This is a genomic window from Nocardia sp. NPDC058666 (assembly GCF_042714895.1).
In the GTDB taxonomy this organism is placed as follows: Bacteria; Actinomycetota; Actinomycetes; order Mycobacteriales; family Mycobacteriaceae; genus Nocardia.
In genome coordinates this window covers 400270-455520 of record NZ_JBHXRY010000003.1, presented here as the reverse complement: position 1 = coordinate 455520, position 55251 = coordinate 400270, and the positions used below count along the sequence as shown (strand labels likewise).

Genomic DNA, 55251 nt, shown 5'->3' with positions numbered 1-55251 from the left:
AGTGGCCGGGGCCTGTTCTGGCCGGACCTTCGGGATAGTCACCTTCGCGCGACATGAGCAGCCGCAGCGTGTTCGAAATGGCGGTGACCGTGCCCACAGTCGACCGCGACGACGGCGACGACCTGCGTTGCGCCAGGGCTACGGTCGGCGGCAATCCGGTCACGGTGTCGACATCGGGGGCTTCCACCTGGTGCAGCAACCGTCGGGCATACGGTGCCACCGACTCCAGATAGCGGCGTTGCGACTCCGCGTACAGCGTGCCGAACGCCAGCGACGACTTGCCCGAACCCGAGACGCCGGTGAAGGCGACCAGGGCGTTTCGGGGCATGTCCGCGTCGACGTCACGCAGATTGTGGACCCGGGCGCCACGCACCCGAACCGAAGAATCGACCTCGTGCGAATCCACAGCTACCTACGCTACCCGTCGGCAGTGCCACAACGACATGTATGCGCCCGTTTCAGAAGAACCAGCCCAGCTCCGGTGACCGGTCGGCGGTGAACGCGTAGTCGAACGCGGGTAGCACCGCGGGGTCGTCCACGCGCAGACGGTTGGCGGCGGCGAAGGTGTTCGCGCGCAGGCCGCCGAAGTAGATCCCGCCCAGGACGTTGATATCGCAGGCCAGCGCGGGCTCTCGGGTGGTGGGTTCGCAGTCGGCGATGCCGTCGCGGATGCGCAGGGCGAAGGTGCCGCCCGCGTCGCGGAACGGATCGTGCACCGCGATCACCGTGTCGAGGTCGGCCCGGTACGTGCGGGCGGTCAGCGCGGCGGGGATGTCCATGATCCGCGCCCACAGGGCGTCACCGCGATTGGTCAGCTGGACCGCGCGCGGGTCGGTGAGCATGTACGGCAGCGGATCGTCTTCGACCATCGGGGCTTCGACGACGTCGACCAGGTCCAGGCCGAGCAGCACCCGCCACAGCGCGGCGTGCGCGTCGGACGTCACGGCCCGGAATTCCCACACCGACGCGACCCCGCGACCCTCCCGCGAGGATCGTCGATACAGCGCGTACCCGTCGGCGTGCAGCAGCACGAACAGCGAGGTCGTGCCCTGCCGATGACGTTCGATATCGGCGAAGAACATGTCCCACTTCGCCTCCGGACGTTCCTGCGCCGCCGGTGTGACCAGCTGCCACCGCTGGTAGATCTCGCGAATGCGCGGCGCGGCATCGGACAGGGTCTCCAACGTGACACCACCGGGATCCGGTGTGGTGGAACGGAATTCGACCCGCCGAGTATCGATGGACACCGAAGTATCGACCACGGTCACCTCATACCCGAACCGCCCGTAGATCGTGGCCTCACTGGCGGTGAAGATCGTCAACGGCAACCCCTGCGCTTCGGTCCGCTCGTGCTGAGCCCGATACAGCTCCCGCAAAATCCCCCGCCGCCGATGCGTCGGCGCCACCGCAACTCCCGCCACCCCACACGCGCGCACCGCCCGCTCCCCCGGCACGGTCACCGTCATCGTCAGATCCACCGTGTGCCCCACCACCCGCCCGTCATCCACCGCAACCAACGCCCGCTCCACCGGAAAAACCTTCCCCTGAAACTCCTTCTCATCACCCCCGAACCGAAACCCGAACCCGGCCTCTTTCAACTCCGTGATCGCCGCCGAATCCCCTGCGGTAGCCGACCGAACGGAAAAACTTCTCGTCGATGCCATCCCCGTACCTTCCCACGCCACCGCAGGGCAGCACATCTGGTTTTCGAAGTCGTTCGCCGTCAGCCTTTCGCGGTCATCGCGCGTAGGTCGGGCAAGGTGCCGATGCGCTGGGTGGTGGGGCGGCCGGGTGCGGGGGTTTGGGGAGAGCCGGTGGTGCGCAGCAGGGTTCGGATCTGGTCCGGGGTGGCGCGGTGGGTGGTGCGCATGCCCTGGTAGGCGGCGATGGCGCCCACGACGATCGGGGAGGCGCTGGAGGTGCCGCTGAATTGGTCGGTGTACCAGAGGTCTTCGTCGGGGCCGCCCTGCAGGTCGCCGTAGCCGGTGGTGGTGACTTCGCGGCCCCAGCCCTGCGCGTCCAGGCGGGTGCCGTGGTTGGAGAAGTCGAGGCGGGAGCGGGCGGGGCCGTGGTCGCGGCCGTGCAGGCCGGGAGGTGGGGCGCCCGCGCCGACCACGATGGCGCCGGAGTCGACCGTGCGGAACGGGTTGCGCCAGGTGGCGGGGAAGTCGGCGGGGCGGGTGTTGTAGAGAGGGTCGTCGAGGTTTTCGGCGCCGTTGCCCGCGGCTTCCACGACGATGATGCCGCGGCTGACGGCGTAGCGGATGGCGGCGAAGTCGTCGGGCCACCATTCCACGGCGATGTAGCCGCGTTGGTCGGGGGTGCCCTGGTAGTTCAATCGTGGTCCGGGACGGTGCAATTCGATCAGCACGATGTCGCCGGGGTTCAGGGCGTCCGCGGCGGAGCGGATCGCCGCGGCCGAGCCGATGCCGAAGACCGAGATGGCGCGGATGTGGGCTTCGGGTGCGATGCCGGTGATGCCGAAGGGGTTCAGGTCGCCGCTGATCTCCCCCGCGACGGCGGTGCCGTGGTTGCGCCAGCCCACGTCGTCGGACGCGGTGCCGCCGATCATGCCGCCCTGGTTGTGTCGCAGGTCCTCATGGGTGAACCGCCACGCGCCTTCCACGTCGATCACCCGCACGCCGGTACCCAGCCCGCCGGGTCGGCCGTGCGCCCACACCGCGTCGATGCCGGTCGGGGCCGCGTCCAGGTAGGCCTGTCGGACTCGGTAGTCGGGAGTCACCGACGGGGCCTGTGTGGCAACAGTATTCACCGCCATGGGTGCCAATGGCGGTTCGGCGGCGGGCTTCACATAGGCGGCCGCGACGGTGTCGTCCTCGCGCAACCGGTGCGCGAGTTCACCGAGGTCACCCAGTTCGCCGCGCACGAAGTAGTAACTGAGATACTCGCCCGTGACAGGCGCCTGCGAGGTGTCGGCCAGTCGAGCCGCGAGGCGATTGTCCGGACCGAAGATCGGCACCAAATGTGCTGACGCGGGCAACATTTCGTCGACGTGACCGCGCACGGATCTGTTCTCCCGCAACGCGATCGGGGTGATCTCGGGCCCCGTCGGCACCGTGACAACGACGAGTTCACCCGGCGGGGTCGCGGGCGCGGGCACCTGTGATCGCGGCTGCCTGCTGGATCGAGTGGAGGCCATGAGTATCAGTCAACCGTGCCGCGGATCAGCCCGCCACCGTTCTGCCACACCAGCATTGACGACACGCCGTCACCACAGCGCGGCGACAACCCCCACCCCGGCGATCGCCGCGACATACACCAGCACCAACCGCGTGTCGCGCAACCAGCACCGACTGCGCCGCAACCCAGCGCGCCACGCCCGCCAATATCCCACGAACGCCAGCGCGCCGAACCCGACCACCGCCCACGGCCCGATCAACCACGTCAGCAACGCGACAGTGGCCACCACACACAACGTCAACGGGTCATGCGGTTGCTGTCCGCGCACCGCTTCCTCGTAGTAGACCCCGCCCTGACTCACCGCACCTCCACAGGCAACAACGCCCGCCCCGACGGCGCCGCCGCGGACAACCGTTGCGCGGACAACGCCGGCCACGCCTGCACCGCGCAGAACGGCGCGCACTGATCGGCGTCGGCGCGGGTGCCCACGTGCACGCAACACTGGGTGAGCCGTTCCTCGATCATGGTCGACATGTCCATGAACGGTTTCACCGTCACCCGCACGACCCGTTCGCCCAACAGTGTCCGCAACCGTTTACGCCGTCCCGGCAGCGCCGAGGACGCCAACGTCAACAGGGTCGACATCCCCACATCGCAGTTCTCGCAAATGTTCTGCCACACCTTCCCGATCTCCGGGTGCGACAGCGACGACTGCTCCGACAGCAACCCCAGCAGCGATTCCCGCACCGCCAACCGCAGTTCGGCCGGCAGCGACGAGTCCGCGATCCGGTTCGACACCAGGCCCAGTTGTTGCTTCAACCTGTCGTGGCCGATCAGCGAGACCAGCGACCGCCAGTCCCCCGCGTCGTCGCGCAGCAGGTAGCCCACCGAGCAGCAGTGCGGGTGCGAGCACGGCAGGGCGGTCAGGTCACGCCAGGTCACCAGGCCGTCGGTTTGCGGGCCGAGTCTGCGCAGCACGCCGGTGTGGGTGAGCCGGTTCATCGGATCGATGACTCCCGAACGGCCGGAACCGAATTGCGGTTGGATGGACACACCGCCCACAAACGGTGTGTCCGTGGCGGTGCGCAGTACGGCACCGATCTCGTCGTCGTTCACGCCCAGCGCCACCGTCATCACCAAGGTGGTGAAGATGGCGTTCGAGGAAAGCCTGTGCAGTGCTTGCTGTTTGCGCACCCGAAGGTCGCCGCCGCGGTGATGGCGGGAGGCCTGCGCGGTCTCCCCGTCATACTGCAGATACACCTCGACCCGGTCGCGGTGTTCACGCAACAGCGCCACCAGGTCGTCATCGATGGCGATGCGTAAGCCGTTGGTGTTGAGCAGGATTCGGGTGATGGGTCGCGCGGTCAGTTCCGCGAGCAACCTCGCCAACTGCGGATGCAGGGTCGGTTCACCACCGCTGAGCATCAGCACGTCCAGGCGCCCGTTCTCGCGGGCCAGTCGCTGATCGACGTTGGCGAGCACGTCGTCCACCGACACCACACCCCGCAGCTCGGGCGAGGAATCGGCGAAACAGGTGGGGCAGCGCAGGTTACAGCTGTCGATGATGTCTTCGAGGAGGATGCAGGTGTGCTGGGTCTGCATCTCGGGCAGTCCACGCAGGTAGGCCGAGGGCACCGGATCGAAATTGCCCGCGACGTCGGGCAGGTGGGCTTTGGTGGGCGCGGTCCATTCTTCGAGGTAGGCGAGGATTTCGGGGTCCTCGTCGTAGAGGGTGCGGATCATGCCGTGCCGCGCGCAGCCTCGTTCGAGGAACACCTTCCCGTCACGTTCGGCCAACCACCCTGACAGCCGCGCGACTTCGGGTAGAGGTGTGTCGGGGTGTTCGTCGTGGCAGCGCGGGCAGAACGCGGTGACATACCGCAGGATCCGGTCGCCCCGCAACGGCATTCCGCTCATAACCCGATCCCTATCCCGAGGACGCCCGTGTACAGCTCCGGGTTGAGGGCGGTGCACAACCCTGCGGTGAACACGGTGACCAGTGACCAGCCGATCATCAATCCCAGCCCGAACCCTTTGGGCGCCGCCTTCTTCCGCCGGATCAACAACCAGCCACCGACGAACGCTGACGCCGCGCTGGCCACCGCCATGAGCCCGAACAGCGCCTTGCTCACGGTGTTGTCGTTGATAGAACTGGCCACCATGAGCACGAAGAATCCCGCTATCGCGTTGACCACGATGAACGCCATCGCGCCTGCCAACGCCATCGCCGCGACCTGACCACCCTGCCCCGGCGGCTTGCCGCCCTGATGCGGAGGCGGTGGTGGCATGTTCGGTGGTGGTCCGGGAGGAAAATTCATGCCACGACCTTTCGTCGAAGTACCCCGTCGTAATTCCCGCGCCGATAACCGATAGTCCACCGCACCGCGACCAACACCAACCCCGGCAGCAGAAACCATTGCGGGCGCGTCAGATCCAGCCACACCGTGTCGTTGGCCCGCATGAATTCCACCAGGAACCGGAAGATCGCATACGCCCCGACATACAGCGTGAACAGCTCCCCCGGTGTGCTGATCCGGTCTCGCAACCACCACAGCGCACCGAAAGCGGCCAGCTGAAACACTATTTCGTACACGAAACTGGGGTGCATCGCCACACCGGCCACGCACCCGGCACACTGTGGCACCGTCGCGGGCGCGTGAATCCCCCACGGCAGGTCCGTCGGCCGCCCCGGCGCCTCGGTGAGCAGGCACCCGATGCGCCCCACCGCCATCCCCAACGCCACCGCGGGCGCGAACAGATCACCGGTGCGTTCCCGATAGCCGATGATCTTCTTCGCGATCAACACACCCGCATACGCTCCGAGCAGCCCGCCCAGCACACTGCGCGCCCCGAACATCCAACTCTCGTACGGATCCAGCGTTTCGGCCAGGCTCGTCAACCGCATCCCGATCGCCCCGCCGACCAACGCCCCGGTGACCGCCACCAGGGACTCTTCCCGCAGCGCGTCACGTCGCCGGCATTCGCCGAAGAACACCACTGCGGCCACGGTCACGCCGAGCGCGACGAAGAACCCGTGCGTCGGGATTCCCCACATCAGCTGCGGCACCATAGCGAAAGACTAACGGGCCGCGGTTCGGGTACTACCCTGTTCGTCGGTGAACCACAGTGCGACAGTGAATGTTCCATTTAGAATGGTGCACAGTGAGTTTCTCGATCACCCAGGTGCCGATCCTCGGGTACCAGCGTAAACAGTGTGACCGTTCCACCAGCTCGGGAATTCCATCGGATACGCAAGTCAACAGGGGGTCCATCATGTCTACAGCTGTCGATTTCGCGGCGCGGCTCATCGATCCGCGCGCGATCGCCGCGGCCGGTCATTCGGCGGTGCTGGCCTACATCTCACCCAGCAGGCCCGGCGCGAACTTCGGTGCCAAGCCGATCACCGCCGACTACGCTCGCGCGCTGACCGCCGCGGGCCTGGACATCGTGTCCATCTGGCAGTACGGCAAACCCGGCGACCCGACCCCGTCGGACTGGACCACCGGTTTCGACGGCGGCCGCCGGATGGCCGAGCAGGCCTTGGCCACGCATCTCGCCGTGGGCGCACCGCGGCACGCGCCGATCTTCTTCGCGGTCGACGAGGACATCACCCTGTCGCAGTGGAACGGCGCGGCCGTGGAGTTCTTCCGCGGCGTGAACTCGATACTGGGCAGGGAATGGACCGGGATCTACGGGCACGCCCGAGTGTGTGCGTGGGCGATCGAAGACGGGGTGATCGGCGCGCGCGGGGATTTCAGTTGGGCGTGGCAGACGCGGGCATGGTCGGGCACCGAACGGGAACCGCGCGCGGTGCTCTACCAGCGGGTGATCGACACCCCGAGCAATCCCGGTCCGTTGATCGACGGCACCCGCGTGGACGTCAACGACATCCTCGCGGCCGATTTCGGGCAGTGGGCCCTGGACCGTCCGGTGACCGTGGCCCCGCAGTTCACCGAAATCGACCGCTTCGGACCCTCGCATTCCCCGCGCGACGGCGCCAGGGTCACCAACTTCCTGCTGCACACCCAGGAAGGCAACGGCACCGCCGAATCCCTTGCCGCCTACCTGAACAACCCCGACAACGGAGTGTCCTATCACTACACGCTGCGTGACGCGGTGGTCGTGCGGGTGGTGCCCGAGGAGCTGGCGGCGTGGTCGGTGCTGTCGGCGAACCCGTTCACGGTGAATCTGTGTTTCGCGGGTAGTCGGGTCGCGTGGTCGCGGCAGCAGTGGCTGGCCATCGACGGTGATCTGCGGATCGCGGCGTATATCGCGGTGCGCAGCGCGCACCGGCACGGGCATTCGACCCGGGTGATCGCCCCGGATTACCACGTCGCCGACGGTATTTCCGATCACCAGTATGTGACTCGGGCGCTGGGGATCGGTTCGCATACCGATGTGGGCCCGAACTTTCCGTGGGATGTGTTCGCCGCGCACGTCGCGTCCTTCGCCGGTGGTGGCGGTGGGGCGCAGACCGCGATCGATGTGCGGGCGGCGGCATCGACGTGGTTGGGTGCGCGGCGCACCGACGGCGAACTCGCCACTCCCGACGGAGTGGGTCGCTTCGCCGAATTCGAGAACGGTTATGTGTATTGGCATCCGACCACCGACGCCCACGCCATCCCGACTGCGGTGATGTCCAAATACGCCGAGTTAGGCTGGGAGACAGGCCCTTTGGGATACCCCGTCGCCGAACATGCGGCCTTGCCCGACCCGCGAGGCACCGGCCCCGGTCTGGCCCAGGCCTTCCAGGGCGGCACCGTGTATCGGCGCGCGAACCAACCCGCGTACTGGGTGCACGGCGCGATCGGTGACCGGTGGGCGGCAGCGGGGCACGAGAACGGCGAGCTCGGCTGGCCCACCTCCGACGAAACCACCCACGACGACGGGGTCTACCAGGCGTTCGAGTTCGGCCGGATCTACTGGGTGCCCGAACAGATCGTGGCGCTGCGCAATTCCGGCGAGCCTGACACTCCGCTGGCTAGGCCTGCGTGAGCGGTCAGGCCAGCAGCAGCGCGAGCGTGGTGGCGGCGGCGCCCAGTACCAGCGCCGCGACCACCAGGATCGCGATAAACCGGATCCGCGACGACGGGCCGGTGTAGGTGTCGGTCTCGTCGGCATTGAGCATGTCGTCGATGTCGATGGCGGCGAACTCACGCGTGGATTCGAGAGGGCCGGGCTGCTCGGTCATGTGCGTACGGTAGTCCAGGCCGTCGCTTCCCGCCCCCTCAACCCCGCTCATGTCTGCGACACCGGGGTGCGCGCGGCAGCGAGAAGCTCGTCCAGTTGCGCTTCGGCCCGTTCTGCACGGGCCAGAGTCTGCTGGCGGGCGTCGTCGAGCACGGCCCACCGTTCCGCGGCTTCAGCACGAACCTGTTCGAGCGCGGCCGCTGCTTCGTCCCGACGCAACTGCGTTTCGGCAGTAGTGGTTCGGCGCAGTTCCGCGAGTTCAGCGCGGGTGCGGTCGAGCTCGCCACGCACAGTATCGAGTTCGGTGCGCGCCCGCCGCCATTCCTCGCGCGCTTCGGCCGCCGCCTCGACACGTTCGGCGGTGGCAAGTTCGGCACGTTCGGTCGCGCGATCGGCATCAGCGGCCCGCTGAACCGCCAAGTCACGTTCGGCATTGGCGGCGGCGATCCGCGCTTCGGCCTCTCGCCGCTGATGCGCGATCTCCGCGTCCGCCCGCTGCTGCGCGCGAGCAACAGCGTCGTCGGCCTCCTGTTTCGCCTTCTCGGTCTCATCGGCTGCTTGCCGCTGCGCCGCCCGCACCAGTTCCTCGGCCTCACTGCGCGCCGCGAACACATCCTCGGCCGCCTGCCGAGTGAGCCCATCCACCGAGGCCACCACCTCATCCCGGGCCGCGAGCGCCTCCTCCACCGCCTTCTCGGCCTTCTCCGCGGCAGCCACCGCCTCCTCGGCCACCGATTCCGCCAGCGCCCGAGCCTGTTCGGTCTCCCGCCGCGACTGCTCCGCCGCCACCGCAGCCATCTCCGCCTCGGCAATCCGCCGAGCAGCATCCGCCTGCACAGCCTGGACCTGCGCCTCAGCCACCGACGGATCCCCGATCGTCTGCAACTCAGCCACGGCCGCGGTCAACGTAGTCCCCAACTGCTCAGCCAACCCCCGAAACTGCCCGAGCAACTCATCGGCCCGCAACCGAGCCACGGTCACCGGTCCCTGAGCCGTCACAGTGACAGCAGCCGTCGCACTCTCGGACTCCTGTTGTTCCCGTTGCCTTTCCCGCCAAGCCCGCCACCGAGTGTGGTCCGGATGATCACAGTATTCCGACGGCCGCCCCGGCCCACCCCCACGAGTAATAGGACGGGCACACCCTGGGTAGTTGCATACGCTCGACACCGCTGAATCGTAGCGTTGGTTTCGTCATTCCGTTACGTATCAGACGAAACGAAACCCGTGTCGCCCCTTGAAGAGTCAAATCTCTAGCCCACCATCCTGACCCCCGATAAGTGAACATTATCGGCGGTCAGGATCTCAGCCCGTCCTGAATGACCTTGATATATTTACGTTTACGTTTGGTAACATCCAACGCAACGTAATGGCTACGAAACCCCGCGAAAACTGTGCTCGCCTGTACGGACGTACCACTGGTGTCGGTTTCCAACTGAGTTGGCAATTTCTCACGTAGTTGGCAATCCAATGGCTCGCGGACGGTCGAAACAGCCAGATGTTTGCGTGGCTCGAGGACGTCGGCTTCGTCGTCGAGGCATCGCCGCGGTGCCAACTTGTGGTGATTACTTGGACTGCTGCGGACCGACCGCTGCCGGTGGTAGGACACGCGCTGTTGAGACCGCGAAGTCGGATGTGAGCGGAGGATCCTGGCGGCGCGGTAGCAACAGCGGGCTGGCCAGGATCAGTAGTCCTGCAACCGCGATGGCGGTGCGGGGACTGGTTGCGGCGGCGAGTAGTCCGCCGAGTGCGCTGAGGACGGCGATGGCGGCGCTGTTGCTGATCGACCACGCCATCAGGGTGCGCGCGATGCGCTCGTTGGGGGTGTGTTCGAGTCGATAGGTGGCGAGCACCGGGGTGTAAATGCTCATGCTGACGATGATCGCGAGCTCGACAACGATCACCGTCGCGAGGCCGACGACACCGGGCTGGACGAAGGCGAGGCCGATCAGCCAGACCGCGCGCAGCGTGCCGACGATACGAAGAATTCGGTATCGGCCATACCGTGTTACGACACGGCTGGCAAGGCGTGAGCCGATGAGCCCGCCGAGGCAGGGGGCGGCGAAGGCGAGACCGTACTGCCAGGGTGAGAATCCGAGCTGGCGCAGCAGCAACACCGCCAGCAGTGGCTCGGTCGCCATGATCAGTCCGCTGACGAGCAGCTGATTGAGGTAAAGCGATCGTAAGCCGCTGTGGGACAGGATATGCCGCCATCCATCGAGCAACTCCCCTGCCCGCACCTGGCGTTTGGCGGTACGATCCGGGTGTTCTCCGCGGCCACAGATCATCGTGAGCCCTAGCGCGGAGAGTAGGTAGCTGAGCGCGTCGACCATCACGGTGATGACCGGACCGAAAAGGCCGATCGCCGCGCCGCCCAGTGGTGGACCGACGGCAATGGAACTCCAGTTCGTCGATTCAAATCGCGCGTTGGCCACAAGTAGGTCGTCCTGCCGGACAAGGGCTTTCAGGTACGCGCCGCTCGCCGCGCCGAAGGCGATCTTGGCTGCAGCGACCACGACCGAGACGACCAGCAACTGAACGAAACTGAGCCGACCGAAGGCGTAGGCGACCGGGATCGTCATCATGACCGCGAACCGCGCCAGGTCCATCGTGATCATCACCGGTCGCTTGCGGCGAAACTCCAACCAGGGCCCCAGCGGCAACGCGACCAGCGCGCCCACCGCCGGTCCCACCGCTGACAGTGTGGACACCTGAACGGGGCTGGCGTCCAACACCAGCACGGCGATCAGCGGTAACGCGCCGAATCCCAGTCCGGAGCCGTAGGCACTGACCGCATATGACGCCCACAGCCAGCCGAACTGACGACCCAACGACCTTCCGTGCACAAGCTCCATGCCTTCCGCTTCGAACAACTCGCTGTTGATCGCAGTGATCAAAGCAAGGTCGATGAGGCGTAATCAAACAACGGAGCTGGTGGCGAGCCACAACCGAATGTTGTGCCCGTAGGGTTGCCGTGTGGATCTCAACGCCGTGCGCACCTTTGTCGCCGCCGCGGACACAGGCCAGTTCCAAGAGGCCGCCGCCGTGCTGTCGATCACTCAGCAAGCGGTCTCCAAGCGCATTGCGGCTCTGGAGAAATATCTGGATGTCCGCTTGTTCGCCCGTACGGCCCGCGGCGCTCAGCTCACCATCGACGGCCAGGCGTTCCTGCCGCACGCCCGTGAACTGCTTCGTGTCGCCGAACGCGCCGACGCCTCCGTGCGCCCTGGTCGGCGCGCGCTGCGTGTCGATATCGTCGCCCGGCGGATCGCACCGGCGGGGCTTCTCCAGGACTTCCACCGCATGCATCCCGACATAGAGCTGGACCTCATCACCCTCGACGCCGACGTCACCGCGGCGATCGCCGCAATCGAAGCCGGAACGATCGACGCAACCTTCCACGCCGTCCCCCTGCACCAGCATCTGCCCAAGATGATCAGCACTGCCCGAGTTCTCGACGAGCCGCACCAACTGCTCGTCGGCCCCCGCCACCCGCTCGCAAACGCCGTCGCCGTCACGCCCTCACAACTGGCCGGACACAGAATCTGGATGCCCGGCCTGCCGTCGCGCGGCGAGGTGGCCGACTACTACGCCGAACTCACCACCACCTTCGAGTTCACCATCGACGCACTCGGCCCTGTCTTCGCGAAAGAGGCCCTGCTGGAGGAGATCGCCGACTCAGCCGACCTGGCGACCCTGGTCGGCGAAGGCACACGATATCTGTGGCCGGACAGCTACGATCTGCGGCGCATACCGCTGCATAACCCGACACCGGTCTACCCGATGTCGATAATCTGGCGCGACGACAATCAGCATCCCGCACTCACCACACTCCGCGACTACCTCGACTCCACGCGAGCGTGCGCACCCGACACCGAGGTCTGGACACCAGCGTGGACCGCAGCGCATCCCGCACACACGGCGGCCTCCCGCTGATCGGCAATATCCACGGACCGTTCGTAGCTGCGCTGTGAACCCCCTGATCCGCGACGTGCGACGGTCCAGAATCAACGCGACGAAGCAAACGAACTACCCAGGCCAACAACACTATTGAGAGCAATTGGCCAACCGATAGGTTTCGGCTCAATCACGCGGCCAAGACCCGCCTCGCCCGCAGTATTCCCATGCCAGCGAACGAACTGTCAATTCCCAGCTCAGAGCATTCCGAGGATGACAGATCAGATGACAACCGACAGTAAGGGCACATCGCTGTCGCCAACATCGTGTCGGTCGCGGAACTCGACTATCGGGGCAGCGATCATGGAGTGCGCCCGAACGTGGTGCGCGAATCCGGTTCAGTGACAGGAGTACACCGTGTCTGAGTACGACGTACGCATGATCATCTTGTCGACCGACGACCTGGACGAGTCGATCGAGTTCTACAGCGAGACCCTCGGAATGCCGCTGAAGTTCCGCGACGGCGCGCACTTCGCCGCTCTCGACGGCGGCCCGGTCACCCTCGCGCTGGCCACCGCGGTCGACCATCCGGTGCCCGGCCAGATCGTCGTCGGCATCAAAACCGCGGATGTCGACGCCGCCGCGAAGGCTGTCGAGTCCGGCGGCGGCGCCATTATCAGGGGCCCCTACGACGACGCGCACGAGCGCCGGGCCGTGGTCTACGACAACAAAGGCAACGCGCTGGTGTTCTACAGCCCGCTGCCCCGGTGAGGGACTGACCCCCATGTGCCACTACTGCGGGTGCCGCGATATTCCGTTGATCAAGGAGTTCATCGCCGAGCACGAGTCGATCGTCAACCTCGCCGGCGATATCCGGCGCGCACTCGAACGTGGCGAGATCCCTGGTGCGCAACGCGACCTGCTGCGACTGCGGCAGGAACTGCGCGAGCACTGGGCAGGCGAGGAGCAAGGGCTGTTCACCGTCATGCGAGCGGAGCCGGAGTGCACCGACTACGTCGACGCCTTGGAGCTCGAGCATCGGGAGATGGCCGCGATAGTGGCCGAGGCGGACCTGCACACTGCGGCCGGCCAGGAGCTGGTACTGGCCTCGCTGGCTGCGCTGCGGCCGCATATCGAAAAGGAAGAAGACGGGCTGTTTCCCATGTCGCTGACCGCCCTGTCCGGTGATCAGTGGGACGTCGCGATCAACGCATGGGAACTCGTCCACCGACGCCCGGTTCCGGACTGAACCTTCGTTCAGAACCTCGGCCTACTCGCACCCGAAAGGTGTACCAACGGGTCCGAATCTGCGTCGGTATGCGGTCGGAGTCAACCCGATTCGAGCCCGGATGACAGCACCGTGTCGCGGGCCATCGCCTCGATGGGATCTTCTCGTTGTGGCGGGCGGCGTTCTCGGCGTCCGGCAGGACCGTTACCCGTGGGTTCACGTCATGGAGACGACGACCTTGCCGGCCTTCGCGCGGCCCTTCTCGACGTACTCCATGGCCTGAAGGGTCTCGTCGAAGGGGAAGACCCGGTCGACGACGGGGCGAATCTTCCCGGCGTCGATGAGGGGGGTGAGTTCGCGCAGCTGGTCGCCACTGGCCTTCATGAACAGGAAGGAGTACGTGACACCGAGACGCTTGGCCTGGAGCCGGATCTTGGCGCTGAGCGCGGCGATGCCCAGGCGGAGCATCAGGTTCGAGCCGAGTTCGCGGGCGGTGGCCGGGTCGGGCGGGCCCGCGACGGAGATGGCCAGGCCGCCGGGCTTGAGGATGCGCAGAGACTTGGCGAGGTTCTCGCCACCGAGGGAGTCCAGGACGAGGTCGTAGCCGGTGAGGAGTTCGGAGAAATCCTGGGTGCGGTAGTCGATGACCTCGTCCGCGCCGAGGTCCTTGACGAGGTCGATCTTGGCAGTGCTCGCGGTGGCGGCCACGTGCGCGCCCAGTGCCTTGGCCAGTTGGATGGTGATGGATCCCAGGCCGCCGGCGCCCGCGTGGATGAGGACCTTCTGGCCCGGCTGGAGATTCGCCCGCTCGACCAAGGCCTGCCAGGCGGTCAGCGCGACCAGGGGGAGGGAGGCGGCCTCGATCATGGTGAGCGTGGCGGGCTTGGCCGCCAGGTCGTCCTGGTGGACGGCGAGGAGTTCGGCGAAGGTGCCGATGCGGTCCTTGTCGGGCCGCGCCCAGACCTCGTCGCCCACCGCGAAGCGGGTAACGGACGATCCGACGCGGACGACGGTCCCGGCGAGGTCGTTGCCCAGGACGAGCGGGAGACGGTACGGCAGGATCTGCTCGAGGTCACCGTCGCGGATCTTCATGTCCAGCGGGTTCACACTCGCCGCGTCGATCCTGACCAGGACGTCGTCGGCGCCCACCTGGGGGTCGGGTATCTCGGCGGCACGCATGTTGGACGCGTCACCGTACTTCTCGACCATGAAGGCCTTCATCGTTATCTCCGTTCGTGTGGTCTCCAGCCCAAGCGGGAGGGCGTGTTCTGTCCGTGAGGGGTTGTCTCGTGACGAGACGGTTTGTGGTGTCTTCTGGTCCGCGCGCTCCGCGTCGGCACGGCCGTCGTGCCGTGGTGGCGGGGGTGAGCGTCAGCCCGCGTTCGGCTGGGACGCCGCGGACAGACTCAGCTTGACGAACCTGCTGGTCTCGTCGGCGAGGATCTCGGGCTGGCCCGTCGCGATGCCGTCCAGGGCCTGGGCCGCGACGTCGGCGGCGGCGACCTTCTGATCGGCGGGCACGGCGGCGGCCATGTCGGTGTCCATGTAGCCGACGTGCAGCGCCGAGACGGTGATCCCGCGGGGTGCCAGTTCCTCGCGACTCGCGTCGGTCAGCGCCCAGGCGGCGGCCTTGGAAGCCGCGTAGGAGCCCAGGCCTGCCGGGTGGAACCAGGACAGGGCGGACAGGACGTTGAGTACGGCGCCGCCGCCGTTGCCCTCGATGACGGGAGCGAAGGCGCGTGTGGCGGCGAGCGGGCCGAAGAAGTTGGTCTCCATCTCGCGACGCACCTCGCCCAGATCGCCGCCGACCAGCGTCGCGCCGGTGGAGATGCCCGCGTTGTTGATCAGCAGCGTCGCGTCCGACGCGATGCGGACGGCCTCCCGTATCGACTCGTGGTCCGTCACGTCGAGGCGCAGCGGGTGGACGCCCGGCAGGTCGACCGTTTCGGGACGGCGAGCCGCCGCGTAGACCTTGGCGCCACGCTCCACGAGCTGGGCGGCCAGGTGCCGCCCAAGGCCCCGGTTGGCACCGGTGACCACCGCGACCGCGTTCTCGAGTTCCATGCTCGCTCCTCCTTTGCAGGCGCCGTCGGAGCACCCGCGTCAATTAGATTACAACCACAATCTAAACACGTGACTAAGATAGATGCCAATCGACATCCAAACTGATTCGTGCAGGAGGTGGCCATGGGCCGCGTATCACAGGCGCAGGCGCAGGAAAATCGCAGACGGGTGGTGGAAACCGCCTCCCGGCTGTTCCGGGAGCAGGGCACCCACGTCAGCGTCGCCGATCTCATGAAGGCGGCCGGACTCACCCACGGCGCCTTCTACAAGCAGTTCGCCTCCAAGGAAGCGCTCGTCGACGAGGTCACCGCCCACGTCTTCGATGAGAACGGACGGCGCAATTCGGCTGTGCTCGAGCGGCACGACGGGCAGCGCGAAGCCGCCCAGCAGGCGCTCATCGACACCTACCTCTCCGTCGAGCACCGCGACGACCCGGCGGGCGGCTGCCCGCTCGCCGCCCTCGCCACCGACATCGCGCGCGAGGGCGGGGGGCGCGAGGCCCGTCGCGCCTACGCAGAGGGGGTGGCCGACTTCGCCGGCTTCCTCGCCACCGATGACCAGGACGGCATCGTCCGCCTCTGCACCCTGCTCGGCGCGCTGCTACTGTCCCGGGCCACCGTGGGTTCCCCGCTCTCCGGAGAGATCCTCGACGCCGCGCACGCAGCCTTGACGGAAGCGGGCTGATCAAGGGGCGGCGCGGGCCGAGGTGTGAGCCGCGTCGACCGTCACTCCGAGAAGGTCGCGCAGATGGTCGACCACGATGGTGTGCACCTCATAGGTCGGAGGCTCCAGCTTTCGTCGCCGCAGCTCGCCCAGCAGATATTCGCGCACCCGCTCACCAACACAGTCGATCTGAGTCACCTCATCGACCAACCACCACGTCAACGCGTCGGCGTTCGGTGCGCTCGCGGAACCCGAGCGCCTGACGGATCTGGGCGCGGTGATACTCGATGGTGCGACCGGACCAGTCGTAGAACGCGATCTCCGTCCGCTCGACACCGACTTGTCGAGCCACGTACTCGATCGCCTCATCCGGAATCTCGGCCCGCCCTCGCGGGAACCGGCCCCGCTCGCTGTAGAAGCGGAGCAGGATCGCGAACCCCAGCCGTGTAGGACACCCGCTTGCCGCCGATCAGCGTCGGCTCGTCTCCAACGATCGTCCACGCATCGATCAACTCGCCTTGGTCCACCTCACGCACCACAGCCGCGCAACCTACACCGAGATCACCACCAGCACAGGACAATTGCAGCAGAAGACACGATCCCTACCGCGCCCATGCTCGGCTTTCACCCCGATTTGCGGCTGGTGACAGGATCCTTACCGGCACCCCTCGTGCCATGACCTACCCAGCTCCGGGCGACGCAGTCCGAACAACTCGGTCGCGATGCCCAGCTCGAACGGGTTGGAGCCCTCGTCGACGATCACCACCACTCGATGCGAGGATCCACGCGACATGGGCAATTAATAGCACTTCCCCGGTCGCGGCGCCTCTACGAGGATGGATCAGGTGAACAACAACCCAGTCGACCTGCATACCGCGCTGGCGGCCTTCGACGACCTGTGGTCTCCGCGAATTGCGGCCAAGGTCAACGACTATGACGTCCGCATCGCCAAAGTGGCCGGTGAATTTGCCTGGCACCGGCACGACGACACTGACGAATTCTTCCTCGTCCTCGACGGAGAGCTACGAATTGCCTTGCGCGACAACGATAGTGAGCGCACCGTCACACTACCGACAGGGTCGGTGTTCGTCGTTCCCCGCGGCACGGAGCACAAACCGTCGTCCACCGAGGGTGCATCCATCCTCTTGTTCGAACCCACCGGCACCCCCAATACCGGTGATCACCACGAACAACTGCCCGAGCACATCACGACCACAACGGGACGACCACTCGCCTGACCCGGACAGAATGCGGTCGCCCGACGAGGTCATCCGAACTCGTCGGGCCCGCGATCATGTCATCGCGGCGCCGTCAGCACCGAATCTGCCCGGGGGCGAATGGATTTCAAGCCCACCATCGGGTCAGTCGAGCCCGTCGACGATGCGGAAATCACGCTCGAAGCCGTCAGGCAGGGCCGCCAGCGCCTGCTGGTATGCCTCGCTGTCGTACGCCGCAACGGCCTGTTCGAAGCTGTCGAACTCGATCAGCACGACGCGTTGCGTGATCCCCGCCTCGTGCGCGACAACGCGACCGCCACGGGACAGCAGGCGCCCGCCCGCCGCCTGCACAGCCGGACCGGCCAGTTTGTTGTAGGCAGTCAGCTGCTCCGGGTCGGAAATGACGGGGTAGACACTGACCCAGTAGCCCTTAGCCATGAAATCCTCCTGTGTTCGGTGGTGCTGAGCATAGGGTCTGATCGCATGGCCGCTCTCCCCCGCCCAGCCCGAAAACTGGCGTTTGTTCTCGCAATTGCCGTCACGATCCCAATCCTCGCGACCCTGGCCTTCGCCGCCATCGGCCACCCCGAATGCGCGACCATCCCGCAAGATGTCGGTCCCTGCGGATACTGGTCCCGCGTAGCGGAATACGGGCCGTTCATCATGCTGTGGGGGACGATCGCCACTGTCGGCGTCGTGGCGTCAATGTGGCCATTCGTCGTGGCCCTGCGCCCTCGCCGGTAGGAGCAGACGCACCCGGTTGCGGAGCCGACGTTTCACCCGCCTGGTGTCGGGGTCTGCCACCATGATCTGTATGGCGACAACCGATCCCCTCGCCCCCTATCAGTGGCTCAACGCATCCGAGAGCCAAGCCGGCCCGCTGGGTGTGATCTTCAGCGTGGCCTTCTTCCGACACCTGGCCCCGTCGGAGGTGGTGCGCCGCCTCAGCAACAGCGACGACTCCGGCCAGGAGTCGGACTTCGAGCAGCTCAACGACAGGATGGCCGAGTTCGTCGGCACGTCCGACGGCGGTGACGGCGGCGGTCACGTGGCCGTGTTCAGCGCCGGTGAGTGGAGCGTGGCCGTCGAGCCGTTCGGGTGGTGGATGACCGACCACAAGACGCTGGCGGAACTATCGCGAGACTGTGAAGTTCTGGCAATCACCCGACACGACTACGCCGAGCACAGCCTCGAGTACGCGATCGATGGATCGATCGTGACCGGCCACCGACTGTGGTACCCGCATATCCGTTGGGGTTGCGACCCCGACAGGCTCAACAACCACATGCGTGAGCTGGGCATGTGGTTGGACATGACCGACGATGACTCCATCTTCGACCCCGATGAAGATGAGAGCGACGCGGATGCCTGGGAAATCAGCTTCCGCACCGGCGTGCCCAGAGCCTTCGCCCTCGCGGCGAAGATCACCGGAGTGGTGTTCACGGCCGAGATGCTGGACCAGCCCCTGTTCATCGGACCTGTCGTCCGCCGATAGCCACCTTTCGACCACACCAGCACTCGGCCCGGCGATGTCCTCGTCCGCGTAATAGTCGCGAATCCGCCCAGTTTCGCGGCCTCATGATCGCTAGCCAACGTGCTGACATGCCGATCAGTGGTGCACAGTGGGAGGAAATGAATAGCATCACTGCGGTGCGGCGTTGGTTGGAGGGCTGAGGCGAGGATCGGACGTCGACGGTGATCGCGGCGGCCGGAGCCGGGGATGTGGTCCAGCTGACGCAGTTGCTGGATCAGTGGCCGGGTCTGGTGAACGCTACAGGGTGGATGGATACCACCCCGTTGATCGAGGCAACATGGCAGGCGGATTCGATTGCCGCAGCACAACTTCTGCTGGACCGTGGTGCGGATCCCTTGGCGACGCGAGTGAACGGGGACAACGCCCTTCATTTCGCCACCGGCGGCCCGATCGCCGAACTGCTCGCCGAGGCAGCCGGACAGCAGGGACTGGCAGCGCGATACCTGTTCGAATCGACACCGCTGCACGTCGCTGTGGAGAAGAACCGGTGCGATGTCGTCGCTGCTTTCCTGACCGCGGGGGCTGATCCAGCACTGACGGCAACTCGGCCCGCGGACAACAATCGAGTCACCGCTTTGGACCTGACGGACAGCCCCGAGATAGCGCGTCTGTTGATCGACGCAGGTGCCCCAGTGCAGACACCGCAACCACACACGCCGCTACACCGTGCCTGCGCACGAGCCGCGGATCTGTTGTGGGCCGAGGTCACCGAACTCCTGCTAGCGCATGGTGCAGACCCGGGACGGCGTGACGAATTCGGCGACACCGCAATCGACATTCTGGATCCCGATGCGCCAGAGTCGTTGCGCGCCAGAATGATCGCCATTCTGCATGCCACGAACCGGACGCTAGGGCTCGAACTCCATGAGGTCGTGGTTGGTGCGCACGAGGAATTGGTGATCCATCCCTCGCTCCCGGAAGCGTTGAGCAGTATGTACTCCGGTGCCTACCTGGTGCACTGGCAATTGACACCGGATCTCGAGCCGCTCCGGATCATCGAAGTCCCTGGACGCCAGAAGATCCGTGGGCCCTACGGGTCGACGAACGGCATGCGAACGGCCTTTCTCTCTAAAGGCTCGGTGCTGTTGCGTGACTGGGGTGACCTCGACATCGTCGAGGTGCTGCCCGCTGAATTGCTTCCTCAACGAGTACAGGGACAGGTGGCATGGTCGCCGGACGGACGGTTGCTCGCTCTCACCGGCGAGGAGGAGTTGGCGGTCGTCGACACCGAACACGGTCTGCGCCACGATGCCGACGATGACGAGGAACTCATGTTCGGTGATTGGAGTATCACACCGCAGTTCTCACCCGACGGGCGTCGTCTTGCCGTCGGCAACTGCATGCAGGGGACAGCGTGGCTGAGTTTGATCGACGTCTCGGCACAGGGCGCCCTCTCCTACCGCTACGAACGCAGAGACCTGCCACTGACTGACCATTCCAACCTGGTTGGGTCTGTAGCGTTCAGCCCGGACGGTCACCGATTCGCCGCCTGGATCCGACCGGATCAAGGAGAAAAACGACCAAATGGCTACCGCGGTCTCGTCGTGGTCGTCGACACAGCGACCGGCGACCCGGTATGGCATCTCCGCATCGACAACGACGTGACCGGCGTTCACGGCGAAGTGTGGTGGGCACCGCTGTGCTTTGCTGCCTGCGGCAGCTGGGTCGCGATCGGTCTCGACACCGGCATGCTCTGGTTGAACGCCGAAACAGGAGTGCCTGCAACCCAACTCACGTCGATCGGCGCAGTGCACGCCCTGGCGAGCGCCGCCCATATCGGCGTTGTGGCGGCGACAGCGCGGGGTGTACACCGTGTTCCCCCTCCACCTCGACAACCCCTGACACCGACGCGAGGGCTCTGACTGGATCCGGTTCCGACGGCCCACTTTTGGCCCTCCAACGCCACATCGGCACGGTTGACGAAGGTCGCGGTGGGACTTCGCGAAATTCCGTAGGGTCTTGGCCGACCGGCCCGAACTTCTCCTCCGGCCCCGAGGGAACCCACCCGAGCCCGAACCCGCGGGCGTCGAGAACGAATTGCGTTCGTGAGTCGTTCACGTCGTATGGATCGAGGCCACCATCAGGAAGGGCGTACTTCGACTGAGTAGGCGGCAGCACCGGTAAAGGGTCCCGGGCCCACGGTTGTGGTGTCGCGTCTGTCATGCCCCGATGGTCTCACCCCGACAGACAAGACATTCGAGGCGAGTGGCACACAACCCGACCCGGTTGCGGACTTCGGGTCCGTGCGGCATGTTTGCGGGGAGGTCTACCGGGGATCCGGATGGCAACTGGCCCAAGCGAACTCGACCAGGAGCAGCATATGCCCGGAGCAGTCCCCCACACCGCATTGACCCACATCACCGTGGGCCTGGGCTGGGATCCCGTGCGCGCGAGCATGTTTCGGCGACGCCCGAAAGACATCGATCTCAACGTGGCCGCACTGTCGTTCAGCGGAACTCGCTTCGTCGACGTCGCCTTTCACGAACAACTGACCTCGCGAGACGGTGCCATCCGCCTCCTGGGTGACAGTCTGGACGGCGTCGGCGACGGGGACGACGAGATCATGGTGCTCGACCTGACCCGACTGGCCCCAGACATCACCACCGTCGTGCTGCTGATCACCTGCTACACCGGACAGCGATTCGAGCAGATCGAGAACGCCTTCACCCGCGTCATCGACAGTGTCACCGGCACCGAACTCGCACGCATAGACCTGGCCGTGGCCCGCGCCCACACCGGCTTCGTGTTCGGCAAACTCCTTCGCGCCCAACAGGATTGGCAGTTCACCGCCATTGCCCAGCCCATCGCGGCAGAGCACGTCGCCGACGCTGTTCCCCACCTCACGCCTTACCTGAACTGATCCGAAAGCGTCGAGCAAGTTTGCGACGGTTCTCGTCGTGGGTATGTGGTTCAGGGGAGTTGCACCACCGTGACCCGTTCGGCCGCACCTACCTGAAATTCGCCGAACCAACCGCCAGGAGAAACATGCGTTCTGTCAAAGCCGGTGCCGTCGCGGCCGCCTTCGCCGCCACCATCGCCTGCGTCGCCGGACCGGCCGCTGCCGCCGACAACCCCGCAGAGCCCAACGAGATCATCAGCATCGACCTCAATCTGCTCGGCTGCTCCATCGGCGCCGGGCTGGGCGGCGAACTCATCGCCGCGTTTACCGGAACCACCACCGGCTCCGCCACCGGATCCAGCAGCAGCGTCGACACCAGCTTCGCCTCCCGCCTGCGCGCGGCCGGCTGCCTGCCGTCCTGGAAGTAGTTCACTCGGCGCCGAGGCACCCAGCGCCTTCCGGGTGCCTCGGCGTTGTCGGGACCCCCATGCTGCCGCATCACCGAAGTCACGACCTCACGACACTCCCCCACCGATCACCGCAGGTGAATGCCCCTATCAGCACACCCTGAGTACGGTGGAACCGTTCAGCCAGGACACAGCTCCACCGCGTTGCCCTCTTCGGCTCGTCTGACGGTGTCCGCGTCATCGCTGTCAGCGATCCCCGTGCGGTTCCCTGAAAGGACAGCTGATGGCAGACTCCGAACACAGTCACAGCAATACCGACTTCAGCAACACCACCAGCGACGGGTGCCCGGTTCACAAGCCGGAGTTCACTCGGCCCGAAGCGGTCGGCGGAGTGCCCGATTGGTGGCCTGGTCAGCTCAATCTCAAACTGCTGCAACAGAATCCGCCGTCTATTGACCCGATGGGCGAGGGTTTCGACTACGGCAAAGAGTTCGACACCTTGGATCTGAAGGCGGTGCAGGCGGACCTGAACGCCCTGTTCACCGATTCCAAGGACTGGTGGCCCGCCGACTTCGGCAATTACGCCCCTTTCTTCATCCGCATGGCCTGGCACGCCGCGGGCACCTACCGCACCGAGGACGGTCGTGGTGGTGCCGGGCACGCGATGCAGCGGTTCACCCCGCTCAACAGCTGGCCCGACAACGCCAATCTCGACAAGGCGCGGCGGTTGTTGTGGCCGGTGAAGCAGAAGTACGGGCAGAAACTGTCGTGGGCGGATCTGATGGAGTTCGCGGGCAATTGCGCGTTGGAGTCGATGGGTTTCCAGACGATGGGTTTCGGTGGTGGGCGCGAGGATTGGTGGCAGGGCGACGACACCTGGTGGGGTCCCGAGCGGGTGTGGATGGCGCCCAGCGAGCAGCGCCGCTCCCCCACCTCGGAGTTGGATCTGCCCCTTGCCGTGACGCAGATGGGGTTGATCTATGTCAATCCCGAAGGTCCCAACGGGGTGCCTGACCCGGTGTTGTCCGCGGTGGATGTGCGGCAGACCTTCAAGCGCATGGCGATGAACGATATCGAGACCGCGGCGTTGATCGTGGGTGGGCACACTTTCGGCAAGACCCACGGTGCCGGCCCGCAGGACAAGGTCGGGCCGCCGCCCGCCGGGGCTCCGTTGGAGCAGCAGGATCTGGGGTGGAAGAACTCGTTCGGTACCGGCGTGGGTGCCGATACTACGTCCAGCGGTCTCGAGGTCACGTGGACGCAGACCCCGACGACCTGGGACAACACGTTCCTGGAGAACCTGTACGGCTACGACTGGGAAGCGTATGTGGGCACGGGCGGGTTGTGGCAGTGGCGTCCCAAGGACAACGCCGGCGCCGACTCGGTGCCGCTGCCCTTCGACGAGCACCGTCACCACCAGCCCAACATGTTGACCTCCGACATCGCGCTCAAGGTCGACCCCATGTACGAGCAGATCACCCGCCGCTGGCTGCAGAACCCGCACGAGCTGGCCGAGGAATTCCGCAAGGCGTGGTTCAAACTCATCCACCGCGACCTGGGCCCGCTGACCCGGTACCGCGGGTCGATGGTGCCGCAGCAACCGCAGCTGTTCCAGGATCCGATCGAGCCGGTCACCCATGGCCTGATCGGGCCCGCCGAGATCGCAACCCTCAAAACCGCGCTGCTCGCGTCCGGCCTGACACCGCAGCAGTTGATCTACACCGCTTGGTCGGCGGCTTCGTGTTACCGCGACAGCGATATGCGCGGCGGCGCGAACGGCGGCCGGATTCGACTTGCGCCGCAACGCAATTGGGAACGCAACGAGCCCGACGAGCTGCCCCGGGTGATCGCGGCGATCGAGCAGGTGCAGAACACTTTCAACCAGGCCCAGACCGGGAACGTCGCGGTGTCGTTCGCCGACCTGGTCGTGTTGGGTGGTGCCGCCGGGATCGAGGCCGCGGCCAAGGCTGCCGGTCACCAGGTCACGGTGCCGTTCACGCCGGGGCGCGGCGACGCCGTCCAGGAAATGACCGAGATCGAGTCCTTCGACGCGTTGCTGGGCTTCGGTGACGGGTTCCGCAACTTCGTCGAGAAGGGCGCACCGATGCAGCCGGAGTACCTGCTGCTGGACAAGGCGTACCAGCTGACGTTGAGCGCCCCGGAGATGACGGTGCTGGTGGGCGGGCTGCGCGCGTTGAACGTGAACTACAAGCAGTCACCGCTAGGTGTGTTGACCAAGACGCCGGGCGCGCTGACCACCGACTTCTTCCGCAACCTGCTCGACATGAGCACCGACTGGCGGCCCGCCCCCGCCGACGACGGCACCTTCATCGGGGTCGATCGTCGCACCGGTGAGCAGCGATGGACCGCGAGCCGCGTCGACCTGGCGTTCGGCTGGGACGCGCAACTGCGCGCCACCTCCGAGGTCTACGCCGCGGCCGACGCCACCCCGAAGTTCCTCGCCGACTTCATCGCCGCGTGGGACAAAGTGATGAACCTGGACCGTTTCGACTTGCGTCGCTGACAGCCGCCCGCCCGGACCGCCGATACGGTCCGGGCGCGCAGATTTCAGTCCGACGTCGCGCCGAGGTGGTGGGCGAAGAAACGAGCCGAACTGTCCCGCTCGTATTCGGGCACCGGGTAACGCCTGCCCGACGACGCGCGCAACGTCTTGTCCTTCGAACCGAGTGCGTCGAAGAACGCGACCCCTGCCGCGTTGTCGAACTCCTTCTCGTCCCAGGGAATCCAGCATTCGACCGGGACCGAGATCTTTCGTGCCGCTTCGATGAGGGTGTCGTCCACGAACACCCCGCCGAAACTCAGTGCGGCAATGCGGGATTCGACGTGCGACAGCAGCAGCCCGGTCACCACTCCCAACGAGACACCGCCGTAGCCGATCGGCGTTGCGGTGCCGATCTCGGGCAAGGCCTGCAGGGCGTCCACTGTGGCCTGCCATTCCGGCACCGCCCGTTGCGCCACCGACATGTTGAACTCGACCACGAGCGGGGCGATCGGTTCGCGCGCGGCCCGAGCGCGATGAATCGCCTCGACCCAGTGTTGATCCTCCGGACTTCGTGGCCGGTCGCCGTGTCCTGGCGCGTCGATGGCGGCGACGGTGAACCCGTGGTCGGTCACGTTGTGCAGTGCACTGGCGACCAGTCCGGGCGCCTTCTTGTGCATCCCACCGGAGTGCCCCGACAGCAGCAGGGGTGCGCCCGACGGTCCGGATTCGGGGGACCAGAGCACGCCGGTGATGTCGTCCAGCTGGAAGTGACGTTCGATGACACCGTTCGACGATGTCTGGGAGATGAAGTGCATGGTGTTGCCTTTCGGATTGCCTGATTCAGGCGCTCCCGGCGACACCTACATCGATCGCCGAACCGTGAACACGAGCGGGAGCACCCACATGGTTACTGCGTTCATGGGTGTCACCTCCTTGCGTGCTTTCACGGTCTCGAGCACGGTAGCAACCGGATCCGAATCCCGTCCAATCCTTTTCCACGCTCAGGATGCGAACAGCCCAGCGACGAACGGGGTGCTGTCGGGCAGGGACGCGGCCATGGTGCCGCTGTGGTCGGTGCCGTAGGGGTGGAAGCGAACGTCGGCGCCGCCGACGGTGAGTTCTCCGATCAGCGCGTAGGTCATCGGCGGGGGCACGTCGCGGTCGGCGGTGCCCTGGGCGACGAAGATCGGTCGGTCGTGTCCGACGGTCGGGACCGCGAGAGTCTGTCCTGCTGCGGCCAGCAGGTCGGCGTCGGCCAGTGGGCGGGACAGCAGTTGACCGACCGACAACCCGGCGTAGGTGTCGAAAGATTCTAGGACGCACAGGGTTTCGATGCCGTCGAGCACTTGTCGCCCCAACGGGGTCAGGTAGGAGTCGATGCCGAGTTCGGGTCTGGCCGCGCGGAGTCCATCGAGAATGTACGCGAAATAGGCCGCGGTGCCGCGCAAGGGCAGGGGCGGAAACCAGGGCCCCGCGGTGGGCAGTAGCTTCTCCATCTGCGAGGGCGGTCCGGTCGCGACGGCTCCGCGAAAGTCCAGCTCCGGCGCCTCGCGGGTGGCCATGGCCGAGGTGAACAGCGCGGCGTGTGCGCCCTGCGATTGCCCCATCACCACCCAGCGCGCACTCAACGTCGCGTCCTGTGCGCGGGCGGCGCGCACGGCGTCGATCACACTGTGCGCGGCCGACTTTCCGTCGAGGTACGGATGCACGCCCGGCGTACCCAAGCCGACGTAGTCGGTCGCGACGATGGCGTAGCCGCGTGCGAGCCAGTGTTCGAGGTAGGCGATATCGCGTTCGGAGCGGCCTGCGGTGGTGGGCGCGCAGTGATCGGCGACGCCGACGGTGCCGTGTGCCCATGCGATCACGGGCCAACCTTCCGGCGGGGCGTTGCCGACGGGGACGTAGACCGCGCCGGAGCTGATCATCGGCGAATCGTGCGGTCCGCGTGTCCAATAGGTCAGTTTCGCGGAGCGCCCGGTCTGCGGCAGAGATGCGACCGGAGATAGATTCTCCACGGCGACAAGCTGTCCCGGCGAATTGTCGCCCGGTGCGGCGGTGGCGCTCGGTGTGGTGAGAGTCAGCGCGGCGGCGACCGCGATCACGGGCAGAATCGTACGAATCATCATCGGCTGAAGGCCTCCACTATCGACCGGTTGCGGCGATGCGCAGGTACCCCGCGACAGTGCCTTGATACAGAACCCCGTTCGGGCCGATATTGCCCGGAAGCTGCAGGGTGTTGAATTGTGGTCCAGCGCCCAGGGTTTGGGTCGATTCGACCTTCCCGTTCTGGCCGTTGATCACGGTGTAATCGAATCGATCCGGGGCACCGCCCTGGCCGGGCACTCGGCTGACGGTATAGAGGTGACCGTCTTCGAGCGAAATTTTGGGCACCGCCGCGGAGCGGACGTCGGCTGTCCAGCGCTGCTGGCAGGTGCCGTTGCGCTTGACGTCGACGCGGACGATTCCTCCCACGAAATCGGCCTGCGGTGGCACGCTCGGTCCCGGAGTCGCTTGCGGCGGATAGGGGTAGCCGTAGGTGGAGGCGACGAAAACGGTGTCGCCGACGCCGATCGGTGAGTTCTCAGTGCCGTCGACCACCGGGATCGAGCAGACCTGTTCGCCGGTGCCCGCGTGGAACACGAGCAGGTTCTCTTTCGGGGCGGCGTTGTCGACGATGGCGACGTACTCGCTGCCAGTTCCGGGACCGAAGAAGGTCGGTGTTGATCCGGTGCCCCAACTGAGCTGTCCTGGTTTGCGACCCGGCCCGCGGTCATAGTCCTTGCGCCAGGCGATAGTCGGCGTGCCGTCGGCGCCCGCGCGCACCAGGTACAGCGCGTGCGTGGTGGCCACGGCGAGACCGTCTGGCGAGGTGGAGATGCTGTTGGTCACGACCTCGCCCGAACCGAGGGCGACGCTGTGCGCTCGGCCCGAACCGGTGTCGACCAGGCCGACGGTGCCGCGCTGCGTGGCGAACCACACCTTGCCCGAGTAGTCGGCCATCGGCGCGACGACGGTGTCGCAGCCCGGCGCGCCACAGTGCGCGTCGACAGCGGGGCCGATCGGGGTCGATTCGGCGATGAACAACCGCCACGCACCGTCGCGTCGATCATGAGCCACGCGCACGAGGTTGCGTTCCCCATCGATCGCGACGACACGATCGGCATTGTCGAGGTAGCCATAAACACCGGAAAACATGCCACCCCTTGGCAATTCGAGCGACGCCAAGCTGTCGCCGGTTGCGGGGTCGAGCAGATGTACTACGGGCGCGAGGGTGCCGGTCTTGCTGCACATGGCTTGCGGCATGCCGTCTGCGCCGATCAGCAGGTTGGTGCAGTTGCCGCCGAGAGGTTTGAAGGTCGCGGTGACGGTGTTGTTGCCGTGGCGCCCACCCGGACCAGCTAGGGGTGTCGCGTCCGAAGCCGCGGAGTCACCGTGTTGGCTCGCGGTTCCCACCGGACCCAGGGCTGGGTTCGGTGCGGGCAACGGCCCCAGCCGGGGATCCGCGGTCGCGGTCGCCGCGGCGACCATCAGGGCACCAACGGTGACCAGCACGGTGGTCAGCCGCGCGAAATCTGTGCCGCGCAGGGTGGGCGGTGTGAACATCTATCCTCCATGTGCACGACTATTCGTTTCGGCGAAACGATTATTCGGCGCGGAGAAGATAGGGCATGCCTGTGCGGTCTGACAAGCGGTAACCGATCAGGCACCCCCACCGAGGACGCAGAACTGGTTGCCTTCCGGGTCGGCCATGACTTTCCACGACACATCACCCTGACCGACATCGGCCACCGTCGCACCCAAGGCCTCGATCCTGGCCACCTCCGCCGCCTGATCGTCCCCGGCATACGGCAGAACATCCAGATGCACCCGAGTCCACACGGTCGGCTCCCCCGACCTGCGCACGAACTCCAGATAGGGCCCGATCCCCTGAGCGGAACGCAATTTCACAAGATCGTCGGTCGCGTCACACACGACCCAGTCCGTGGCCTGGCTCCAAAACTGTGCCATCGCACGAGGATTCGCACAGTCGACCACTACGGCAGCAATCGGCCCCGTGTCCCGGTAGATCTCGCGCGGCTCCAACACGCAGAACACATTGCCCTCCGGATCGGCCATCACCGTCCACGGCACGTCCCCCTGCCCGATATCCGCGAACGTCGCCCCGAGCTCCCGCAGACGCGCAACCCACTCCGCGTGATGCTCCGCCGAAGTCGTCGCGAGATCGAGGTGCACCCGGTACTTCACGGTCTCAGGATCAGCCACGGCGACGACATCGATGCACACAGCAGCAGGATCCGGCCACGAAAACCCTACCGGCTCAACGTTGGTCACCCCTGGCCCCTCACTGGACACCCCCCACCCGAGCGCCTCCGCCCAAAACCGCCCGAGCGCCGCATCATCACGAGCCTTGAAATTCACCTGAACAAGCCGAGTCGCCATACCGACGATCCTAAGCACCACCGCTGTGGTCGCGCGATTATTACGACTGGGCCCGAGCCCATACCCGAACGGTCGGCGGGGCATAAAACCATCCCTGCCCATTCCTCAACTCGGCCCGCGCGGTGGCAATGACCTCGCGTGAAACCCCCTGCTCCATCAAGCTTCCGTGGACTTGAGCCCACGTCAGCTCCCACATGCGCGCCATCGCCGAAGCGCCCCGAAACACCGGGATCTGCGCCTCGGCATGGACGTCGACCAGCCCGAGCGCCTCCAGCTGCGCAGGTAGGTTCCGGGCCCAAGCTTGGTTCGCACCCGCCGCCTCGGTCGCACGCGCGAAAGCTCGCCAGACCTCCCCGAACGCGCCCGGCATCTCCCGCAGGACACCGAGCCCGTCACCTTCTTCGAGCAGGAGAACACCCCCTGGCGCCAACGCCCGGACCAGGCGCTCCAAGACAACGTCCCGTTGGGCAATATGCAGCAGCACGAATCGCGTGTGCACGAAATCGAAGTCGAAGTCGCCCGAGGGTATTTCGTCAGTGACAAGATCGATCTGGGCGACTTCGCCGCCACGGCCAGGGAGGTCCGCCAGGTGACGCGGGTCAGCGTCCACAGCAACCACTCGACCACCCGGCAATGCCACACTGCACAGCCACCGCGCGAACGACCCGCCGCCGGCCCCCGCTTCCAGACACCGCCACCCCGCCCCCACACCCAGTCGCTGAGCGAGCGCGATGCTGTCCGGGTCGTAGGCCGCGCCGAGCAACGCAAGGCGTTCGTCAGCGAAGTCCCATTCGTTGGGCAGCGTGTAGTGCGGATTCGGTGACGAAGAGCCGGTCATAACGAGACGCTATGCCTGTGAGATCTGTGCCGGGGTAGGGATTACGCCATTTCGCGACCCACGTGATCGAATACACAACGGCTACAACTCGATTGCCCACCAGCCTGCCGGATCATCGAAGTTTCCTCGATCTAGGCCGCGACCCAACGTCCGGTTGATCTCGCGGAGGCGAGGATCAAGGTGATCAGCGGCAGAATGGCTAGGGCGAGCGGAATCAGGTGACTGTCGCCGATCGCTGTGCCGACGAGGTGAAGGATGGCGAAGGCGGAGCTGGCAATGACGAGCGTCCGGCCCAGCGATCTGCGGCACAACAGCAGCATCGAACTCGCAAACCAGATGATGGATTCGACACCGCAGATGTAAGTCAACTGCCGCAACTTGCGGGCCAGATCGCTGGCCTGCATCCCCACTTCCCGTGCCGCGTAGATGTCTGCACCCTCTGCGGCACTCTGCGCGAGGAGGGCCCAGAAGATGCCATTGAGTATCGCTAGGGTCGCCGCGCCTACCGCCGCGCCCCTGCCGGAGGCCTGAACCGAACGGCTCGGCGTCGAAGTTGTCATCGGTCCCGCCCTCATCCTCGATCGTAGAGTGGCCGACGAAAACCATCGGTCTCGTCGTCGTCCGACGCCCCGACAAAGGCTCATCGAGCCGAAGTGCCCCCACTGCGACAAGGTAGTTCGATCATCTGTCAGTACGCTTGTCCCGCATAGTAATTCAGGGACGGACGTCGAACTGTTGCCGCCCTCCGCTCTCGCCGCCAGTCGGACATCCAGCTTCCGAAGTGATCGGCAAAATTCACCTGGCGGCACTGTCATATTTCGGGTACAGGTGGAGGTCAACACAGGGGGAACCATGGGGGAACGAAACAGTCCGGCGACGGGCGTGCAAGTACATGAGCGTCGCGTCCGCACCACGCAGGAATGGCTGGCCTACTTCCAGCAGAATGCGCTTCGCCCGCGGCCCATTCCGTGGCAATCGGACGGCATGGGGGCAAGTCCTGCCGAGATGGCACCGATTCGCCGTTCGCTGCAGGCCTGGCAGCTCGGGGAAACGTCGGACGGACGCCACCTTGCCGCGTCTGCCGCCCGGTACGCCGCCACCATCGACGACCCCGCCTATCGCGATGTCATCGACCTGTTCATCCGGGAGGAGCAACGGCACGGCGCGCTGTTGGGTCGGATTCTCGATGACGCGGGAATCCCACGCCGAGAAGCTGATTGGGGTGACACACTGTTTCGTCGGCTGCGATACAGCATCACCGACATCGAGGTCTGGACCACGCCCGTCGTCATGGTCGAAACGCTGGCGATGATCTACTACAACGCGATCCGCCGCGCGACCGGCTCCCCGGTATTACGCGCGGTCTGCGCACAGATCCTCGCCGACGAGGTGCCCCATGTGCGGCTGCAATGCGAGCGCCTCGCCGTGCTGCTGCACAACCGCTCCCGCACCCGCTTCCACCTCACGATGCTCGCCCACCGCGCCCTGTTCCTCGTCGTCATGCTCCTGGTATGGGCAGGTCACCACCGCGCCCTCCGCGCCGGGGGCTTCACGTGGCCCCACTACCGTCGCGCCGCCTACGCCAAAATGCGCCGCGCTTGGCAACGCATGGACCCGCAGCGGTACGTGTGGACCTGAGTATGGGCAGGCCTGGAATCCGCGTCGCAACCACGGGCGACGAACGAGAACTGGCGGTCATCGACCACGCCACCTGGTCGCCGCAAGTGGCGCCGGTCCCGCTGTGGCCGCTGGCGACACCTTTCTTCAACGACCAGACATCGCCGGGCAATGTTCTGGTCGCGCACGAAGCCGAGCGCATTCTCGGTTACGTGAAACTGCGGCCGTCGCCGATGCCGGCGTCTGGTGGACATGTTCAGGAGATCAACGGGTTCGCCGTCGCACCACAGCATCAAGGGCGCGGGATCGGTCACCTACTGCTCGACGCAGCCCTGGAACTGGCCATCGAACGCGACGCTCGACGCATCACCCTCAGAGTTCTGGGCAGCAACACCCGTGCTCAGGCGATCTATCTCGCGCACGGGTACCGCGTCGAAGGTCGGCTCGTCGGCCAGTTCCTGATCGACGACCACTACGTCGACGATGTGCTCATGGCCCGCGAACTTCGCTCCGAGAACGAGGAATGGTCGCGGTAGCGGCGAGTGCTGCCATGCCCGCGATCGCGGCGAGGACGAAGTAGGTGCGGGCGTAGCTGCCGGTCCAGGTCATCAGCATGGTGCCGCCCCATGGGGCGAGTGCCATGACGATCACCATGGGTGCGGAGAGCAGCCCGTTGAGGCGGCCGTAGTGGGTGGCGCCCCAGCGGTCGGTGACGGCGGTGGCTTTGACCAGGGTCATGATGCCGCGGACCACGCCGGCGCCGATCGAGAGGGCGATGAGAGCGAATGCTGTTGTGGCCCAGCCGAACAGGGCTGTGGCGACGGCGGTTATCGCGAAGGTTCCGACCATGCGGCCGCGGGCGGTGGTGCGGGTGATCAGGGGTAGGTAGCCGATGCGGCCGAGGACCTGTCCGGCGCCGCCTAGTCCGAGGGTGAGGGCGGCCAGGGACGGGGAGAAGCCGCGTTCGATCAGCAGGGGGACCAGGTTGAAGACCCCGGCGAAGGCCGCGAACGCGCCCAGACTCGAGGCGAGCACGAGCATGGTGAAGGCGGGGCTTCGCGACACTGCCGCGTGATCGTCGTCGGCAGGGGTGGCGGCGGTCGGCGGGTCGGGCCATGGGCCGGTCAAGCCGAACAGGTGGGCCGGGATCGTCACGATTGCCAGCACCGCGGCGAGCGTGAGATATGTTGCGCGCCAGTGGGTCTGCTGGACCAGTGCGGCGGTGAGTGGGGCGAACACGGTGCTGGCGAACCCGCCGGACAGGGTGAGGATCATCAGCGCTTTGACGTGGTCGGTGCCGAACCAGCGGGTCAGCGCCGCGAACGCGGGCGGGTACAGCACCGCTCCCATCGCGACGCCCGCGGCCAGCCAGCCGGCGAAGAACACGACCGGGTTCGGCGCCAGCGCGACGGCGATCAGCGCGGGCACTGCCAGGGCCGACCCCGCGGTCATCACGGTGCGTGGTCCGATGCGATCGATGATCGCGCCGACCGGGATTCCCGTGAGCGCGGCAGCCAGCTGGCTCAGCGAGAACGCCGCGGTGATCATCGGTAGTGACCACCCGGTGTCCGCCGAAATCGATGCCGCCAGAACGGGAAACGCGTAGTAGAGGATTCCCCAGCTGGTGATCTCGGTCAGACACAGGGTGATCAGTACTCGCCGACGCAGGCCGGGCCCGATGGACCCGGCCTGCGCGACAATGGTGGCTGTCGACACGTCTCAGCGCACGAGCGAGGGCGCCGACAACGTCAGAACTTCGGGTGCGGGACTGCAGCAACCACCCGAGCTCTCGCCGGACGGTTCGTCGAAAACGCCTGCGCCGCCGCAGACTCCGGTCTCGGGCAGGGTGAGCTCGACGCGCGCGGCGGATTCGTGGTCGCCCACGATCGAGGCGGCGATCGAGCGGACCTGTTCGTAGCCGGTCATCGCCAGGAAGGTGGGGGCGCGGCCGTAGCTCTTCATGCCGACCAGGTAGACGCCGGGTTCGGGGTGGGTCAGTTCGGCGACGCCGTGGGGGTAGACGGTGCCACAGGAGTGCACGTTCGGGTCGATCAGCGGTGCCAGTCGGACGGGGGCCTGCAGGACGGGGTCCAGTTCCAGGCGCACTTCCGACAGCCAGTCCAGCTCGGGGCGGAAGCCGGTGAGCGCGACGACGTTGTCGACGTCGTCGATGCGGCGACCGTCGTCGGCTACCAGCGTCACGCGGCCCGCAGCGTCGGGTTCGATTGCCGCAGTGCGGAATCCGGTCACCACGTCCAGCAGACCGGCATCCACAGCCTTCTTCGCGCGCAGGCCGAGGGCGCCACGGGCGGGCAGTTCGTCGGCATCGCCACCACCGAAGGTCGATTCGGCGGAGCCGCGCCGCAGGATCCAGGTCAGCCGGGTGCCGGGCCGCTGCTCCGACAACTGTGCCAGCGCCACGATCGCGCCCAGTGCCGAGTGGCCGCCGCCTGCGATCACCGTGTGCGCGCCGCCGAAGCGGTCGGCCTGTTCGGCGGAGTCGATGTCGGGAACGCGGTAGGTCACGGCATCGGATCCACGCTCACCCAGGGCCGGAAGTCCTTCGCCACCAAGCGGATTCGGACCACCCCAGGTTCCGGAAGCATCGATGACAGCGCGGGCGAGAATACGTTCCTCGGTCCCATCTGACTGACGCAGATGCACAGACAACGGTTCACTGTCCCGCCCGGCATCGACAACCCGGTCACGACCTCGGCGAGCGAGTCCGACCACCTCGGTGTCGTAGCGCACGCAGCCCAGCGCATCAGCCAATGGAGCCAAGTAGTCGCGAGCCCACTGCTGACCAGTCGGGTACTCCTCGTCGACAGGCGCGACCCACCCGGTCCCGTCGAGCACTCGCCGCGCCGCGGGCGCAACCAACTCAGCCCATCGAGAGAACAACCGCACGTGATTCCACTCGGCGACAGCCGCGCCGGCGCGAGCCCCACGTTCGAACACCAGCACCTCCACGCCGCGTTCGCGCAGTTCAGCGGCAGCGGCCAGCCCCACCGGGCCGGCTCCGACAACGACAACAGGCAGTTCGGTCATCTCGATCTCCATTCATCGACACCCATCGATCCAACAAAGGTGACTGTATCGACAGTCGTCGATGAATGCAACCATTGATCAACGTCGATACAATCGGCCACATGACGTCCCTGGACATGCCCGTCGTACGCGACCCAGCAACTCCCCGCGTCGACGCACTGGCCGTCGACGACGCCACCACCTACTCCGAATGGTTCGCCTGCCTCGCCGACCCGACACGCATCCAGCTGCTGCACCTGGTAGCCACCCGCCCGACCGGAATCACCGTGCGCGAACTGACCGCCGCCCTGTCCATCACCCAGCCCACGGTCTCGCACCACGTGCGCAAACTGGCCGAAGTCGGTTTCGTCACCACTCACAAGAGCGGAACCTCCACCGTGGTCGCGGTCAACCCGACCTGCTGCACGGGACTGCCCCACGCCGCCGACGCAGTGATGGGTGTGCTCGCGCCACGACCCTGCTGCCCGACCGATCTGCCCGCTGACGTGGCAGTTCGGGCGATGCGCGACGACGACTGGGACGCGGTCCTGCGGATCTACGGCGAAGGCATCGCCACGGGACTTGCCACCTTCACCACCGAAGTCCCCAGCCGCGAAACCCTCGAAGCGCAATGGTTGCCCGACCATCGCTGGGTCGCCGAAATCGACGGCGCGGTCGTCGGCTGGGCCAACCTGAGCCCGACTTCCGCACGCGACTGCTACGCCGGTGTCGTGGAGAACTCGGTCTACGTCGGCGACGGAATGCGCGGACGCGGCGTCGGCAAGTCGCTGCTGCGCACCCAGGTCATGGCCGCCGACGACGCGGGCCTGTGGACGCTGCAAAGCGCGATCTTCCCCGAGAACCGCGCCAGCATCGCCCTGCATCACTCGGCCGGATTCCGAACCGTGGGACTGCGCGAGCGCATCGCCCAGCTGGACGGCGTGTGGCGCGACACCGTTCTGCTCGAACGCCGCAGCGCGAACTCCTGACACCGTTCACCAGACGTTTGCTTGCGCATTGATTCGATATACGTCAATATCGAGGAATGTCTAAGTCGGAGCTGAATCTGACACCGGTCGCCGCCTGTGCCGCGGAGCCGGTCGTCCGCGATCCGCTGACCCCCGCCGAGGCGGTCGAACTGGCCGCGGTGTTCAAAGCACTGTCGGACCCGGTGCGCCTTCGACTGCTGTCGCTGGTCGCCAGCCGCGCGGGCGGGGAGGCGTGCGTGTGCGACATCTCCGACGGTGTCGACGTCAGCCAACCGACCATCTCGCACCACCTCAAAGTGCTGCGCGAAGCCGGACTGCTCACCAGTGAGCGCCGCGCGTCGTGGGTGTACTACCGCGTCGTGCCCGAATCATTCGCCCGCGTCTCGAGCGCGCTGATCACCGAGAGTTCCCACGCATGAGCACCACCACCGCCGACCAACCACCCGTTGTCGGCAAACTTTCCACGCTCGACCGATTCCTGCCGCTGTGGATAGGCGCAGCCATGCTGGCCGGAATCCTGTTGGGGCGCATTGTCCCCGGCCTCGACGACGTACTCGGCGCGATCGAGATCGACGGTGTTTCGCTGCCGATCGCGATCGGCCTGCTGATCATGATGTACCCGGTACTGGCCAAGGTCCGCTACGACCGCCTCGACTCGGTCACCGGAGACCGCAAGCTGCTGATCGGCTCGCTGGCATTGAACTGGATCCTGGGCCCGGCGCTGATGTTCGCGCTGGCCTGGGTCTTCCTGCCCGACCTGCCCGAATACCGCACCGGTTTGATCATCGTGGGTTTGGCGCGCTGTATCGCCATGGTCATCATCTGGAACGACCTGGCCTGCGGTGATCGCGAGGCCGCCGCGGTGCTGGTGGCGTTGAACTCGGTGTTCCAGGTGTTCATGTTCGCCGTGCTCGGCTGGTTCTACCTGTCGGTGCTGCCGGGTTGGCTGGGCTTGGAACAGACCACCATCGACACCTCGCCGTGGCAGATCGCCAAGTCGGTGCTGATCTTCCTGGGCATCCCGCTGGTCGCCGGTTACCTGTCGCGTCGCCTGGGCGAACGGGCCAAGGGCCGCGACTGGTACGAGTCGAAGTTCCTGCCCAAGATCGGCCCGTGGGCGCTGTACGGGTTGCTGTTCACGATCGTGGTGCTGTTCGCGCTGCAGGGCAAGCAGATCACCTCCCACCCGCTCGACGTCGCCCGCATCGCCCTGCCGCTGCTGGTGTACTTCGCGGTGATGTGGGGTGGCGGGTACGCGCTGGGCGCGGTCATGGGCCTGGGTTACGCGCGGACGACCACGCTGGCTTTCACCGCCGCGGGCAACAACTTCGAACTCGCCATCGCCGTCGCGATCGCCACCTACGGTGCCACTTCGGGTGAAGCGCTGGCCGGTGTGGTCGGGCCGCTGATCGAGGTCCCGGTACTGGTCGGGTTGGTCTACGTGTCGCTCGCTTTGCGCAAACGCTTCGCCGACCCCGCTCGCCCGGTCGGAGATCCCGCATGAGCTCGGTGCTGTTCGTCTGTGTGAAAAACGGCGGAAAATCGCAGATGGCAGCGGGTTTGATGCGCCACCTGGCCGGTGACCGAGTCCAGGTGCACTCCGCGGGCACCCGCCCCGGTGCCGCGGTGAACGAACTCTCCGCGGAGTCACTGCGCGAAATCGGCGTCGACATCACCGGTGAGTCACCCAAACCCATCGACCCAGACTTGCTGCGCAGCGTCGACCTGGTGGTCACCCTCGGCAGCGAAGCGCAGGTCGAACCCGTTCCTGGTGTGCGAATCATCAACTGGGACACCGACGAACCTTCCGAACGCGGTATCGACGGCATCGAACGGATGCGCCTGGTGCGCGACGACATCGAAACCAGGGTTCGGCACCTGCTCGCCGACCTCACCAGCTGAAAGGCATTGCCTCCCATGACAACCAAGCCCAGCGTGCTGTTCGTGTGCGTGCACAACGCAGGCCGTTCCCAGATGGCCCAAGGGTTCCTGACCCACCTCGCCGGTGACGACATCGAGGTCCGTTCCGCAGGCAGCGCGCCCGGCAACGCCCTCAACCCCGCCGCGGTCGAGGCGATGGCCGAACTCGGCATCGACATCACCGCCCAGTCCCCCAAAATCCTCACCCCCGACGCGGTCGAAACCTCCTCGGTCGTGATCACCATGGGCTGCGGCGACGCCTGCCCGTACTTCCCCGGTGTGGATTACCGCGACTGGAAGCTCGAGGATCCCGCGGGCAAGGGCGTGGAATCGGTGCGGCCGATTCGCGACGAGATCAAGAAGCGCATCGAAGACCTGATCGCCGAACTGCTGCCTGCGCGCGCCTGAGCGTTCTGTGGGACACGGCTTCCGCCCCGACCGCTGAGACGCGGTCGGGGCGGTGCTGTATCGAGCGGCATGTGAACTACACCGAGGCACCCTGCCCGACGATCACACTGCCGTACAGCGTGCGCGCGACAATCCGCACGGTCTCCGAGTTGCCCTGCGGGTCAACCGGTTCCGTCAGATTCTGCACGTTGCCGCCCATGGCATCGGCTTCCAGCCGCGCCGCACTGCCACGGCGCACACCCACCTCCAGGTCACCCATGGACGTCTCCAGGCGCAGGACCCCGCGCGTGGCCTCGTCGACGCGAATGTTGCCCTTGGCGGTTTTCGCGGACACGGAGGCGCCCGGATTCTCGACCACGATGTCGCCGGCGGAGACCTCGAGATCGCACTGGCCGAACTCGCCGACGCTCACCAGTCGACCCATGGCCAGGGTCGCGTCGAGCGCGGAGCCGGTCGGTACCTCCACGGTCACCGAGATCGTCGGCTTCCCGCTGAACGGCTTCCACGACTTCGGTGTTTCGACCTTCAGCGCGCCGTCGACGAAATCGACCTGAACCTCTTGCGCCGCACGCACATCCGCCTTGTTGGCTGCGTCGGCCGGACGAACGTCGACGACGGAGTCGAGCCGGTCGGAGGCGATCACGGTGACCTCACCGCAGGGCACATCAACGGTGACGGCGATCGGCTGGGGCGTCTGGAAAGTGGACATTTGAACTCCTAGGTTGCGGTGTCTATACGTAGAGGTATACGTACATTGCGTGCCCTCACTATAAGTAGATGTATACGTATAGCGCAACCCCTGATTTCCGAACGCACCCCGAAGCAGTCCTAAGGTGCCGCCAACCTGGCGATATCGGGGGCGTACACGGTCATCCAGTGCGGCCGCAGCCGGTAGTACACGACCTCGTTGTCCCAAACGAACGCGTCATCGCCGTAGAACTCCTTGAAGTACGCAAGCACTTCCGACCAGTCCGCAGCAGGCTCGCCGCCCAGCGGATTGAGGATCTCGGCCGTGCCGTGCGTGAACACCCCCAAACTCTCACCACGCATGTGCGCAACACTCACCGCCGGCCGCGCAGCAATGTGACGCGCCTTCGCTGCCGTGCGCGCCGTCCCGAAATACCAACGCCCCCACAGGAAATGCCCGTCCACCCCACTGATCCGCGGCTCACACCTCGCCGTCACAGTCGACAGCGCCAACGTGCACATCCCAGTGAGCACCCCCGCAAGTTCCGCCGCAGTCAACGTGTTCTCGTCATCGATGATCGACCGCAGATGCGCCGAAGCACCCCCGCGCGAGGAGTCGAGCAGTTCCTGAAGCTCAGCGAGGTCTTCCGAAGTTTCCCGCAAGGAGTGCCCTATCTATCCGTGGGTTGGTGAACCGACGAATCCATCCTCGACCAGAAACCTGACATCTCCTGTCATCTTTCGCCCAGGCGAGCCGTTGTCAGAGCGCGAGCATTGCGGTGGCGACTTGGTCAGCCGCCGCGTGACGCAGAGCGGTGCCCATGTTGTCTAGGACCAGCAGACGGGCCTTGGGGATTTCGTTGGCAAGGGCCTCGCCGTTGCCGACGGGGAAGAACGGGTCGGCGCGGCCGTGGACTACGAGCGTGGGTGTGTCGAGGTCACGCAGACGCTCGCGCCAACGCGGGGCACAGTCGATGCGTGAGAACACCATGGCGAGTTGATTCGCCTGGTGGACTGCGGGATCGTCCGACGGTGTGCGGTCCCAGATTCGAGCGGCGGTCGTTCGGGCCTGGTCCGGGTCGTTGCCCATCAGTTCGGCTGCCTGGGCGGCGAACTCCGCGACAGCGTCCCGATCCGTCCAGTCCGGGCGCGGACGGGAGAACACCGCGCCCATGACCGTCGAGTCGTGGTCAGGCAGGTCCGGATCGACCATGCCCGGTGCCACCGCTCTGGTGCCGACCAGGGTCAGTGCGGCGAACAGGTCCGGGTGGTCCAGCGCGGCGACCTGAGCGACCATTCCGCCGACGCCGATTCCGCCGAGGTGGGCGGTTTCGGCACCGAGCACCTCGACCAGCGCGGCCGCATCGGCGACGAGATCGCGCAGGTCGTAGGCCGGATTCTGCGGATCACGGGTCGTCGATTCGCCGCAGTCACGCAGGTCGTACCGAACCACGCGCCGCCCGCCCGATGCGAGCCGCTCGCACAGCGCATCGGGCCAGGACAGCATCGTCGGGCCGCCGACCAGCAGGACCAGGGGGTCGTCTTCGTGCCCGAAGCTTTCGATCCCGAGATCTACACCATTCGCCCGCACCGAGGTCATGCCTGAACTCCTGCCTGTCGGTAGCCCCCACAGATACGGACGACGGGTCGACCCGAAACTCATCGGTGCGACCGAAGACCGGCCCTATGCGGAGCCCACCTCGCAAACCAACATCTCGTTGCCACCTACCTGAAACTCATATTCCACCTGCACAATTCGGCTCTGAGTGCCCGATCGAGACAGGTCGGCGCGCAACTCCTCGAGCTGCGGGTACCGCGCCGACGAACCGACCGGCATCAACGGGAACAGCCGGACCTCGGCGGTTGCGACGCGCACGAGCTCGGTGATCGCCTGGCGATGGAAGTCGTAGTCCAGGTCGTCGGCGTAGCTGAACAGCAGATGCGAGCTCAGTACGAGCTCGAAGCTGTTGTCGGAGAACGGCAGAGCCGGGAGTCTGCCCGCGATATAGCGCTGCGGACAACTGCGACTGTGAGCCACGAATTGCTCTACGGATTGATGCCGGGCACGCCGGTGATCATCCGGGTCCGCGAAGAACGTCCAGCGATACTTGTCCGCCCGCTCACGGATATACCGGTTGCCCCGGTCCGCCTCAGCCATCGCCGCAGCAGCCACCCGCTCGATACCACGGTCGAAATAGGCGATGTCGCAAGCAGTTACATCACCACCCCGGCCCGAAACCTCGGCAGTGAACCCCGCCGCCCCACCCGGACAGTCCAAAATCCTGCGCCCTAGATCCTCCTCGGTGAGCGCGAACATCGCCCGATACTCCGCGAGCGACCGAGAGCTGACGAGAATCTCGCCGATCCCACCGGTTCCGATAGCGGTCATGTCTATTCCTTCCATTCAGGGGACCACCCCGGGACCGGAACAGACGTCGTCACAACACATCTGGCCACCCACAGGGCGGCCGCGCACAACTCGGTCAGCCGCTAGGTCAACGGCCACCACAGTCGCGCGATCATCATCACCCGGCGATTAGACCACCTGAACGCACCCCTCAGCACGCGAATTTCGCCTGCATAGCGGATCATATGGCGGTGAATCAAGATCTATTGAGGGCTCGAGCGGCGGAATTCGCCGGCAAACTCGAGGTACGGACACCGCAGGTGAAGGTGGCCCGCTTGCCGCGGTGCTGGTTTCCGGATGGGGTGTGGACTCGAGCGCTCGTATGGCAGCCGGTCGTGGCGATCGGTGCCGGATATGACGACTTGACCGAGGCGGAGCAGGAAGCCGCGCTCGCGGCCGCCGTCGTGCGCGCGGATATGGTCAGGGTGTCGATGTGGAAGTACGCCGTCGCGTTCCTCCTGCTGAGCGTGCCTGTTTTCGCGGTCGAGCTCGCGCTGTTCGAAATGTCGGTGTCGATCGTTCCGAACCTCACCATCGTCTTGACGCTGTTCACGGTTGCCTATCTCGGGAGCATGGCAGTCTGGTCCAGGCGCATAATCCACCGCGCGGACGCACACCTGGCAACAGTGCTGGGACGCGAATTCCTCAACCCGCTCTTCGACCTCGAACGCCGCGCCCGGTACCAACGTCGTGGCCTGTTCGGCGCCTTCTGGAGCCTGACCAGCCCCGACGAAACCCGCCGCGAACAAGCCATCTCCTACCTGGACAACCGCCCGGTCCCGGCGGCCGCCTGACATGCCTACCGACGAACTGACAGCCGACCCGGACGAACGGCAGATCGCGCGCTACGAATGCTCGTGCTGCAACGAGCCGATCGAGCGGACCTGGAACATGATCTTCCGCGACGGCGACGCCTACGCCGCGTACTTCGCCAACAGCTATCACCACGCGGATCAGGATCACGACACCTGGATCGACGTCATCCTCGGCACCTGGGGCGCCGAAACCGCCGACGACCACGTGACTTTCGGTTGCCGCGTCGGGCCGGTGCAGAACAGTCCGGCCCCGGCGGCAAGTCTCGTCCAGGCATGTCTGGACGGATCCGCCGATGAAGTCCACGGTGTGGTGCTCTCGCGCGAGGACGGGCTCGTTCATCCTCGCCTGCGAGAGTTTTGGGCAGTCGTCGACTTCGTCCTGGCCAACGACCCAACCGTCACCGGTCACCTTTACAGGTGAGCAGGAGGGGGTCATCAGGCAGCATGACCCCCTCCTGCTCACCCGAGTGGACTGTGCCCCAATAGAACTCGCCCGCTGAACCGAGTCTGCTTCGCGCGGGGCAGTGGGTGGAATTGGACCCCGTGGATGTCTCGGTAGAGGCGTTCGAGGTCGCAGGAGCGGGAATAGCCTGCGCCGCCGGTGGTTTCGATGGCCAGGCGCAGGGTGGTGATGAGGGCGTCGGCGGCTACGGTTTTGCGGCTCAGGGTGTGGGCGGCGTAGGTGTCGGTGTTGGGGAAGGTGAGGTTGGCGGCGTCGGTGAACATGGCGGTGACGAGGTCTTCGGCGGTGGTGTGGGCGTTGAGCATCTCGCCTGCGGATTGGATGGTGTGGGGTTCGGTGCGGCCCTGCATCAGGTGGGCGGTGAGGTCTACGGCGGCGTCGGCCACGCCGAGGTACGCGGCCAGGATCAGTGGGAGTGCCGCTCCGAGAACCACATTGAGCACCGGCGGCCATGGACCGGCGGGGCGGGTCAGGGAGATCGCGGCTTCGGGGACGAACACGTTGTCGAGCACGACCGTGTGCGATCCGCTGGCGCGCAGGCCGAACGAGTCCCAGGTCTTGTCGATGCTCACGCCGTCGGCGGTCAGCGGGATCGCGAAGTGCAGTACCTCGGCGTCGAAACGCACGCTGGTGACCAGTACATCGCCGACCTCGCACCCGCTGGCAGGCACCTTGCGCGCACTCACCCGATACCCGCCCTCGACGCGTTCGGCGTGCCCGTTGGATTCGACCCAGTCCGAGGCCCCGGTGCTCACCAGAATCGCCCCGCCCGCCACCTTCGCGAATACCGCCGAGGCGTCGATGCCGTGGTTGTGTCGCCACACCTGCGCGGCCACCAGGTGCGAATGCATCGCGAACGCCACCGCCGTGGACGGGTCGTGCCTGCCCAGTTCACGCAGGATCGCTCCCATCTCCGCATGGGACGCACCCCCACCGCCGAACTCGACCGGCACCAGCGCCGCCGACAGCCCACTGGACCGCAATCGATCGAACGCGGCCACGGAGATTTCGCCGGTGCGGTCCCGTGCGGGGACCTCGGCGCGCAAGGTTTCACCGATCTCGCGGGCCAGCGCAACCCGGTCGGTGCTGGACGTGGTGTCAGAAATTGTGGAAGTCATGTTTCGAAGGTAGGAAGCGCCGCGATAACCAGATAGTCCAGAAAGTGGACTCCCCCGGTCCAGAAGTTGGACCCCGTCGGCGAGGTGACCATGACAAGCCCAACCCCTGGCTACGGCCAGTACTGCCCGATTTCGCGTGCCCTGGACGTGCTCGGCGAACGGTGGTCGCTGCTGATCCTGCGCGACCTGTTCGTGGGCACGACCCGTTTCAACGACCTCGCGCGCGGCCTGCCGGGTCTGTCGCGCAGTTTGCTCGCCAAGCGTCTGCGCCAGTTCGAACGGGCCGGGCTCATCGAGAAACTCGGCACCGAGTACCTGCTCACCGAGGCGGGCAGGCAGCTCGAACCGATCCTGTTCAGGCTGGGCGAGTGGGGCGCGCGGTGGACGTTCGGCGCACCGCAGGACGAGGAACTGGATGCGGCACTGCTGGTGTGGTGGATGCACGGCCGGGTCGACACCTCCATGCTGCCAGGTCGACGGCAGGTGCTGCAGGTGCGATTCACCGATGACGTGCGCAGGTTCTGGATCGTGGTCGAGGCCGCGGTGCCGTCGGTGTGCGAGACCGACCCCGGCTATCCGGTCGACGTGATCATCGACGCCGATGTCGCCGGCCTGTACGAAGTGTGGCTGGGGCGGATGCCGCTGACCCACGCGCAGCGCACCGGCCGGGTCACCTTCACCGGGCCGCCCGCGCTCACTCGACGGATGCCCGCGGTGTTGAAACTGAGCCCGGTGGCTGGGTATGTCGCTGAATCCGTGCGGCCCGCCCGCGCGTCGTAACACGAAAAGTCGGGGGCCGCAGGGCACCTTTACCTGGAGTCATGAACTGCAGGGAACAAAACGTGGTAGTAATCACTACATGCCGTGTCATGTTGGCAACCGCCGTAACCAAAACGTTAGGGTTCAAGCATGGGACGTACCGGAGCAGCAACCACACAACCGGACGAACCGAGTGTTCCTCTCCCCCAGCAACATCCGGCACGTCTGGAACTAGTCGGCGAATCGCCCGAAGCCACGCAGGCGCAGCCCGAAGCGGTCGACGACCACTTCCCGCGCCTGGGCGACACCAGTTTCCTCACCGGCGCGGCCCGTCATCGCCTGGCCGCCTACATCCACACCCAGCTCGCCGAACTCGAGGAAATGCCGTGACGTCGCGCCGGTGACTAGGCTGAATAGCCAGCAGTCATCGACGACAGACTGATTCACGCGAGGAGTGGCGAGGGTGAGCGACGCATCGGTCGTGCTTCCTGAACAGGTGCGGACCGAACTGCGCCGGGGAGTGCGCAGCGTTCTTGTCGACACCGCCGCATTGCGCCTGGTCCGCGAACGTTTCGACGACAACCAGGCAGGCGCGCTTCGTCGCTACCTGGAAGCCTCGCAGTCGGCGAACACCTTGCGCGCCTACCGCACCGACTGGATCGCCTGGGCCGGATGGTGCGCGGTCGAACAGCGGCAAGCACTTCCGGCGGACCCCCTGGATGTGGCCGTGTACCTGGCCGCTTCCGCGGACGCGCGACGCGACACCGGCGCTTGGGCATTCAGCCCGGCGACCCTGGATCGCAAGTCCGCCGCCATCGCGGCTGTGCATGCCGCCAACGGACTTCTCTCGCCCACTCGCTCCGATGTTGTCCGGCTGACTCTGCGCGGCATCCGTCGCACGCGCCGCACCCCGCCGACCCGCAAACGACCGGTCCTGCTGCACACCCTCGACCAACTGCTCGCCGAACTCCCCGCGCCCGGCTGGCCCACCGAACCCGCGCGGCGCAGGGACACTTTGGCACTGTTGGTCGGGTTCGCGGGCGCTCTGCGTCGCAGCGAACTCGCCGGGCTTCGGATCAGCGACGTGCACGCGCGCACCGACCACACCACCGGCGAACCGCTGCTCGTGGTGCACCTTCCCACGACCAAGACCGACCCGACCGGCGTCGCCGAACAGCGCATCGCCCTACCCCGCGGAAAGCACCCGCGCACGTGCCCGATCTGCGCGTACGCGGATTGGGTTCGCCTACTGGAGGTTCACGCGCACGGTGACGTCCGCGCCTGGTTAGACAACAACCTCACCTCCGACATCACGATCCACCGCTGCCACGGATTCACCGGTACCCCACTGAGCGTCGACGAAAACCGACCGCTGTTCCCCACGATCAACCGACACGGCGGCATCGGCGACACGGCACTGTCCGGGCGGGCCGTGGCCGAACTCGTCAAAAGGTATGCCGCCCGCGCCGGTTTGGACCCCGACCTGTTCTCCGGACATTCCCTGCGCGCCGGCTTCGCCACCCAGGCCGCACTCGGCGGCGCCAGCGACCGCGAGATCATGCGCCAGGGCCGGTGGTCCAACCCGCGCACCGTCCACGGCTACATCCGCACCGCGAACCCGCTCGAAGACAACGCGGTCACCAAACTCGGACTCTGATCAGGCGATGCGGTCCAGGCGGAAGATCCGGAACTCGCGACCAGCGGCCAGCTTGTATTCCATCTCGTAGCCGGGCCAGAACTCGACCACCTGATCCCACACGCGCTTCCGTTCCGGATCGTGCACCTGCGCGACGCTGACCGGGAACGCGGAGCTGCCGTTGAAACACGCCGACGCGGTGCCCGCCGCGCGCAGGTTCGCCGACCATGCGGGATGTTCGGGCTTGCCCCAGTTCGAGCCGACCAGGTAGAAACCGTCGCCGTCGGGCACGCACAGCAGCGAGGTGGTGCGCGGCAGGCCCGACTTGCGGCCGACCACGGTGATCTCGATCGATGGCAGGCCGGCCAGGTCGAGAACACCTCGGCGGCCACCGGTGATCCGGCGCAGCAGGCGCTCGGCAGGCAGGACGAATCCGGCGCCGTGCATGGCCCACGGCTGCGCGGCAATGACTCGGGCGAGGCGCTGCGAGGGATTCCAAACCATCCCCGAATCTTGGCTCGAGCGAACCTGATTCGCCCACCCACGACGGGGTGCTGAGAGACAACTCACTCGATCGGCGCGGGCAAGGCCCTTCCCTGTCTGTGCTGGTGAGTTCTCGGTTTGGTGAGAACATGTCGAAGACTGTTGCGCGTGAATGTGGCCGATCGGCGGACACATGTTTAGATGCGCATATCTAGGTAAGCCGATGTATTTTTCAATTTCGACAGCCTCCCAACCCCGCCGCTCCGCGCTATTTCCCCCGCCTGACCATCTCGATGTCGCACACTGGGTCCACTCCCCTTCCTCTAGTCGCCAGGAGTGCCATGCCCTCCCCCACCGGTCGCAGACTCCTCGCCACCCTCGCCATGGTGCTGCTCACGACCAGCACCTCCCCCGCTCTCGCGAGACCACCCGCGCCGGCCCAACTGGCACCGATGGGGCCCGAATTCCTCTGGGGTGTAGCAGCTTCCGGCTTCCAGGCCGAAGGTGATGCGCCGGACAGCAATTGGCGCCGCTATGTCGAATCCGGCAGTACCGCGGACCCGTATCTGAACTCGGTCGACTTCCGCACTCGCTACCGCTCCGACATCGCCTTGGCCGCGAAACTCGGTGTGCGCGTGTACCGCATCGGCATCGAGTGGGCGCGGGTCCAACCGCAACCCGACGTCTGGGACGAAGCGGCGCTCGAGTTCTACGACGATGTGGTCAGCGCGATCACCGAGGCCGGGATGCGGCCGATGCTAACTCTGGATCACTGGGTGTATCCGGGCTGGGCGGCGGACCGCGGCGGCTGGGGCGACCCGGGCATCGTCGCGAACTGGCTGACCAACGCGCGTCGCGTCGTCGACCGGTTCGCCGGCACCGACCCGCTGTGGGTGACGTTCAACGAGCCGACGTTCTATCTGCTCAACGATCTGCGGCACGGCGGGATCGGCATCACCGACGTGCTCACCATGGGCGACCGAATCGCCCAAGCGCACAACAACATCTACGACTACATCCACTCCGTACAGCCCGGCGCCCAGGTCACCAGCAACGTCGCCTACATCCCCGCCGTCGACGACGCGATCAGCGGACCGATGCTGGACCGGATCTCCGCGCGCCTGGACTACATCGGCATCGACTACTACTACGGCCTGTCCCCCACCCAACTGCAGGTCCCCGATCCGGACCGACTGTGGACGATTCCCCTTCAGCCAGAAGGCATCTACTACGCCCTGGACCATTACGCGCGGAAGTTCCCCGGCCGTCCGCTCTACATCGTCGAAAACGGCATCCCCACCGAGAACGGCCGCCCGCGCGCCGACGGCTACACCCGCGCGGATTCGTTGCGCGACACCGTCTACTGGTTGCAGCGCGCGGTCGCCGACGGGATCCCGCTGATGGGTTACAACTACTGGAGCCTGACCGACAACTACGAATGGGGTTCCTACACACCACGTTTCGGCCTCTACACCGTCGACGTGTTGACCGACCCGACCCTGACCCGCACCCCGACCGACGCGGTGGCGGCCTACCGCGCGATCACCGAGGCGGGCGGCGTCGGCCCCGACTACCGACCCACGCGCCCCGTCGCCCCGTGCTCGCTGGTCGACGGGCTCGCCAGTTGCACCGATCCTGTCTCCGTGCCGCGGTAGCGGTTTGACCCAGCGATGTGTGCTCTACACTCGGGCGGGTGTCGAGCGCAGCGTCACGTCCCGACAGTGCCGTGAGCGGCAGGCAAGCCCGATGGCAGCCGCACAACGACAGCCGCCGGGAGCGGATCGTGCTGGCCGCGGTCGAGTTGATCGAGCAGGCACCGGCCGGGGTCGAGGTGCCGATCGTGCAGATCGCCGAGCACGCGGGGCTGGCGAAATCGGTGGTCTACCGGCAGTTCGCCGGCCGCGACGAGCTCGATCGCCGGATCAGAAGCGAGATCGCCGACCGGTTCGTCGCCCAGATCGAGGACTCACTCGACATCGCCGAGGGTTCCATTCACAGCATCCTGGTTCGCACGATCGACGGTGTCGTGAGCTGGATCCAGGACCATCCCCGGTTGCGCGAGTTCCTGCGCACCGGACCGTCGGAGAGCGATCCCGATGTCGACGGGATGAGTGCCCTGATCGCCACCATCGCGGCGTCGACCAGGGCCTTGGTCACCGGACTGGCCGGGGTGGTCGGCGTCACCGACGACACCTCGGTCGACACGATGACCTTCGCCATCGTGTCGATGACCGAGGCCACCGTCACCCGCTGGGCCAACGACCCCGAGCCGGCGCTGACCAGGGACCAACTGATCGAGGAGGTCGCCTCCTACGCCTGGCACGTGGTCGACGGCGTCGCGCGCCGCCACGGCCTGACGCTGGATCCCGATCAGCAGCTGACCGAGATCATCACGCAACTGATCGCCGGTACCTGAAACCTCAGGCGGCGTGCCGCGCGCTGCGTTCGGGTTCGCTGCGATACCGCGACACCGGTCCGTCGACGCCGAGCTTGCGCCACAACCACTTGGCCGTGGGGTTCATCAGTTCCAGGTCGTACGCCAGTTTGCGCATGTCGCCGAAGTAGCCCGACAGGATCTTGCGGGAGTGGTCGGACTTCCAGAACGCCTGCTCGATCACCTCGTCGGGAATCCCGAACTCACGCCCGAACGACTTCCCCGGCGCCATGATCTCCCCGGCCAACCAGCGCATCGCGATCGGGAAGGCCACCGAGCACACGCCACGATTGAACTTGCCCATCCGCGCGACGTGCGCGGCGAGGAAGTCACCGGCGAAGGAGATGTGCCGCGCCTCCTCGGCGATGTGAATCTGCATGGTGCGCAACACCATCGGCGGCATCGACGCGCCCTCGCGGATCAAGGCCTTCTGATAGTGATCGATGGGTTCCTCGCCACCGAGGATGCCGATGAACAGAATCGTGTGCGCGTAACCGCCCGCGACGCCGATCAGCGGTGACAGCGCCCGGAACACCGGTCGCATGCCCGGCACATCGACACCGATCCGGTTGACCAGCTCCTGGAACATCTGGATGTGGTTGCACTCTTCGGTCATCTCGTGCAAGCAGTACCGGAACTCCGGCGAACCATTGGGCAGCTTCATGATGTACTGCATCATCCCGCGGATCAGGATGGATTCGAACGCGGCGCCGACCTTGACCACATTGGCGGTGCGCCATTTGCCGATCGCGATCTGCTTGTCCAGCGGCTGGTCGCGGTACCACTGGGTGGCGCCCAGCGGGTCCGCTTCCGGAGACAGGACCCACCGCACGTCGTTCGGGTCGAGGGCGAGCTCGGGCGAATCCCAATCAATGTCGAGGTAAGGATCGAAATTGCGGTCGACGGACCCCTGCGACAGGGTCGCCAGCGCATCTCGATACTGCTCGGTGATGAATCCACCACGGCTCGATTCGGTCAGCGTCATCGGTGCCTCCTCGGTTCGCGTTCGATGCGCACAACCCTGTTAGCGCTGTCACACCGTTGCCACAAGAGTAACTGAGACTGCCAGTCTCAGACAACCCGTCCAAGGTAACAGTTCGCGACCGCCGTCAGCGGAACGCGTCGGCGTGGCGAGCGGCCCACATGGCGAAAGGCTGCGGTGGGCGGCCGGTGACCTGCTCGACGGTCGGGCGGACAACGGACTCGTCGATGACGCCGGCGACGTAGAAATCGAAGAACGCGTCCACGTACTCCACGGGCGTTGTTTCCAGCAGCTGCGCGCGAGCCTCGTCATCGGTGAGGCCACGGCAGGTCAGCGCACGCCCGGTCACCTCGGCCAGAATCGCCACCTGTTCGGCGGGCGTCAACGCGACAGGGCCTGTGGGCCACAGGATTTCACCGTGATGGCTGTCGGCGCGCAGGACCGTGGCGGCCACCGCACCGAGGTCGTGCGGGTCGAGCGCGGCCGTGCGAACGGTGGGGAACGGCGCGCGGATCTCGTCGCCGTCTCGCAGTTGAGGAAGCCAGCGCAGGGCGTTGGACGCGAAGGCGCACGGTCGCAGGATGGTCCATGCGGCGCCCGAATCGGTGACCTCGTCCTCGGCGGCGACCATGTAGCGAGTGACGGCATTGGAAGTGTCGCGGGTCGCGGCGGACAGGCCCGACAGTTGCACGATGTGCTGCACGCCCGCCTTGGCGGCAGCCTGCGCGACTCCGGGATAGCCGGGTAGCAGGAACACCGCGCGAACCCCGTCGAAGTTCAGTGTCTGCGGTGCGGTGAGGTCGCCCTCGATCGCGTGCGCGCCGCCCGGCAGCACTGCCTTCGCGGGATCACGCACCATCGCCGTGACGGCATCTCCTGTGGAGGCCAAGGCCTGAACAACTTCCGCGCCGACATTTCCGGTCGCGCCTGTTACCAGAATCATGAGCTGAATTGTCGCAGCGCTCAACAGGTTCGGCGCTCGAGCACCTCTGAACAAAAGTTGACTATTCGACGAGCAGAACCACGAGTTGGCGGGCCAATTCGGTGTCACCGAGGCCGCCCTGCCAGATCAGGGGGCGGTGTTTGTCGAGGTCGTCCAGCGCTTCGGGTAGGGAGACGAACACCCGGTCGGCGCGCACGACGCACACTTGCGGCAGGGCCACCGGCGTGGTGGGACCGCCCTGCAGGTCCATGGCCAGTGAGCCGGTCGACGCGTCACCGGCGACCGCGTCGCGCACTATCGCCTCGCCGGGTTCGACCTCGTCCGAGCCCGCGTGCACGACCTTGTGCCCCGGCGCGCTGGCCCAGTGGTCCAGCCAGGCCGGACCGGGTTCGACCGCGGCCAGCACCGTCAGCACGCTCATGCCGTAGAGCACGTCGGCGACCGCGGCGGGCAGGCCCGCGACGTCGACGGTGCGCACCACCGATCCGTGCTCGCGCAACCGTTCGATGAATCCGGCGAGCACTTCCGCGCGCTCGGTCGGGTCCACCACCGCGTGCCGACCGGCGGATCTTCGCAGCGGCACCCGGCGCTCGTCCTCGGGTAGGTCGAGCAGCCCATCACGGACTCGGCGCAAGATCTCCTCGCGGGAATTCACTGGCCGCACCTCCGTTCACACATTCCTCTCCCCACATACCGCGGGAACTCTTCAGATCGCTACCGTACCGACCGGTCCACTCCTTGTGGACACGGCACGACGAAGCCGAGCAGGCGCAGCAGCTGGTCGATATTCAGGTCGAATATTTCCGCGCGATCGGCGAAGGTGTCGCGGCCGTACATGTCGAACACGTCGAAGTTCACGGCGCCGAACAGGGTGGTCCAGGCGGTGAGGGCGGCGGCGATGACGGGGTCGGGGGCGGCCAGGCCGAACTGTTCGCGGATCGTGGCGAAGTCGGCTGAGGTCTTCGGGGACATCGCCAGGTCCTGACCGGACGTCAGTTGGCCTCGGCGGAAAGCGCTGTCGATGATGCCGAGCAGGGTCGCGATCACGCGCACGCCCGGAGCCTCGGTGTCGTCGGCGGGAGCGGCGTAACCGGGGACGGGGGTGCCGAAAAGCAGTCCGTACCAAGCGGGTTCGGCCAACGCCCATTCCCGCACGGTTCGCGCGGTGACACGGAAACGGGTCGCGGGATCGTCGGGCGCGTCGGCCAGGGCGGCGTCCACGGCGTCGCCCAGCGCGTTGTAGCCGTCGACCACCAGCAGGGTCAGCAGTTCGTCGCGGCTGCTCACGTACCGGTACACCGCCGAGGACACCATGCCCAGATCACGCGCGACCGCCCGCAGCGACAACGCCGCGGCGCCGTGGGTGGCCAGGTGCTCGCGGCCGATGCGTTTGATGTCGGCGATCGTGCGCGCGCGGGCCAGTGCGCGCGGACCCGGCTGGTCGGTGCTCATGTCACCGATCATCGCCCACTCGCGGCCGGCGCCCGGTCACGGTGGCGGACCGTGTCGTCTTCGGCGGCGGCGCGTTCGATCTCGGCGGAGAGGGTGGCGCCGCCGACCTCCCATGCCATCGCCAGCAGTCGGTCGCGGAAGCGGCTCAGGTCCACGCCGACGCCCTCGCCGCCGTATCCGGTGCCCGCGGCGTCGCGCACCGTGCGCACCACGTCGTCGGCCAGCGCGGCGATGCGCGACTGGATCAGCGTGCGTAATTCGCCGCTGAGGGTGATGTCGGTGCCCACGTCGTAGAGCACCAGCGCGGCTTTGAACATCGTGCGGTCTTCGATGAACCATTGCAGCCCGCGACGCTCGAGGTAGCCGGCCGAGATCAATTCGGTGAGCACGTCGGTGCCGCGGTCGCCCAGCATCGCGATGAGTTCGGCGTCGTCGACCTGTGACGAACGTTCCACGGACTGACCCGCGCGCGGGTCGAACAGGGTGCGCCAGTCACCGGCCTGCGGTTCGGTGTCGAACACCTCGCGGATCGCGTCCAGGCGCAGACCGCGCGCCTGCATGGCCACGATGTCGCGCAGACGGTCGAGGTGTTCGTCGGTGTAGACGACCTCTTTGCCCGCGCGACCGGGCTTGGGCAGCACGCCCAGCGAGTGGTAGTAGCGGATGGTGCGCGCCGCGACGCCGCTGACGTCGGCGAGTTCCGCTCTGGTGTATCGGGGCACCCGACCAGCATAGGACGGCTCGGAACCGACTTTGACAGTCCCGACTGTCGGCGTTAGCGTTACCCAGGTCACTGTCGACACCGATCGAGGAGCCCCCATGTCCGAGCGCACCACCGACTTCGACGTCTTGATCGTCGGTTCCGGCTTCGGTGGCAGTGTCACCGCGCTGCGCCTGGTGGAGAAGGGCTACAAGGTCGGCGTCATCGAGGCGGGCCGCCGCTTCGCCGATGACGAACTGCCCAAAACCAGCTGGGACCTGCGCAAATTCGTCTGGGCACCCAAGCTGGGCTGCTACGGTATCCAGCGCATCCACCCGCTGCGCGACGTGTTGATCCTGGGTGGCGCGGGCGTGGGTGGCGGTTCGCTGAACTACGCCAACACCCTGTACGTGCCGCCGGAGCCGTTCTTCCAGGACCCCCAGTGGCGCGAGGTCACCGACTGGCGCGCCGAGCTCACGCCCTATTACGAGCAGGCGAAGAAGATGCTCGGTGTTGTGACAAATCCCCACATGACTCCGGCCGACGAGATCTTCAAAGCTGTGGCCGAGGACATGGGTGTGGGCGAAACGTTCGTGCAGACGCCTGTGGGCGTGTTCTTCGGAACGCCGGGCGAGACCGAGGCCGACCCCTACTTCGGCGGTGCCGGGCCCGAGCGCACCGGCTGTGTCGAATGTGGCGACTGCATGGTCGGCTGCAAGTTCGGCGCCAAGAACACCCTGGTGAAGAACTACCTGTACCTCGCGGAAAAGGCTGGCGCGCAGGTTATTCCGATGACCACGGTGTCGGCAATGCGGCCGCTGCCCGACGGCACGTGGGATGTGGCCACCGAGCGCACCGGTGCGTGGGTTCGCAAGGCGCCCAAGACTTTGACCGCCAAGCACGTGGTGCTCGCGGCCGGCACGCTGGGCACGCAGAAGTTGCTGCACGCGATGCGCGATGAAGGTGCGCTGCCGAAGCTGTCGAACCAGTTGGGTCTGCTCACCCGCACCAACTCCGAATCGATCGTCGGCGCCGCGACCAGGACGCTGGGGCCCGACCAGGACTTCACCAAGGGTGTGGCGATCACCTCGTCGATCCACCCCACTCCCGACACCCACGTCGAGCCGGTCCGTTACGGCAAGGGCTCCAACTCGATGGGCATGTTGCAGACGCTGATGGTCGACGGCGGCGGCCGGGTGCCGCGCTGGCTGCGGTTCCTCGGGCTGGTGCTGTCCAACCCGCTGACCTTCTTCCGGTTCGTGAGCGTGAAGAACTGGAGCGAGCGCACCATCATCTCGCTGGTCATGCAGCACCTGGACAACTCGATCACCACCTACACCAAGCGCGGCCTGTTCGGCGGCCGCAAGCTGACCTCCAAACAGGGCCACGGACAACCGAATCCGACCTGGATTCCGGCGGGCAACGACGTGACCCGACGGGTCGCGGAGAAGATCGGCGGCGTTGCCGGTGGCACCTGGGGTGATGTGTTCAATGTGCCGATGACCGCGCATTTCCTCGGTGGTGCGGCGATCGGTGCCGATCCGGAGCACGGCGTGATCGACGCGTTCCACCGGGTGTACGGGTACCCGACACTCAGCGTTGTCGACGGTGCGGCCGTGTCGGCCAACCTCGGCGTCAACCCGTCGCTGACCATCACCGCGCAGGCCGAGCGCGCGGCGGCGTACTGGCCGAACAAGGGCGAGGTCGATACTCGGCCCGAGCAGAGCGAGGGGTACGCGAAGATCTCGGCGGTTCGGCCGAACCGGCCGGTGGTGCCCGCGAGTGCGCCTGCCGCGTTGATTCTGCCGATCGTGGAGATCCGTAGCTCGGAGAAGACCGCGGGGTAGTTCTTGCGGAAAGCGGCCCCGGCCTTGCGGTTTCATGCCGCGAGCCGGGGCCGTTCTCGTTAGCATCGAAGGCGACGATCGGGAGGATCTTCGATGACGGTGCTGGTGCTGGGCGGGTATGGGACGGTCGGGGCGCATCTGGTGCGGTTGCTGCGGGGCGAGGGGGTCTCCGTGAAGTCTGCGGGGCGTGATCCGGGCAGGTCGGATCGGGTGGTCGATATCGGTGACAGTGCCAGTGTCGAAGCCGGGCTCGCGGGGGTGACCGTGGTGGTCAATTGTGTTGGTGCCGAGGATGTTCAGCTCGCAAGGCTCTGTGTCGAGCGTGGGTCCGTGTTCGTCGATATTTCGGCGACTTCGGGTTATGTCCGGGCGCTCGAGGATGTCGAGGGTCCCGTGGTGCTCGGTGTCGGGTTGGCGCCTGGGCTCACGACTCTGCTGGCCGTGGACGCGTTCGCGCACGAGCGTGGGCCGGTCGACATCATGATCGGGCTGGGCTCCGGGGAAGCGCACGGGCCTGCCGCGACTGCCTGGACGTATCAGCTTCTCGGACAGCGCTTTCCCGATGCCGACGGCACGAGTGTCCGCAATTTCACTGGGCGGCAACGG

At 66.3% G+C, this 55251-nt stretch carries 62 protein-coding genes (2 of these 62 cut by a window edge); 27 read left to right on the top strand and 35 right to left on the bottom strand.

The window, feature by feature from the left end; all coding sequences use genetic code 11:
* The 7 genes from ACFWVD_RS11590 to ACFWVD_RS11560 all read right to left on the bottom strand — a co-directional run.
* Positions 1-328: the 5' end (the start) of an ATP-binding cassette domain-containing protein gene (locus ACFWVD_RS11590; protein ID WP_379241994.1), read on the bottom strand. It extends 1982 nt beyond the left edge of the window; only the first 328 of its 2310 coding nucleotides appear in the window; its start codon is at positions 326-328; its stop codon lies off the left edge, out of view.
* Between the two features lie 130 nt (positions 329-458).
* Complete coding sequence (locus tag ACFWVD_RS11585; protein ID WP_379241966.1) at positions 459-1664, bottom strand: GNAT family N-acetyltransferase; 1206 nt, start codon at positions 1662-1664, stop codon at positions 459-461.
* 59 nt (positions 1665-1723) lie between these two features.
* The gene (locus ACFWVD_RS11580; RefSeq protein ID WP_379241965.1) at positions 1724-3160 is read right to left on the bottom strand and encodes a S8 family serine peptidase; all 1437 of its coding nucleotides are present in this window, start codon (positions 3158-3160) and stop codon (positions 1724-1726) included.
* Positions 3161-3229: 69 nt separating this feature from the next.
* A complete protein-coding gene (locus ACFWVD_RS11575; protein ID WP_379241964.1) occupies positions 3230-3502 on the bottom strand; it encodes a hypothetical protein in 273 nt (90 codons plus the stop codon).
* Entirely contained in the window at positions 3499-5049 is a 1551-nt protein-coding gene (locus ACFWVD_RS11570; RefSeq protein WP_379241993.1) for a radical SAM protein, read from the bottom strand. The genes ACFWVD_RS11575 and ACFWVD_RS11570 overlap by 4 nt, the downstream gene beginning before the upstream one ends.
* Before the next feature lie 5 nt (positions 5050-5054).
* Positions 5055-5459, bottom strand: coding sequence for a hypothetical protein (locus tag ACFWVD_RS11565; protein WP_379241963.1), 405 nt, complete (start codon positions 5457-5459; stop codon positions 5055-5057).
* The gene (locus ACFWVD_RS11560; RefSeq protein WP_379241962.1) at positions 5456-6211 is read right to left on the bottom strand and encodes a prolipoprotein diacylglyceryl transferase; all 756 of its coding nucleotides are present in this window, start codon (positions 6209-6211) and stop codon (positions 5456-5458) included. The genes ACFWVD_RS11565 and ACFWVD_RS11560 overlap by 4 nt, the downstream gene beginning before the upstream one ends.
* 203 nt (positions 6212-6414) lie before the next feature.
* Here ACFWVD_RS11560 and ACFWVD_RS11555 point away from each other — a divergent pair, with 203 nt between their 5' ends.
* Positions 6415-8136 (top strand): glycoside hydrolase domain-containing protein, encoded by a 1722-nt coding sequence (locus tag ACFWVD_RS11555; RefSeq protein ID WP_379241961.1) that lies wholly within the window; start codon positions 6415-6417, stop codon positions 8134-8136.
* A gap of 4 nt (positions 8137-8140) precedes the next feature.
* Here ACFWVD_RS11555 and ACFWVD_RS11550 read toward each other — a convergent pair whose 3' ends face one another.
* The 3 genes from ACFWVD_RS11550 to ACFWVD_RS11540 form a co-directional block, all read right to left on the bottom strand.
* A complete protein-coding gene (locus ACFWVD_RS11550; RefSeq protein WP_379241960.1) occupies positions 8141-8332 on the bottom strand; it encodes a hypothetical protein in 192 nt (63 codons plus the stop codon).
* Positions 8333-8379: 47 nt separating this feature from the next.
* Positions 8380-9237 carry a hypothetical protein gene (locus ACFWVD_RS11545; protein ID WP_379241959.1) on the bottom strand — a complete coding sequence of 286 codons (858 nt, stop codon included), beginning with the start codon at positions 9235-9237 and terminating at the stop codon, positions 8380-8382.
* Between the two features lie 656 nt (positions 9238-9893).
* Positions 9894-11183 (bottom strand): MFS transporter, encoded by a 1290-nt coding sequence (locus ACFWVD_RS11540; RefSeq protein ID WP_379241992.1) that lies wholly within the window; start codon positions 11181-11183, stop codon positions 9894-9896.
* Positions 11184-11304: 121 nt separating this feature from the next.
* Here ACFWVD_RS11540 and ACFWVD_RS11535 point away from each other — a divergent pair, with 121 nt between their 5' ends.
* The 3 genes from ACFWVD_RS11535 (at position 11305) to ACFWVD_RS11525 (ending at position 13474) form a co-directional block, all read left to right on the top strand.
* Positions 11305-12264 carry a LysR family transcriptional regulator gene (locus ACFWVD_RS11535; protein WP_379241958.1) on the top strand — a complete coding sequence of 320 codons (960 nt, stop codon included), beginning with the start codon at positions 11305-11307 and terminating at the stop codon, positions 12262-12264.
* Between the two features lie 399 nt (positions 12265-12663).
* Positions 12664-12996: a VOC family protein gene (locus tag ACFWVD_RS11530; RefSeq protein ID WP_379241991.1), complete on the top strand. Its 333-nt coding sequence runs from the start codon at positions 12664-12666 to the stop codon at positions 12994-12996.
* A gap of 13 nt (positions 12997-13009) precedes the next feature.
* Positions 13010-13474 (top strand): hemerythrin domain-containing protein, encoded by a 465-nt coding sequence (locus tag ACFWVD_RS11525; protein WP_379241957.1) that lies wholly within the window; start codon positions 13010-13012, stop codon positions 13472-13474.
* 195 nt (positions 13475-13669) lie between these two features.
* Here the strand turns inward: ACFWVD_RS11525 and ACFWVD_RS11520 are convergent, their stop codons facing one another.
* Together ACFWVD_RS11520 and ACFWVD_RS11515 are read right to left on the bottom strand one after the other, a co-directional pair.
* Positions 13670-14674 carry an NADP-dependent oxidoreductase gene (locus ACFWVD_RS11520; RefSeq protein ID WP_379241956.1) on the bottom strand — a complete coding sequence of 335 codons (1005 nt, stop codon included), beginning with the start codon at positions 14672-14674 and terminating at the stop codon, positions 13670-13672.
* 150 nt (positions 14675-14824) lie between these two features.
* Positions 14825-15517, bottom strand: a complete 693-nt coding sequence (locus tag ACFWVD_RS11515; RefSeq protein WP_379241955.1) for an SDR family oxidoreductase — start codon at positions 15515-15517, stop codon at positions 14825-14827.
* Positions 15518-15640: 123 nt separating this feature from the next.
* Here ACFWVD_RS11515 and ACFWVD_RS11510 point away from each other — a divergent pair, with 123 nt between their 5' ends.
* Positions 15641-16201: a TetR/AcrR family transcriptional regulator gene (locus ACFWVD_RS11510; protein ID WP_379241954.1), complete on the top strand. Its 561-nt coding sequence runs from the start codon at positions 15641-15643 to the stop codon at positions 16199-16201.
* On the opposite strand, the gene ACFWVD_RS11505 is transcribed toward ACFWVD_RS11510, so the two are convergent.
* The 3 genes from ACFWVD_RS11505 to ACFWVD_RS11495 form a co-directional block, all read right to left on the bottom strand.
* Complete coding sequence (locus ACFWVD_RS11505) at positions 16202-16378, bottom strand: hypothetical protein (protein WP_379241953.1); 177 nt, start codon at positions 16376-16378, stop codon at positions 16202-16204.
* A gap of 1 nt (position 16379) precedes the next feature.
* A complete protein-coding gene (locus tag ACFWVD_RS11500; protein ID WP_379241990.1) occupies positions 16380-16622 on the bottom strand; it encodes a DUF4158 domain-containing protein in 243 nt (80 codons plus the stop codon).
* A 213-nt stretch (positions 16623-16835) separates the two neighbouring features.
* On the bottom strand, positions 16836-16973 hold the full coding sequence (locus ACFWVD_RS11495) for a hypothetical protein (RefSeq protein ID WP_379241952.1): 138 nt from the start codon (positions 16971-16973) through the stop codon (positions 16836-16838).
* Positions 16974-17016: 43 nt separating this feature from the next.
* On the opposite strand from ACFWVD_RS11495, the gene ACFWVD_RS11490 reads away from it, so the two are divergent.
* Entirely contained in the window at positions 17017-17418 is a 402-nt protein-coding gene (locus ACFWVD_RS11490; protein WP_379241951.1) for a cupin domain-containing protein, read from the top strand.
* 123 nt (positions 17419-17541) lie between these two features.
* Here ACFWVD_RS11490 and ACFWVD_RS11485 read toward each other — a convergent pair whose 3' ends face one another.
* Positions 17542-18006 carry a DUF1330 domain-containing protein gene (locus ACFWVD_RS11485; RefSeq protein WP_379241950.1) on the bottom strand — a complete coding sequence of 155 codons (465 nt, stop codon included), beginning with the start codon at positions 18004-18006 and terminating at the stop codon, positions 17542-17544.
* A 205-nt stretch (positions 18007-18211) separates the two neighbouring features.
* Here ACFWVD_RS11485 and ACFWVD_RS11480 point away from each other — a divergent pair, with 205 nt between their 5' ends.
* The 5 genes from ACFWVD_RS11480 (at position 18212) to katG (ending at position 24701) form a co-directional block, all read left to right on the top strand.
* Complete coding sequence (locus ACFWVD_RS11480; RefSeq protein WP_379241949.1) at positions 18212-18892, top strand: DUF6461 domain-containing protein; 681 nt, start codon at positions 18212-18214, stop codon at positions 18890-18892.
* A gap of 200 nt (positions 18893-19092) precedes the next feature.
* Positions 19093-20793: an ankyrin repeat domain-containing protein gene (locus ACFWVD_RS11475; RefSeq protein WP_379241948.1), complete on the top strand. Its 1701-nt coding sequence runs from the start codon at positions 19093-19095 to the stop codon at positions 20791-20793.
* A 458-nt stretch (positions 20794-21251) separates the two neighbouring features.
* Entirely contained in the window at positions 21252-21791 is a 540-nt protein-coding gene (locus ACFWVD_RS11470) for a TerD family protein (protein WP_379241947.1), read from the top strand.
* A gap of 125 nt (positions 21792-21916) precedes the next feature.
* On the top strand, positions 21917-22198 hold the full coding sequence (locus ACFWVD_RS11465; RefSeq protein WP_379241946.1) for a hypothetical protein: 282 nt from the start codon (positions 21917-21919) through the stop codon (positions 22196-22198).
* A 262-nt stretch (positions 22199-22460) separates the two neighbouring features.
* The gene (gene katG / locus ACFWVD_RS11460) at positions 22461-24701 is read left to right on the top strand and encodes a catalase/peroxidase HPI (RefSeq protein ID WP_379241945.1); all 2241 of its coding nucleotides are present in this window, start codon (positions 22461-22463) and stop codon (positions 24699-24701) included.
* A gap of 44 nt (positions 24702-24745) precedes the next feature.
* On the opposite strand, the gene ACFWVD_RS11455 is transcribed toward katG, so the two are convergent.
* The 6 genes from ACFWVD_RS11455 to ACFWVD_RS11430 form a co-directional block, all read right to left on the bottom strand.
* Positions 24746-25495, bottom strand: a complete 750-nt coding sequence (locus tag ACFWVD_RS11455; protein WP_379241944.1) for an alpha/beta hydrolase — start codon at positions 25493-25495, stop codon at positions 24746-24748.
* Between the two features lie 186 nt (positions 25496-25681).
* Positions 25682-26806, bottom strand: coding sequence for a lipase family protein (locus ACFWVD_RS11450; RefSeq protein WP_379241943.1), 1125 nt, complete (start codon positions 26804-26806; stop codon positions 25682-25684).
* Positions 26807-26822: 16 nt separating this feature from the next.
* The gene (locus ACFWVD_RS11445; protein WP_379241942.1) at positions 26823-28283 is read right to left on the bottom strand and encodes a hypothetical protein; all 1461 of its coding nucleotides are present in this window, start codon (positions 28281-28283) and stop codon (positions 26823-26825) included.
* 96 nt (positions 28284-28379) lie between these two features.
* Entirely contained in the window at positions 28380-29204 is an 825-nt protein-coding gene (locus ACFWVD_RS11440) for a VOC family protein (RefSeq protein WP_379241941.1), read from the bottom strand.
* Entirely contained in the window at positions 29161-29958 is a 798-nt protein-coding gene (locus ACFWVD_RS11435; RefSeq protein WP_379241940.1) for a class I SAM-dependent methyltransferase, read from the bottom strand. The genes ACFWVD_RS11440 and ACFWVD_RS11435 overlap by 44 nt, the downstream gene beginning before the upstream one ends.
* A gap of 131 nt (positions 29959-30089) precedes the next feature.
* Complete coding sequence (locus tag ACFWVD_RS11430) at positions 30090-30518, bottom strand: hypothetical protein (protein ID WP_379241939.1); 429 nt, start codon at positions 30516-30518, stop codon at positions 30090-30092.
* 292 nt (positions 30519-30810) lie between these two features.
* On the opposite strand from ACFWVD_RS11430, the gene ACFWVD_RS11425 reads away from it, so the two are divergent.
* Positions 30811-31596 carry a ferritin-like domain-containing protein gene (locus ACFWVD_RS11425; protein ID WP_379241938.1) on the top strand — a complete coding sequence of 262 codons (786 nt, stop codon included), beginning with the start codon at positions 30811-30813 and terminating at the stop codon, positions 31594-31596.
* A gap of 2 nt (positions 31597-31598) precedes the next feature.
* The gene (locus tag ACFWVD_RS11420; RefSeq protein WP_379241937.1) at positions 31599-32111 is read left to right on the top strand and encodes a GNAT family N-acetyltransferase; all 513 of its coding nucleotides are present in this window, start codon (positions 31599-31601) and stop codon (positions 32109-32111) included.
* Here ACFWVD_RS11420 and ACFWVD_RS11415 read toward each other — a convergent pair.
* Both ACFWVD_RS11415 and ACFWVD_RS11410 read right to left on the bottom strand, forming a co-directional pair.
* Complete coding sequence (locus ACFWVD_RS11415) at positions 32065-33291, bottom strand: MFS transporter (RefSeq protein ID WP_379241936.1); 1227 nt, start codon at positions 33289-33291, stop codon at positions 32065-32067. The genes ACFWVD_RS11420 and ACFWVD_RS11415 overlap by 47 nt on opposite strands.
* A gap of 3 nt (positions 33292-33294) precedes the next feature.
* Complete coding sequence (locus ACFWVD_RS11410) at positions 33295-34623, bottom strand: FAD-dependent oxidoreductase (RefSeq protein WP_379241935.1); 1329 nt, start codon at positions 34621-34623, stop codon at positions 33295-33297.
* Between the two features lie 101 nt (positions 34624-34724).
* Here ACFWVD_RS11410 and ACFWVD_RS11405 point away from each other — a divergent pair, with 101 nt between their 5' ends.
* Genes ACFWVD_RS11405 through ACFWVD_RS11385 form a run of 5 tightly spaced genes read left to right on the top strand, consistent with a single transcriptional unit; the run spans position 34725 to position 37919 of the window.
* Positions 34725-35591 carry a helix-turn-helix domain-containing GNAT family N-acetyltransferase gene (locus ACFWVD_RS11405; RefSeq protein WP_379241934.1) on the top strand — a complete coding sequence of 289 codons (867 nt, stop codon included), beginning with the start codon at positions 34725-34727 and terminating at the stop codon, positions 35589-35591.
* Positions 35592-35647: 56 nt separating this feature from the next.
* Complete coding sequence (locus tag ACFWVD_RS11400; protein WP_379241933.1) at positions 35648-36010, top strand: ArsR/SmtB family transcription factor; 363 nt, start codon at positions 35648-35650, stop codon at positions 36008-36010.
* Positions 36007-37095: an ACR3 family arsenite efflux transporter gene (gene arsB, locus ACFWVD_RS11395; RefSeq protein ID WP_379241932.1), complete on the top strand. Its 1089-nt coding sequence runs from the start codon at positions 36007-36009 to the stop codon at positions 37093-37095. Before ACFWVD_RS11400 ends, arsB begins: the two co-directional genes overlap by 4 nt.
* The gene (locus tag ACFWVD_RS11390; protein WP_379241931.1) at positions 37092-37493 is read left to right on the top strand and encodes a low molecular weight phosphatase family protein; all 402 of its coding nucleotides are present in this window, start codon (positions 37092-37094) and stop codon (positions 37491-37493) included. Before arsB ends, ACFWVD_RS11390 begins: the two co-directional genes overlap by 4 nt.
* Positions 37494-37508: 15 nt before the next feature.
* Positions 37509-37919, top strand: coding sequence for an arsenate reductase ArsC (locus ACFWVD_RS11385; RefSeq protein WP_379241930.1), 411 nt, complete (start codon positions 37509-37511; stop codon positions 37917-37919).
* Positions 37920-37995: 76 nt separating this feature from the next.
* Here the strand turns inward: ACFWVD_RS11385 and ACFWVD_RS11380 are convergent, their stop codons facing one another.
* The 4 genes from ACFWVD_RS11380 to ACFWVD_RS11365 all read right to left on the bottom strand — a co-directional run bounded on the left by ACFWVD_RS11380 (position 37996) and on the right by ACFWVD_RS11365 (position 40923).
* The gene (locus ACFWVD_RS11380) at positions 37996-38628 is read right to left on the bottom strand and encodes a GIN domain-containing protein (protein WP_379241929.1); all 633 of its coding nucleotides are present in this window, start codon (positions 38626-38628) and stop codon (positions 37996-37998) included.
* A gap of 119 nt (positions 38629-38747) precedes the next feature.
* Entirely contained in the window at positions 38748-39269 is a 522-nt protein-coding gene (locus tag ACFWVD_RS11375) for a pyridoxamine 5'-phosphate oxidase family protein (protein WP_379241928.1), read from the bottom strand.
* Between the two features lie 97 nt (positions 39270-39366).
* Complete coding sequence (locus tag ACFWVD_RS11370; protein ID WP_379241927.1) at positions 39367-40206, bottom strand: alpha/beta fold hydrolase; 840 nt, start codon at positions 40204-40206, stop codon at positions 39367-39369.
* Positions 40207-40290: 84 nt separating this feature from the next.
* On the bottom strand, positions 40291-40923 hold the full coding sequence (locus ACFWVD_RS11365) for a hypothetical protein (protein WP_379241926.1): 633 nt from the start codon (positions 40921-40923) through the stop codon (positions 40291-40293).
* Positions 40924-41204: 281 nt separating this feature from the next.
* Here ACFWVD_RS11365 and ACFWVD_RS11360 point away from each other — a divergent pair, with 281 nt between their 5' ends.
* Positions 41205-41807 (top strand): hypothetical protein, encoded by a 603-nt coding sequence (locus ACFWVD_RS11360; RefSeq protein ID WP_379241925.1) that lies wholly within the window; start codon positions 41205-41207, stop codon positions 41805-41807.
* Between the two features lies 1 nt (position 41808).
* Complete coding sequence (locus tag ACFWVD_RS11355; RefSeq protein ID WP_379241924.1) at positions 41809-42249, top strand: hypothetical protein; 441 nt, start codon at positions 41809-41811, stop codon at positions 42247-42249.
* A 38-nt stretch (positions 42250-42287) separates the two neighbouring features.
* On the opposite strand, the gene ACFWVD_RS11350 is transcribed toward ACFWVD_RS11355, so the two are convergent.
* Positions 42288-43409 carry an acyl-CoA dehydrogenase family protein gene (locus ACFWVD_RS11350; protein ID WP_379241923.1) on the bottom strand — a complete coding sequence of 374 codons (1122 nt, stop codon included), beginning with the start codon at positions 43407-43409 and terminating at the stop codon, positions 42288-42290.
* A 90-nt stretch (positions 43410-43499) separates the two neighbouring features.
* Here ACFWVD_RS11350 and ACFWVD_RS11345 point away from each other — a divergent pair, with 90 nt between their 5' ends.
* The 3 genes from ACFWVD_RS11345 (at position 43500) to ACFWVD_RS11335 (ending at position 45825) form a co-directional block, all read left to right on the top strand.
* A complete protein-coding gene (locus ACFWVD_RS11345; protein ID WP_379241922.1) occupies positions 43500-44189 on the top strand; it encodes a winged helix-turn-helix transcriptional regulator in 690 nt (229 codons plus the stop codon).
* A 129-nt stretch (positions 44190-44318) separates the two neighbouring features.
* Complete coding sequence (locus ACFWVD_RS11340) at positions 44319-44558, top strand: hypothetical protein (RefSeq protein ID WP_379241921.1); 240 nt, start codon at positions 44319-44321, stop codon at positions 44556-44558.
* 73 nt (positions 44559-44631) lie between these two features.
* Positions 44632-45825 (top strand): site-specific integrase, encoded by a 1194-nt coding sequence (locus ACFWVD_RS11335; protein WP_379241920.1) that lies wholly within the window; start codon positions 44632-44634, stop codon positions 45823-45825.
* On the opposite strand, the gene ACFWVD_RS11330 is transcribed toward ACFWVD_RS11335, so the two are convergent.
* Positions 45826-46308 carry a nitroreductase family deazaflavin-dependent oxidoreductase gene (locus tag ACFWVD_RS11330; protein WP_379241919.1) on the bottom strand — a complete coding sequence of 161 codons (483 nt, stop codon included), beginning with the start codon at positions 46306-46308 and terminating at the stop codon, positions 45826-45828.
* Between the two features lie 320 nt (positions 46309-46628).
* Here ACFWVD_RS11330 and ACFWVD_RS11325 point away from each other — a divergent pair, with 320 nt between their 5' ends.
* Both ACFWVD_RS11325 and ACFWVD_RS11320 read left to right on the top strand, forming a co-directional pair.
* Positions 46629-47942, top strand: a complete 1314-nt coding sequence (locus ACFWVD_RS11325) for a family 1 glycosylhydrolase (RefSeq protein WP_379241918.1) — start codon at positions 46629-46631, stop codon at positions 47940-47942.
* A 38-nt stretch (positions 47943-47980) separates the two neighbouring features.
* On the top strand, positions 47981-48703 hold the full coding sequence (locus ACFWVD_RS11320; protein WP_379241917.1) for a TetR/AcrR family transcriptional regulator: 723 nt from the start codon (positions 47981-47983) through the stop codon (positions 48701-48703).
* A gap of 4 nt (positions 48704-48707) precedes the next feature.
* Here ACFWVD_RS11320 and ACFWVD_RS11315 read toward each other — a convergent pair whose 3' ends face one another.
* From ACFWVD_RS11315 to ACFWVD_RS11295, 5 genes are all read right to left on the bottom strand, one after another.
* Complete coding sequence (locus ACFWVD_RS11315; RefSeq protein ID WP_379241916.1) at positions 48708-49706, bottom strand: diiron oxygenase; 999 nt, start codon at positions 49704-49706, stop codon at positions 48708-48710.
* Positions 49707-49830: 124 nt separating this feature from the next.
* Positions 49831-50646, bottom strand: a complete 816-nt coding sequence (locus ACFWVD_RS11310; RefSeq protein WP_379241915.1) for an NAD(P)H-binding protein — start codon at positions 50644-50646, stop codon at positions 49831-49833.
* Positions 50647-50707: 61 nt separating this feature from the next.
* Positions 50708-51301 (bottom strand): hypothetical protein, encoded by a 594-nt coding sequence (locus tag ACFWVD_RS11305; RefSeq protein ID WP_379241914.1) that lies wholly within the window; start codon positions 51299-51301, stop codon positions 50708-50710.
* 59 nt (positions 51302-51360) lie between these two features.
* Entirely contained in the window at positions 51361-52098 is a 738-nt protein-coding gene (locus ACFWVD_RS11300) for a TetR/AcrR family transcriptional regulator (RefSeq protein WP_379241913.1), read from the bottom strand.
* 8 nt (positions 52099-52106) lie between these two features.
* Positions 52107-52820, bottom strand: a complete 714-nt coding sequence (locus ACFWVD_RS11295; RefSeq protein WP_379241912.1) for a MerR family transcriptional regulator — start codon at positions 52818-52820, stop codon at positions 52107-52109.
* A 97-nt stretch (positions 52821-52917) separates the two neighbouring features.
* Between ACFWVD_RS11295 and ACFWVD_RS11290 the strand changes: the two genes are divergently transcribed.
* Together ACFWVD_RS11290 and ACFWVD_RS11285 are read left to right on the top strand one after the other, a co-directional pair.
* Positions 52918-54645 (top strand): GMC oxidoreductase, encoded by a 1728-nt coding sequence (locus ACFWVD_RS11290; RefSeq protein WP_379241911.1) that lies wholly within the window; start codon positions 52918-52920, stop codon positions 54643-54645.
* Positions 54646-54738: 93 nt separating this feature from the next.
* Positions 54739-55251, top strand: partial view of an NAD-dependent epimerase/dehydratase family protein gene (locus ACFWVD_RS11285; RefSeq protein ID WP_379241910.1) — the 5' portion only. It continues 420 nt past the right edge of the window; 513 of the gene's 933 nt are visible here — the first part of the coding sequence; it begins with the start codon at positions 54739-54741; the stop codon falls past the right edge of the window.

Excerpts from the sequence above, each read along its gene's own strand:
- ACFWVD_RS11585 (WP_379241966.1), bottom strand. The coding sequence starts at position 1,664 with ATGGCATCGACGAGAAGTTTTTCCGTTCGGTCGGCTACCGCAGGGGAT.
- ACFWVD_RS11580 (WP_379241965.1), bottom strand. The coding sequence starts at position 3,160 with ATGGCCTCCACTCGATCCAGCAGGCAGCCGCGATCACAGGTGCCCGCG.
- ACFWVD_RS11570 (WP_379241993.1), bottom strand. The coding sequence starts at position 5,049 with ATGCCGTTGCGGGGCGACCGGATCCTGCGGTATGTCACCGCGTTCTGC.
- ACFWVD_RS11565 (WP_379241963.1), bottom strand. The coding sequence starts at position 5,459 with ATGAATTTTCCTCCCGGACCACCACCGAACATGCCACCACCGCCTCCG.
- ACFWVD_RS11560 (WP_379241962.1), bottom strand. The coding sequence starts at position 6,211 with ATGGTGCCGCAGCTGATGTGGGGAATCCCGACGCACGGGTTCTTCGTC.
- ACFWVD_RS11555 (WP_379241961.1), top strand. The coding sequence starts at position 6,415 with ATGTCTACAGCTGTCGATTTCGCGGCGCGGCTCATCGATCCGCGCGCG.
- ACFWVD_RS11550 (WP_379241960.1), bottom strand. The coding sequence starts at position 8,332 with ATGACCGAGCAGCCCGGCCCTCTCGAATCCACGCGTGAGTTCGCCGCC.
- ACFWVD_RS11540 (WP_379241992.1), bottom strand. The coding sequence starts at position 11,183 with ATGGAGCTTGTGCACGGAAGGTCGTTGGGTCGTCAGTTCGGCTGGCTG.
- ACFWVD_RS11530 (WP_379241991.1), top strand. The coding sequence starts at position 12,664 with ATGATCATCTTGTCGACCGACGACCTGGACGAGTCGATCGAGTTCTAC.
- ACFWVD_RS11525 (WP_379241957.1), top strand. The coding sequence starts at position 13,010 with ATGTGCCACTACTGCGGGTGCCGCGATATTCCGTTGATCAAGGAGTTC.
- ACFWVD_RS11520 (WP_379241956.1), bottom strand. The coding sequence starts at position 14,674 with ATGAAGGCCTTCATGGTCGAGAAGTACGGTGACGCGTCCAACATGCGT.
- ACFWVD_RS11515 (WP_379241955.1), bottom strand. The coding sequence starts at position 15,517 with ATGGAACTCGAGAACGCGGTCGCGGTGGTCACCGGTGCCAACCGGGGC.
- ACFWVD_RS11510 (WP_379241954.1), top strand. The coding sequence starts at position 15,641 with ATGGGCCGCGTATCACAGGCGCAGGCGCAGGAAAATCGCAGACGGGTG.
- ACFWVD_RS11495 (WP_379241952.1), bottom strand. The coding sequence starts at position 16,973 with ATGTCGCGTGGATCCTCGCATCGAGTGGTGGTGATCGTCGACGAGGGC.
- ACFWVD_RS11490 (WP_379241951.1), top strand. The coding sequence starts at position 17,017 with ATGGATCAGGTGAACAACAACCCAGTCGACCTGCATACCGCGCTGGCG.
- ACFWVD_RS11480 (WP_379241949.1), top strand. The coding sequence starts at position 18,212 with ATGGCGACAACCGATCCCCTCGCCCCCTATCAGTGGCTCAACGCATCC.
- ACFWVD_RS11470 (WP_379241947.1), top strand. The coding sequence starts at position 21,252 with ATGCCCGGAGCAGTCCCCCACACCGCATTGACCCACATCACCGTGGGC.
- ACFWVD_RS11465 (WP_379241946.1), top strand. The coding sequence starts at position 21,917 with ATGCGTTCTGTCAAAGCCGGTGCCGTCGCGGCCGCCTTCGCCGCCACC.
- katG (WP_379241945.1), top strand. The coding sequence starts at position 22,461 with ATGGCAGACTCCGAACACAGTCACAGCAATACCGACTTCAGCAACACC.
- ACFWVD_RS11455 (WP_379241944.1), bottom strand. The coding sequence starts at position 25,495 with ATGCACTTCATCTCCCAGACATCGTCGAACGGTGTCATCGAACGTCAC.
- ACFWVD_RS11450 (WP_379241943.1), bottom strand. The coding sequence starts at position 26,806 with ATGATGATTCGTACGATTCTGCCCGTGATCGCGGTCGCCGCCGCGCTG.
- ACFWVD_RS11445 (WP_379241942.1), bottom strand. The coding sequence starts at position 28,283 with ATGTTCACACCGCCCACCCTGCGCGGCACAGATTTCGCGCGGCTGACC.
- ACFWVD_RS11440 (WP_379241941.1), bottom strand. The coding sequence starts at position 29,204 with ATGCCCCGCCGACCGTTCGGGTATGGGCTCGGGCCCAGTCGTAATAAT.
- ACFWVD_RS11435 (WP_379241940.1), bottom strand. The coding sequence starts at position 29,958 with ATGACCGGCTCTTCGTCACCGAATCCGCACTACACGCTGCCCAACGAA.
- ACFWVD_RS11430 (WP_379241939.1), bottom strand. The coding sequence starts at position 30,518 with ATGACAACTTCGACGCCGAGCCGTTCGGTTCAGGCCTCCGGCAGGGGC.
- ACFWVD_RS11425 (WP_379241938.1), top strand. The coding sequence starts at position 30,811 with ATGGGGGAACGAAACAGTCCGGCGACGGGCGTGCAAGTACATGAGCGT.
- ACFWVD_RS11420 (WP_379241937.1), top strand. The coding sequence starts at position 31,599 with ATGGGCAGGCCTGGAATCCGCGTCGCAACCACGGGCGACGAACGAGAA.
- ACFWVD_RS11410 (WP_379241935.1), bottom strand. The coding sequence starts at position 34,623 with ATGACCGAACTGCCTGTTGTCGTTGTCGGAGCCGGCCCGGTGGGGCTG.
- ACFWVD_RS11405 (WP_379241934.1), top strand. The coding sequence starts at position 34,725 with ATGACGTCCCTGGACATGCCCGTCGTACGCGACCCAGCAACTCCCCGC.
- ACFWVD_RS11400 (WP_379241933.1), top strand. The coding sequence starts at position 35,648 with ATGTCTAAGTCGGAGCTGAATCTGACACCGGTCGCCGCCTGTGCCGCG.
- arsB (WP_379241932.1), top strand. The coding sequence starts at position 36,007 with ATGAGCACCACCACCGCCGACCAACCACCCGTTGTCGGCAAACTTTCC.
- ACFWVD_RS11390 (WP_379241931.1), top strand. The coding sequence starts at position 37,092 with ATGAGCTCGGTGCTGTTCGTCTGTGTGAAAAACGGCGGAAAATCGCAG.
- ACFWVD_RS11385 (WP_379241930.1), top strand. The coding sequence starts at position 37,509 with ATGACAACCAAGCCCAGCGTGCTGTTCGTGTGCGTGCACAACGCAGGC.
- ACFWVD_RS11380 (WP_379241929.1), bottom strand. The coding sequence starts at position 38,628 with ATGTCCACTTTCCAGACGCCCCAGCCGATCGCCGTCACCGTTGATGTG.
- ACFWVD_RS11370 (WP_379241927.1), bottom strand. The coding sequence starts at position 40,206 with ATGACCTCGGTGCGGGCGAATGGTGTAGATCTCGGGATCGAAAGCTTC.
- ACFWVD_RS11365 (WP_379241926.1), bottom strand. The coding sequence starts at position 40,923 with ATGTTCGCGCTCACCGAGGAGGATCTAGGGCGCAGGATTTTGGACTGT.
- ACFWVD_RS11355 (WP_379241924.1), top strand. The coding sequence starts at position 41,809 with ATGCCTACCGACGAACTGACAGCCGACCCGGACGAACGGCAGATCGCG.
- ACFWVD_RS11350 (WP_379241923.1), bottom strand. The coding sequence starts at position 43,409 with ATGACTTCCACAATTTCTGACACCACGTCCAGCACCGACCGGGTTGCG.
- ACFWVD_RS11345 (WP_379241922.1), top strand. The coding sequence starts at position 43,500 with ATGACAAGCCCAACCCCTGGCTACGGCCAGTACTGCCCGATTTCGCGT.
- ACFWVD_RS11340 (WP_379241921.1), top strand. The coding sequence starts at position 44,319 with ATGGGACGTACCGGAGCAGCAACCACACAACCGGACGAACCGAGTGTT.
- ACFWVD_RS11330 (WP_379241919.1), bottom strand. The coding sequence starts at position 46,308 with ATGGTTTGGAATCCCTCGCAGCGCCTCGCCCGAGTCATTGCCGCGCAG.
- ACFWVD_RS11325 (WP_379241918.1), top strand. The coding sequence starts at position 46,629 with ATGCCCTCCCCCACCGGTCGCAGACTCCTCGCCACCCTCGCCATGGTG.
- ACFWVD_RS11315 (WP_379241916.1), bottom strand. The coding sequence starts at position 49,706 with ATGACGCTGACCGAATCGAGCCGTGGTGGATTCATCACCGAGCAGTAT.
- ACFWVD_RS11310 (WP_379241915.1), bottom strand. The coding sequence starts at position 50,646 with ATGATTCTGGTAACAGGCGCGACCGGAAATGTCGGCGCGGAAGTTGTT.
- ACFWVD_RS11300 (WP_379241913.1), bottom strand. The coding sequence starts at position 52,098 with ATGAGCACCGACCAGCCGGGTCCGCGCGCACTGGCCCGCGCGCGCACG.
- ACFWVD_RS11290 (WP_379241911.1), top strand. The coding sequence starts at position 52,918 with ATGTCCGAGCGCACCACCGACTTCGACGTCTTGATCGTCGGTTCCGGC.